Here is a 46168-nt window from a genome sequence, read left to right on the forward strand (position 1 = left end):
CTCATCCGGATGGTTGGGGCTCCCGCTGCTGTGGCGGGGATAGCAAGGGTTGTTGCGAGGATTGCTGCCGTCAGTGCCGCAGTGGTGCGCTTTTTGATACTGGTCATTTGCTTTTCCTCCTGATTTCTGTATTTTATAGGGCTTTCGCAAGCAAAACGATACCGAAATAGGAGGCGAAAGTCGATAGGGATAAACGGAGAAATACAGAGGTGAAAAGCAAGCGAATTATACAGTGCTTCGTTGTGTTTGTAGGGTGCCTCTTCCGGAGCGTCAATCCTCCTGACCATATAAACAGCCACAGACAGATGTGGAACACGTGGAAACACTGTTTTCAAAGAGTGCAGAGAGTAAATGAAAAGGAGTAGAAACGGCTATAAACTATCAGAATTTGTCTAAAAAATCTTTGCAGACTTTATTGTAGACGGTGGTGCAATTCATTGCTTGAAATTCCCACTGAGTTGACAGTCGGCTTAGGTGGTCTGATTCAAATTTGACCACTTTTTTGAGCTGGAACAACATTGCTTCAAGTCTGGAACTTCAAGTGCCGCAAGGATTTCTGACCACATAAACAGCCACAGACAGACGTGGAACACATGGAAACGCTGTTTTCAAAGAGTGCCGGAAAGTAAATAAAAAAGAGCAAAAACGGCTATAAACAACCGAAAAATATGTAAAAAATTTTGCTAGGCTGGTTGGTAAGGATGAGGTCCCCAGTTCAAATCTGGGTAGCAGCTCCACAAAAACCGCTTAAATCGAAAGGTTTGGGCAGTTTTTATTTTGTTTTTGCAACTTTTTGAGGCGGCTTGAAAATCTCAAAAGACCTCGTTACCAGAAAAAAGGTCTTTTTGCAAAAGATTTTGCAATTTTAGAAGGGTCCTAGAGGCTTCAAACCCTTGCGGCACAAGGCTTTCCGGGGTTGGTCCGCTGCAAATATCCTGCAACTATGCAGAATAGGCCCGGTCAACGACTGCGGCGGCCTTGCTGATGGTCTCCCGACCCTTGACATAGTAGCGTAGGGTCATGGCTGAGGTGGTATGTCCTGCTGCCGCCTGGGCTAGCTTTATGTCCTTGGTCTGGTCGTACAAGTCAGTGAGTACGGTAGTACGGAAGCGAATAGGCGTGATGTTCTCGGAAAATCCCGTGTCCCGCTTGATACGATTACACATCTTCCGAACTTGGGTATAGGATAGAGGCCGTCTGCCGCCGAATACAAATTCATCCGCTTTGACTTGAGGAAGATGGGAAACAGCTAGAGCGGAGAGGCCAATAGTCCGGGCGCTGCTCCGGGTCTTGGTGTCCTTGACCTCGGGTTGGTTGCGGGTGGGATGGGTGACGGCCCTACAAATGTGTATCTCCCCGTTCTCCGGGTCAATGTCGGCCCCCTGTAACCCTAGCACCTCCTCCAGACGTAGGGGGTGTAGGGCCTGGATTGCCAGATAGGCCCGGTCTATAGGGTCTTGGATATCGTTGATATGCTGGACCAGGAAGCGCATTTGCTCCACCGTATAGGGGGCAGTGGGTTGGCTGGCCTTGCCCGTGATTTTGATACGTTTGGAGCGCAGCGGGCTTTTTGTGATTATGCCATCCTCTACAGCTGCGTCCAGGATTTGATTTAAAACCATCTTAGTTTTGTCTTTGGAGGTCTTAGCCCCGGTCATGCCGTTAAAGAGCCGCTGCACATCATCGGTGGTGATATCTTCCACGGCTAGCCCATCAAAGGCGGGAAGCAAGTGGCAAGTCAGCTGCCGCTTGTAGGTGGTGGCCGTCACCGTCTCGATGTTGGGCTTGGAGTAGGTTTCAAACCAGGTTAAAGCGTAGTCGCTGAAAAGGTGCTTGCTAGGCTCCGGGGCGACGCTGGGGGCGTTCTGAGGGGCTACCAGCTTCAACAGCTTGTCAGCGTATTCCTGCTCGGTGCTGGCCCTTATCCAGTGTTTAACGCCGTTTATGGTGACTGTACGGGTGATTTTTGCCATCTCAATCTCTCCTTGAAATGGCGCTAAATCCCAATTTTTGCAGTTGTCAAGGTGCTGCGCCTCATGGCTGTCAGAGGCGGGCGTGCTTATCTCTACACCACTATTATAGCACAATTTACAGCTTTTTTCAATGAAATTCTCTAAAAACCTCCTTGGAATCAATATTTTTCCTGCGATTTGTGTAAAACCGATTGCTCCGACCTTTATGAAGCTGTCCACTTGGGCGGAGTCTGTCCGTAGTATTTGGGCAGCTTCTTGGACTGTAAGCAGGTCGGGCCAATGCTCTAGTAGGCTCATTGTAACCTCTTTCCCTGGCGAGGTTACGCCGATGTGGGTTACTTTCTTGGGGGTTTCTTGGCGTTAGTGCCAGCTTTTAATTTTTTATTTTTAAAGGTGGCCCCCCTCTTTAAGAGGGGGGCAGATTAGTGCGCTCAGCTGGAAGCCGCAGCGTTTACTATGACGCTTCCAAAGCTTCAGCTTTTTCTGCCTCAATCACCCAATCCGGGATGTTGGGCTTCTTGGGCGGTGGTTGGTCTGGATCAGTAGCAGCGGTTGGTAACTTGCCGTTTTTGTAGCTGCTAAGCTGCCACAAAATTCTTCTGTAGTCTTCTCCTGATACCTCTACATACTTTACATATCTTGACAGCAAAGCCCGGATTTTCTCCCGGGTCCTGCGTCCTAGCTGGTTAATCGTGCCGCACCCTTGCAGAACGGCATTGAGGATGAACCGCTCGGTCTCCGTCGCTTTGAGCGTTTCATCAAAGCCTATCTGCAAATTATTCAGATAGTAGACGGTTGGGAAATTCGTCTGCTCATAGGGGGTTGACGGGTCTAGTGTCAGCTCCAGCCGGGTAAGAGGGTAAGCTAGATTAGCTTCCACAGCTTTGTTATACAGCTTGACCCGTCCCACGGTGGAGGACTTCGCCCCTAGATATTGGGTCCACTCCTGGCCGTGTCTGCGCTCGATATAGGCCCGATTGTCCTTGACCAAGAACACGTCTTGACGCTGTACCGGAATATCGACCGCTAAGTCAAACCGCCTCACAGTCCGGTGCATTGGCCGGGTATTTGTTACCAGGTAGTCCAGAAGCAACTGGAAAACCTCATGCTCCGCTACCTTGTTCGGGTTGAAGTCCATCCGTACCCGGCCCCACTCAGGTTTGCGGCCATTAAGAACAGCACCCAGCCAAAAGCTGTTGCCATCCTGAAAGCGGATTGTGAACTGCTCCCTGAAACTGCCTGGGCGAAAGCTGTTCCAGTGTGTGACCTCTACGGCATGGCTGATGGGCAGCTTGTCCAGCAGAACCATAAGCTGGTCCCTTGCTGGTGGTGCCGATATGTAGAGGTCCATTACTATGTTATCTATTGACAATGTTAAATTGTCAGCTGCCGTTATGGGGTTATAGTGATGTAGTAATAGAATCACCCCCTCCTCTGTATTATTGTACAAGAAACAGGTCCTACTAGATGTGGGACCTGTTCCATAGGGGCGGGGACGTTGCCCGCTGGCTTGGTGGCCCGGGCGGGCCGTCCTCCGCGCTCCGCTGCTCCGTCCTGGCCCTGGGTCCCCCACGCCGGGAGGCCGGGACAGGCCCGACACTCCCAGGGCGGGAATAGTTAGATAGTGGTCACGGTCAGATAAACCGTTGACCAATTTTTAATAGGACCGGGATAGTCCGTAGCGTCGTAATAGTCAGCCTTGACGCTGCTGCGCTCGTTGTACTGCTGCATAGCAGTGCAAAACTCCCTTATGAAATTGTCCGGGTCCACATCGTCACGAATTTCCACTTGAAATTCATACAAACGGTGAGGACCGCAATTTTTAATTGAGAAATCCGGGTTAAAATCTTCGATAAGGGAAATGGGGCCATGCAGCCCCATTTCCGCTAGTATCATTGCGACCCGATGATAGATCACCTGGTCCAATTTACCAACCTCCGATAGTTAAAGTCAGGCCAATGTATCCGCCGAGTAACTGCTCGACACGGAGCAGCACCAGAGGGGGGACGCAATTCGCATAACAAGTTGCGTCTATCGCCTCCTGAATGGCTTTACCGAAAGCCATTTGGGAGCGGAACTGCTCGTTACGACGTTTCACCGCTACATAGTAGAGCGGTACACCGTTGGCAGTTACGTCCACGCCGTTAGGGACCGCCAGCTGTTCAGGCAGTCCAGGGGTCATCAGGCCCAGGGCGGCGGCGTGCTGCTGTAGCATACTCGCTACCAAAGCGAGAACGTCAGGATAGAAGGCAATCGCCATCATCAGCTGTTGATTTAATCTACTATTCATAAATGCTCCTTTCATATTGAGCCCGGGCGGCCTCGGACAGGGCGGCCCGGAGCAACGTGTCTAATCAATAACAATGTCGTCAACCAAACGCAAAGTAGCAACCTTGCCGTATTTATTGTAGTAAAGTTCAACAACTTGATTGACTGTCGGAACGAAGTCCAGTGCAGCTAGTTTAGCCGCACTCAGAAAAAAACGGTCTCCTTTCTCCCCCTCTCCACGTTGAGAGGAAATGGTCTCAGCGGTGTGAAAGGTGGTCCCGCTGATTCTTTGACCATCCTTGGCGATAAAATCGGTCGTTTCACGACCTATAATCCTAACTATGAAGTTCACCCCCTCTCTGAATATTTTCACAAAAAAAGAAAAAACGACTGAAACACCAATAACCCCGCAAAAGCAGAGTTAAAAAAAGGTTTTTTTCAGCGTTTTATTAAAAGTCCTGGTATTAAATTTCACTCCAGTATTTACCAATCTCTGGAGCATAGCAATAATTGCAATCTTTTGTTTTTTTTAATCCCGTCAAAAGGTGTCCAAACTTTCGACAAAGTTATAATACCATAGTTATCGGAAAAAGTAAAGATAGCAGCATGGATTTTTTTGAAAAAAGTTTGAATAAAATGTAAATTTTGAGGTTGTAAACCCTAAAAATAGTTGAAAAAACAAAAGTTTTCTTTTAAAATCATGTTTTACTTTTTGTAGCTGTATCATTAATTGGTATATTGATATTCGATATAAGAAAAGCAACGGATCATCCATTGCTTTTCTTTGCTCAATTAATAGATTAACCACCCATACTTATGCCTGCCCAACTTTCAGTATGCAATTTTGATGACTCGTTAGCTGCCTCATATGTCTTTTTTGCTAATTCTTGTTCCTCAGCAGTTTGAGGGGGTGCTCCATTTGTTGTTGTGCCGTCATAGGATACTGGTAGGGTAATACCTAATGCAGGGTAATACTTTCCGCCCTTTCCATTTAACACATAATCACCTAAATCATCATGTCCATCTATCTTTTGTGTGCCGAGGCCTCCTGCTTGGATGGTTCCGGTTACAGCTTCTGATGCTCTGCGAGCCTCTTCGAGGTCTGCTTGTTTCTGTTCTTCGGTGCGAGTATCTATGACAACATTTGAATAATCGTTTTCCCATGGATTGTAGCCAGGGGTGGGGCCTTGGGGGTCTTGCTGACCTCCACCAGATGGCTGAGTCTGCTGCTCGACAGGCTCTTGCTGTGCAGGCGGCGGGGAAACAGGCTCCTGGGACTGCTCCGGGGTTGTATCTGCTGGCGGCTCTGCCGCTCCGCTCTCCGGGTTACCCTCCTTAACCTCCACAGGCTCCGTGGGTTCTGTCTGCTTTGGCTCCTCCTGCGGGGCTGCTTCAACTGGTGGCGTGGTTGGCTCTGTGCTGACAGGTTCCGTCTGCTGAATCTCTGGCTCCTGCGGCTCTGCGGGCTGGTCCGCCTGGGGCTTGTGACAAGCAGCCAATGACAAGAGCAAGGCCAGAGATAGGGTATAGATAAGCGCCTTTTTCATAGTGTGTTCTCCTCCTATACGGTTTTTCATGCCTCAACGGTCCGGCCCTTGGGGGTGGGTTCTTCCCGTCCCCCGTGGGCTTTGCTCGGGACCGCCGAGACAACAAAAGCGGCGCAGGGTTTGCAATTTATCCCTACACCGCCGAAAGCTAAACACACATTCCCATTTTTCACGCTTGATTAAGCCATCAATATTTGATAAAATGGGTGCGGCGCAAGTTTCTTGCTGTGTGGGAGGTCGGTTCTCCTGCATAAGGCCGAGGAGGGTTGCCGCCCTCCTTGGCCTGCCTTATATGCTTCTGCTGTCTCTCGTGAATATTCTACACTAAACGGGAAAATAGTGCAAGGAATTTTTTGTTTTGAAAGTGGCGTTGTGAGTGTGTCGGCGGCTGGGTGGCCCGCCACGGCTGAGGCCGGGGTGCGTCTCGGCGGCTGGGCGCAAGGCGGGGTTAAAGGTTTGGTACGGCTATCGCAATTCTATGAATTGCTGACGCCTCTGACGCCTGCGGGCGTGGGACGGGGGGACGAGAGGAAAATTGCCGGGGTGGTGTTACAGATAGCAGCCCCCCGCCCCTGTGCGGTTACTGGCACCTTTGCAATTTTTTAGACGCTGCAAAAGTGGGATTATGCGCCGATTTTTTATATTTTTGTCCTGCTTTTGGCTGAAAATGTTCGTTTTGCTCCTCTGGTAAGGATGAGGTCCCCAGTTCAAATCTGGGTAGCAGCTCCACTCAAACCCGTTGTCCCGTAAGGGATAGCGGGTTTTTACTTTTTACCTAAAGAAGAAACTACCTGGCAGGAAACCCATACAGAAACCCATACCAACAGGTTTTTAGGGATCAATTCATACTACGCCTGACCAGCTTTTTTCAAAGCATCTCTGAAAATTTGGCTGGCCCGTTTTATACTTTCCTGGTCTGCGTGTGTGTACATACGGAGGGTGACGGCCTTGTCGCTGTGCCCCAACTTTTCGGATACGCTGGCGATATCGGCACCGTTGATAATAGCGATGCTGGCAAACGTGTGACGCAATTTATGGGGGTGAAGACCGGGTACATCATACTTCTTGGAGAATTTCTGCATGTACCTGGCTGGAGACTGAGGGTGCATCGGCTCTGGGCTGTCCTGCTGAGTGAAGACATAGGTGCTGATGGCGTGTCCTGCCTGCTCCAATCTGAGCTGCTGGAGCAGACCGATGATCTCCGGGTCAACGTCAATCGTCCTCACCTTGCCGCTCTTAGGTGTGTCCAAGTAAATGCCCTTTTGTGGTGTATAACAGAGGTTTCCTCGAATCGTGATCGTTCTGGCCTGGGAGTCTATATCCTTCCACTGCAATCCACAGCATTCGCCCCGACGGATGCCGGTGTCGATTAGTAAGCGCATCAAGGTACGCCACTTCAACGGCTCATGTTCCAGTGCGTTAAAGATACGCTGGACCTCATCAATTGTGTAAGCCTCTACGTCCTTGTCCTTGATTTCGCCCTTACGCGGTTTGGGCCGCTCCACCTTATCCATAGGATTGGCAGAGATTACATCGGCCATATAGGCCATTTTGAAAAGGCTGTGCAGGATGGTATAGACCTTGACACAGGTTGCGTGGGCTTTGCCATCCGATTGCATAGAGAGCAACAGAGCGGAGATATTGGCCGGGGTAATATCGGGCATTTTCAGATTGCCCAGAGCCGGATATATCCAGTGATTGAGATTGCCCTGGTAAGCGCACCGGCCATTCTCGCTCATTGTGACGCCCTTAGCTGGCATAAATACTGCTTCGCCGTACTGTCGCAACGTCTGAATCTTTGTGGCCTCCCGCTTCTGCCGGAGGTCGCTTTCTTTTTGCTCCGCACGACTGACGACCTCGCCTTCCCGACAGCGGCGCTCAAATTCCGAGGCCTCCTTTGCCAGTGTACGTTCAATAGCCTTTTGCCCCCAGCCCTCCGGAGGATACCAGCGGGTGGTTAGGTAGGACTTCCCCCGTCCACGGCTGACCCGGATCTCATAGAAGATTTGTCCGTCTTTGGTGGTTCGTTTTCTGGTTGATGCCATAAAAATTCCTTTCCTTTTATTTGCGTTGGTAAGGGTGTTCCATAGAAATCCCCCTTTTCTTCTGGCTCTGTGCATCCAAAAATTCTCCGTAGGATACTAGTTTTTCCTGATCCTTGGCATCAAGCGTTGACACCAATTCTCCCAAGATTCGGAGAGTGCGCATTTTTGTGTCCTGACCATTGTTATTAAATTGGTAGAGGGTCAAAAGTGCAGACCGCAGCTCAGATTCCAATTTGCCGCCGTGTGCAGGGGCTTTGACCAAAATGTACTTTTTGTTTCTGCCCTCAATCGAAATTCCATCTGTAATCAGCGGCAAAACTTCCTGCATCTTGTCTTGGCGCTCTGTTTCGCTGGTCAGCAGACCGCCCCAGTCCATCAGTTCATCGGGAATCGTGTCAAGCGCGTCAGCCAGAGGCTTCAGCAGGCTGGCGGGCATCTCGATAGCGTCGCTCTCATAGCGGTAAATAGTGGCGCGGTTCTTGCCCAGCTTGGCGGCCAAATCGTCCACCGACATACCGAGCTGCTTGCGGCGGGTGCGGATTCTTTCTCCTGTGGTCATGGTGTTCCCTCCTGTTTTGTAATAGTGCTTCATTATACCACGCTAGTCGCAAAAAAGCAATATATATTTTCGTAAAATTATAATAATTTCAGAATAAGGAAAATTAGTATTGACAGTGGCACATGACAGGTGTATGATTTGAATATCGCATATAAGCAATAAGAACAGACGGCGCGGCGAGTGTGTGAAATTTATGCAAAGGAGGTAATGCCTATGGTTCCATTCCAAAAAATTACGGAAGCCTGCAAGACCACGGGGTTGTCGCAGTATTTTCTGCGGCAGGGATGTAAGGACGGCACGATCCCGCACATCAAAAGCGGCGGCGTGTACTACATCAATGTCCAAGCACTCGTGGAACAGTTGGGCAAAAAAGAGCAGTCCGACTGAACACCGGCAAAAAACTGCAATACGCGGAGAAAGGAGGTAAATACCTGTGGACAACAAAGCGACGAACAAGCTGCGTCGGGAGTATCCCAACTTTACACCACTGAAGGTAGCTTCGGAACTGTTAGGCGTCTCGCCCCGTCAGCTGTCCAAGCTGGTAGCGGAGGGCCGGGAGCCGTTCTGCCTGCTGGGTGCCAACATTGGGACACGACAGCGGTATATCCGCATCTATACCGAGCGGCTGATTGCGTATCTTAACGGCAACTCTCTGGAGGACTAAGCGAAGGCTTTAGTAATTGAGGGGGGTGATTGTTTTCCGTGAAAGCAGTCACGAAATCGGGCGGCAGGTCAACAGCTTTGGAAGAAGCCGCTGGTCTGACCGCCCAATCTTTCTATTTGGAGGAGACAGATGAGACTACATGAAAACCAATTAAAGCTGATTCGCCATCTGACCCGATTTAATCTTTTGGACTATCCCGGGTGTCTGCACCTGTTGGATACAGAGAGGACTGGAGACCAGGTAGCCCTGTCCTATGCGTTTCGGCCACTGACGAAAAACAAGTACCTCACCAAACGCAAGGACGGCAGCGTGTCGATTTTAGCAAAGGGCAGAAGATTGTTCCCTGATGTCAAGCCGTTAATCTCAGTAGGCGGTGGGGAGCAATCTGTCCAGCGAGTGATGGAGGTCTCTCGTATGGCTATGCTGATGAAAGAGCACAGCATCCCAGCCGTTGCGGAAGTGCCGAAGTCATCGGAGCCGGTATTTATTCCCTCAGCCTGCTGGCGAAGTATCGCACCAGGTATCTTGTCCACCACCTGATTTACTGGGATGCTACTGGCAGGAAAAGAGAAACTGGCCGTCTATGACATTGGGGACGGGAGCATGGAGTGGCACGTGCGGGCGGAGGGATCACTGTTCTATACAAAGTACGGTAGTTATGAAACAAAGGCCACTGGAATGATTTTGATGTGTCAGGACGGCAAGCGAAATAAGACAGCAAGAAATATCATCCGTCAGACGATGTGGAGCCGGCGGCAACTTCTCTCTGATATTTGCCTGGAGCGCAATAAACCGACCTGCTGGTCCCGTTCTCCTATTAAGTTGCGGGCGCAATATGAGCACGTCTATTTAACTACACCGAAGTGGTTCTGTACGGACATACAGGCCATATTGTTCTCAGAGAGCGAAGTAGGTAACCAGTGCAAAAATGGAACCAGGTCACATGATCCGGCACAAGGCGACTACGAAAAGTGGCCTTACCGCTTTTTTGTCAACCCAGCGACCGACTTACTGAAATATGTCTATTTTTTCTCAGCGGTGAAGGAACTGAAAAAACTTTTGGAAAGCGATATGCCCACACCGCCAGAGGTTCGGTATGCAGTTTGCTACCGGAAGCAGGACAGGCCGATTCTGCGAATGTACCCGGATGTGATAGAATTGGAGGGGACACAGTTTTATGAATATCTGTCTGAAGAAAACGATAGCGCAGATCGAGCAGTGCCTACTGGATAACGGTATAGCAAACGTAGACCAACTCCGCAAAATGTACGACCTGACACTGCGACTGCAAAGCCAGCTACTGTCGGTGATTTACGATATGGAGACCTTTGGCGGGGTTACGGAACGAATCGCAGATGAGCATAGTGGTGGAGAAAATAAAAATTCTGTGGTGACGCTGACAATAGTGGAGCCACTGCCGTCTATGAAGCGATTGACTGAGGCAGTCGAGGAACATTGGAAAGCGATGATCCATGCGGCCATAGGGGAGGCGGCCCAACAGAGGCCCCTCCCCTATTTTGATAAGACTATGGTTGAGATTGAGATCATCACTCCCAGAGGAAGCGATAATGCTAGACTGTGGGATACCTCCAACCGGTCCATCCAGGTGGTACTCAACAATCTGAAGGGTATCTTTTTTGAGGACGACAACATGGAACATATGGCCTTTTCGGTGGTTGGATGGTGGGGAGAAAAAGGTGCCACGATTATCCGTATTTTGGATTTCGACAAATCACAGCAAATCAGAAGCATCACATGAGGGCTGATTTTTAGACGAAACTATGAGATTTGAAAAATATCATAGCGAACAGAGCGAAGCGAAAAATGTGTGTTGGTCTTGGACTTCAATCGGCCATGATGTGTTGTAAATTGAGAGTGAAACCGGTCATGGTAAAACAGGTACAGAGAGGGGTTCTGAGAGGAGTGTCTGCCTGGGCAGACGCAACGAGCAGAACAGGTTGAGGTGCGGAAAGAGGGCTTGCGTCGTTCCCGACGCAAGCCCTCTTTCCGCACTCGCTTTGGTATTATGATTTCCGGTTTCAATGAATGATTAACCATTGGCTCCCCAATTTTGACGCATCAATCATCTTTTTAACGGCGTAAGGATGACCAGAACATGCCTGGTGCCTATCATCATCATGGCTATCTTCTCTGAGGACGATAACATGGAGCACGATGTGACGGAGACGGCCTGTGCTGATTATGTCTATACTTTGCGCACAAATCTAGGGCGTCTTTTACTTTTTGGATGATATAACCGCCAATATCCCGGGAAGCATCTACGGTTTGAGCGCCCAAATGGGGAGAGCTAATGAAGTTATCACATTCGATCAGCGGCGAGTGGAATTTTGTATCCAGGCCTTCGTCAACCAGTTCTTCCTCCATAACATCAGAGGCATAGCCGCCGATCTTACCTGACTTTAAGGCCTCATACATATCCTCCTCGTTGACGATGCCGCCCCGGGCCATGTTCAGCACCACGGCGTCGTCCTTCATCCTGGCGATGGACTTGGCGTTAGACAGGTTCTTGGTCTCGGGGGTGAGGGGCATGTGGATGGTAACAAGGTCGGAGATCTTCAGTACCTCGTCGATGGACATACTTTTGGCGTGTTAAGGCAAGGGCGCAGACATCCGCGAAAACTCGCTCAAAGACGCCTTTGCCCTTGCGACAGGGAAATCAAACACATTCAAAAAGAGCCGTAAATCATCAGATTGGATAAGAATGGAATCACATTTATGAATTGCTTCTGCTGACAACTTGCAAAATGACATGATCTACCGATAGCCCTCATTGAGAAACATGGCCTTCACGGCCACCACCTCGTCGTGCTCCTCCTGGCTCACCTGGACGGAGGAGTTCAGGGCTTTCAGGTCCGCCTTGACCGTTTCCAGGGCCTGTTCGGGGGTATCGGTCCGACCCTCCTCCACGCAGCGCCCCATCCGCCGGAGGACGATGGGGTGGGCGTAGCGGGATGGCAAGGGGAAGGGCTGGTAGTCCGTCAGGAATGCCTCCATGGCCGCCTTGGCTCGCTCCGCGCGGGACGGGATATCTTCTTCTCGTTTTTTCATTTTCCCGCCCCGGCGGGCGGAGAGGATGAGGTTCAGCTCCCTCAGCTGCCGGGCGGATTTGCTCAGCTCCAGATACAGGTCGGGCCGCTTCTCCAGAACGGCCTCCGCCGCCTTGAGCGCCTTCAGCGTGGCCAGGGCCTCCCCGGTCAGCTCCGGTTTGGGAGGCTGTTCCCGTACCCGCTCCTCCAGACGGACCTCCGCCGCCGCGCTCACCTGTTTGATCTCCGGGCGGACCCGCTTCAGATAGGCCAGCAGCTGGTCCACCTGCTCCTCGTATTTGTAAGTGCACTGCTTCTCCCGGCCGCCGTCGTACTCCACCACCAGATAGGGGATGGAGGCGAACACGCCCTTGTGGGAGTAGCCCCCCTTGCTCATGGCCACCCGCTTGAAGACCCGGGTGATCCCGCCGTAGGGCAGATAGTACCGGCAACTGCGGTAGAAGCTGCTGAGATACAGGGCCTTTTCCCCCACCCCGCAGGGGCCGAAGCGCTTGCAGGATTTCCGGTCCGCAATCAGGACGTCCTTATCCAGGGCCTCCAGGCCCAGCTGTACTGGTTTGAATAGCATGGATGATCGCCTAGTTCCTTTTCAGATTTTCCAGAGCCTCGGGGTTGTTGGAGATAACCGCTCCAACAATTTGACAATTTTCCAGCTCCGGACAGTCGCCGCAGGTCGCAACGCCCTTTTTCAGCGCACACTGGCGAATCTCACAGAGGCTGTCACAAAATACCGTTTTCACTCCCTCAACGCGGCAGCCTTGACAGTTGATATGTTCAGGCAGAATGGGAGCTTGATTTAACTCAGCCCATAATTTTGCGGTTTTTTCACGCAACACTTGGTCATCGTGAATGGTCGCAAGATAGGCGTCGCATTTTTCACAGTTCAGTCCGCAATATGCAATCATGTCTTTCACAGCGAGATACCTCCAAAACGAAAATTAAACGAACTGATTTTACCATGTCGGCCCCCAGGCGTCAAGACAAGCAGAATACCAGCCGCTGTCGTACAGGCAGCGGCTGGTGTTTTGGTGTTAGGCCTTGGCGGTCTGCTTCCTGGTGGCGTAGAGGAAGATACCCAGCAGGGCGGCGGCGAACACGATACCCACGGGGTAGGCCAGGGCGGTGTTGTAGGCCACCAGCTTGCGGGCGCCGTCCACCACCTCATGCTTGTTGAGCAGCTGGCCCAGGCACTCCTCGCCCAGGATGAAGTAGGTACAGGACACCGCGCTCATAAAGGTGGCGGGGACGGCGGTGATCCAGTAGTTCTTCTTCTGCTGGAACAGGTACATGCTGGCCGCCCAGAGGACGATCATGGCCAGGGTCTGGTTGGACCAGCTGAAGTACCTCCAGATGACATTGTAGTCGATCTTGCCCAGGGCGTTGCCGATGCCCAGGATGGCACCCGCGCCCAGCACGGGGACGCACAGTTTCAGGCGGTTGGCGTAGTTCTTCTGGTCGATCTTGAACCAGTCGGCCAGGGTGAGGCGTGCGGAGCGGAAGGCGGTGTCGCCGGAGGTGATGGGGCAGGCGATGACGCCCAGCATGGCCAGCACCATACCGGCGGAGCCCATGGTCTTCTGGCAGATGTCGTAGACGGCGGTGGGGCCGCCGGCACCCATACCCAGCAGCTCGGCGCCGGTGTAGATGGAGCAGCCGGCGGCGGCCCAGATCAGGGCGATGATGCCCTCGGAGATCATGGCGCCGTAGAACACCATGTGGCCCTGGCGCTCAGACTTCATGCAGCGGGCCATCAGCGGGGACTGGGTGGCGTGGAAGCCGGAAATGGCCCCGCAGGCCACGGTGATGAACATGAAGCTCCAGATGGGGGTGCCGGAGGGGTGCATGTTGTACAGGTGATCCCACAGCTCGGGGATGACGTAGTTGGAGTTGGTGAGCACGCCGAAGGCCACGCCCACGGCCATGATAATCAGGCAGATGCCGAACACGGGGTAGATCTTGCCGATGACCTTGTCCACAGAGATAAAGGTGGCGATGAAGTAGTAGATCAGGATGAGGATGAGCCAGAACATCTTGTTGGCCAGGATGCCGCCGGCGTTCTTGCACAGCAGCTGGAGCAGGCCGGCAGGGCCCACGGCAAAGACGGTGCCCACCATGATCAGCAGCACCACGCTGAACACCCGCATGACGTTCTTCATGCCGCCGCCCAGGTAGATACCGGTGATCTCAGAGACGGACGCGCCGTCGTTGCGCTCAGAGAGCATACCGGCGAAGTAGTCGTGGACGCCGCCGGCGAAGATGGTGCCGAAGGTGATCCACAGGAAGACGCTGGGGCCCCACAGGGAGCCGGACAGAGCGCCGAAGATGGGGCCCAGGCCGGCGATGTTCAGCAGCTGGACCAGGAACAGCTTCCACTGGGGCATGACCACATAGTCCACCCCGTCGTTGATGCGGACGGCGGGGGTCTCCCGGTCGTCCGGGCCGAAGGTGCTGTCCACCACTTTGCCGTAGACAAAGTAGCCGGCAATCAACAGGGCCAGACACACAAGAAAACTTACCATAAATATACCTCCCTTATATTTCAGCCCGCCGCGTATGGTGCGCGGCCGGACCGTTTAACAAAGTTTTTACTCCAACTCCCGTATCTCCGCCTGAATCAGCGCCCCCGCAGCGACGGCCAACTGGTCCATGGACCGGATGTGGGCCAGGCTCTTTCCGTAGATGGTCTCCGCCGCCGGGACATTCAGGCTTGGCCCCATGAACACCGCCCCCACCCGGATGCCTTGCTTTCGCAGAGCCCGGACCTCCCGAGCGGCGTCCTCCACCCCCGGGGCGTCGGCGTAGTCATGGCCAAAGGGGAACTCTCCCCCCGGCGGAATGCGCCGGCTGTCGTTGGGGCTGGCGTCGGTGAGGAGCAGAAGCAGCCGTTTTTGCTCCGGGGGGACCTCCAGCAGCTCTCCCGCCGCCCGGAGGACCAGGCCATCCCGGTTCCAGCCGGCGGCGAAGTAGCGGAATACCTGACCGCTGCTGTCCCCGAAGTCCTTGAGCACCCGGAGGACGGTGTACCCCCGCAGGCTGCAAAAGCCGGACACCCGCACGGGTACGCCGCACCGGGCCAGGCTCTCGGCCAGGATGTACCCCTGGGCGGCGACGGCCTCCTGACAGTGCATCCGGGAGGAGGAGGCGTCCAGCAGCAGGTCCACCGAAAAGCCGGGGCGGGCGGAGTCCGTCTCCCGGACAAAGACCCGCCGGTCGGACAGCGCCGCCGCCCGCCAGACACGGGGGGTGTTCAACTTTCCGCTCCGGGCGGTCTCCTCCTCCGCCTGGCTGTGGACCCGGATACAGTTTTGAATCTGCTCCGTCAGCCGCCGGATAGTGTTTTGGTAGAGGGCAGCGTCCGCTGAGAAAACCTCCCGGTTGTGCTCCTGCTGGAGCCGGGCCTGCTCCGCCAGCCGGCGGGCCTCCCCGCCGGGTGCCTGCTCCGGGGTGGGGACCCCGGCAGTGTACCACAGATGACAGCCCAAATGGAGGCCGGCGCACAGCTTCTGCTCCGCCGCCGCCAGCTCCCGCTGGGGCAGGAGGGAGGGGCCGAAGCAGCTCTGGATGTACAGCCGGTCAGAGGAAACGTTCTCCTTCAGCCGGATACTGGCTCGGCGGATGTCCAACTTTGTGCTGTCCCCCTCATCTGACCCCTTTCCGTGTCCGACAGAGGCCACATCGGTGTGGACGATCTCTGTGGGCATCAGCCGGGTCATCACCCCGGCCCATTTTCCCGTGAGGTGAAGCCGCAAGGCGGAAGGCGGGCGGCTCCTGCCGTCAAAGAGGCGAAAGCGGGCAAACAGCTCCAAAATGGCGGGAAAAAGCTCCTGTTCCTCCATTGGCCCCAAGGCCAACGCGGCGGACAGCCGCCTTTCATAGGGGGTCATCACCGGGGGGCGCTTTCCCAGCACTGCCCTCCACCGGGCGGACTGCATGGTGTAGCTCAGCTGGTTTTTTGCCATCCACTCCTGGCGGGAGAGGGTGTGCTCCTTATCAAAGAACTCCACCGCCCAGTCCCGGCGCAGGTCGGCCAGAATGGGCCGTTGGGGCAGCTCCAGCTGATAGGCGGCGCTCTCCAGAGCCAGCCAGGCCAGGTCGTCCAGCAGCGCCTGCCGCCGGTCCCCCGCCCAGGCCTGAAAGAGCCGGGCCGGCCCCTCCTCCCCGTACCACTTGCGGACACAGCCCACAATGGTGTTTAAGTACAGGTTCGGGCTCCCGTCGCCGTTCAGAGAGAGGAACAGGGGCTCGAAGCCGTAGACGCCCGCCCCGTTCCAGACCTGGTTCATCGCCCGGCGCTGTCCGGCGGTATGGTGGGCGCTCACGGGCCGAACAGCTCCCCTCGGGTGAGCTTGGGGGAGACCCGAGCCGCCATCACGTCCCGAATCAGGCCCTGCTCATAGCCGTCGGCGGTCTTGTTGGTGATCCCCATGTCCAGAGCGGGCCCGGAGGGAACCCCCGCCGCCATCAACTCCAGGGCGTCCAGCAGCCCCCGCAGGTCCAGGGCCTTGGAGGAAATTTCACCGCCCTCGCACTTCTTTTGAAGGTCAAAGAAGAGCGAGGCAAACTGCTGGCGGTATTTCTGTTTCAGCTCAGGACAGCGGTGTTTCAGCAGCCGGTCCAGATTTTCCGGGCTGATGGCGGGCATCTGGATGACCACAAACCGGGAGGCCAGGGCCTCGTTCAGCTCCCGGGTGCCGGCGTAGTCGTAGTTCATGGTGGCGATGAAGCGGGCGGCGGGGGCCATGGGGAGGCGGTCATACCCCGGGATGTCCAGCACCCGCCGGAAGTCCAGAACGGCGTGGAGGACGGCCAGTGCCTCGTTCTTCGCCATGTTGATCTCGTCCAGAATGCCGAAGCCCCCGTATTGGGCGCACTGGTAAACCGGCCCAGGCCGGAAACGGACCTGCCCCTCCGTGAAGGTGTCTGTCCCCACCAGACCGGAGGCGTCCAGATTCACATGGAAAGACACGTTCCAGGCGGGCCGGCCAAAGACTGCGGCCAGGTTTTCCGCCAGCACATTCTTACCGGTGGCCTTATCCCCGGTGAGGAGCAGGTTCTTCCCGCACAGCAGCGCAGCGGCCGCCTGCTCCCAGACCTCCCGGCCGTAGTAGCGGAACTGAGGGACGGGAATCCGCTCCAACAGCTCTGCGGGATATTCCTTTCGGAACCGCTCCAATTCCTCCAGCAGTTCGGGGCTGACCCCTTCCTCTTTCAGAAATGAGAGCATGGCCGAAGCACTTCCCTTCCCCATAAAAAGTTAGGCCTGGACGGTGTTTCCACCGCCCAGGCCACAGCTTTGGTGATGGATGGATCACACAAAAACGAGGAGCATTCCTTTGAGCGTTCCCATCATAGCACCAAAATTTTGAAAATTAAAATACTTTTTCCCTTGTAACTACTATATCTTTTCGATATGATAATAAGCCCCAAAAAGGCTCCGAGATCATTTGACCCTGGAATCTATCCATCCACCTGAAAGAAATTCCCTAAGAAAAAATAATTATTTCATAAAGGAAATTCAGTTCTCAGAAGGGATCAATTTGACAACAGTAGTACTCTCAGCGGAGATTATCCGGGAACTGGCGAAAGCGGAATCCTGCATCATCCTGGGCCGGTGCGCCAATTACCTTCTGGCCGGCCACCCTAATGTGCTCCGGCTGTTCATCCACGCCCCGCTGGAGGCCCGCCTCGCCCGAGTGGCGTCTTACTCCCTGGCCTGGAGTCAGCGGGAAGTGGCCAGGCACATCCGGGTGGAGGACAAGCGCCGCGCCGCCTACTACCATTACTATACCGGTGAGGAGTGGCGGGACACTGCGGGCTATGACCTCTCCCTGGACTCTGAGGCCCTGGGGGAGGACGGCTGTGTGGAGCTGGTGCGGAGATTTCTGCCCCTTTTTTAGAGGAGCTATAATGGAGCAGTGCCGTTTATACTAATTATACTAAAGGAAAGACTGCTCAAATTGTTTTCTGCCGCATATACCCCGCTATTTATCTGTGTTTCCCCAGCCGGAGACGAGGAAAATATGCGGAATTTTCAACGATAATTCTTAATATCCCAATTCGACCTCGTGTTGCCGGGAAAACAAGTCGAATAAATATGTTTTTCAATCTTTTTTATTCCGCCATTTGGCAAAGTCCAATCTCCCTAACCAATTTCTCTTTACAGCTGAGGCCACAGGGCCTATAATGAACAGACGTAGTAGAATGATATGGGGGGCCTCATCATGGAGCTGCGCACCTTGCACTATTTTACCGTTGTAGCCCAGGAGCTGAACATCACCCGGGCAGCGGAAAAGCTGAATATGAGTCAGCCGCCCCTCAGCAACCAGATCAAGGCCCTGGAGGAGGAACTGGGGGTCCAGCTCTTTCTCCGGGGGAAGCGGCGTCTGGAGCTGACCGAGGAGGGATCTCTCCTGCTGCGCCGGGCGATTCAGATCCAGGAGCTGACGGACAAAACCCGGCAGGAGATTTTCAGCCTGCGGGAGGGGATGACCGGCACCATCTATCTGAGCATAGTGGAGGGCCGCGCCCCCTTTCTGGCCGCCCGGTGGATCGCCGGCTTCCGGGAGGAGTTCCCCCTGGTGCGCTACAACCTGTGGAACGGCAGCAGCGACGATGCACTGGACCGGTTGCGCAAGGGGCTGGCCGACCTGTCCGTCATCGCCGCGCCCTACGACACCGAGCACCTGGAGGGCTTTCCCGTGGGCCGGGAGCCCTGGGCCGCCATGCTCCATCCGGACCATCCCCTGGCCAGAGCGGAGGGGGACTCCATCCCCCTGTCCAGCCTGGTGGGGGAGCCGCTCATCGTCCCCAGCCGGAAGTCCCGGATCGAAGCGATCCGCCGCTGGTTCGGAGAGATCGGCGCGGAGCCCCGGATTCTCTGCGAGATGTCCAACTACATGGACGCGGCGGCCCTGACCAGCCTGGGGGTGGGGATCAGCATCTTCCCCCAGACTATTGGGGTGTCCAACGGTCTGGTGGTGTCCAAGGTGGTGACCCGGCCCTCACGTCAGGTGGAGTATATCCTGGTCTGGAACAAGGGACATGCCCCCTCCGGGCTGACCCGGGAGTTTATCCGCTATGTCCGGGACTACCTGGAGGAAAATCAGGCGGAATCATAGCAGGAGACAGCCCCCGCGCCCAACGGGCGCGGGGGCCTATCATATCAAAAAGATATGATAGCTGCAATGATATATGTATTTCCTTTTCTTCGGTTTCTGTGTTAGCATAAGAACATCCAAAGGGAAGCAATAAACCTTACGAGTTTAAAAGGAAAGAAGGATTTACTATGAAGAAGCTGTGGAAGATGCTGGACGAATACTATCGCACCTTTGCCAGATAAACCAATCGAAGCTCCTCTCTTCGCGTGATCCATCCATCACCGAAGCCATCGCCCGGACAGTGGAAACGCTGGCCGGGCATACTTATTCCGTTGTGATTTGGAGGTATTATCATGAGTATCCATGAGGAATGCGGCGTTTTTGGCGTGATTTCACCCCGTCCTGCGGACGTGGGCCGGCTGGCCTATTACGGCCTGTATGCTCTCCAGCACCGGGGACAGGAGAGCTGCGGCATCGTGGTCAACGACGACGGGGTGTTCGCCTCCCACAAGGACCTGGGGCTGGTGGGGGAGGTCTTCTCCGAAGAGATTTTGGACCGATTCCCCCGGGGAACTATGGCGGTGGGCCACACCCGCTACGGCACCACCGGGGCCTCCAACCGGAGCAACTGCCAGCCCATTGAGGTCAACCACCAGAAGGGCCGCATGGCCCTGGCCCACAACGGAAATCTCAGCAACGCCGCCCCCCTCCGGGACGAGCTGGAGCTGTCCGGGGCCATCTTCCACTCCACCAGCGACACCGAGATCATCGCCTACATCGTCACCAAAGAGCGGCTGTCCGCCCCCTCCATCGAGGATGCCCTCAGCGCCGCCATGGACAGGCTGGAGGGGGCCTGCTCCCTGGTGCTCATGTCCCCCCAGAAGCTGATCTGCGCCCGGGACCCCCACGGCTTCCGTCCCCTGTGCTACGGCAAAATGGAGGACGGGACTTACGTGGCCGCCTCGGAGAGCTGCGCGCTGACGGCGGTGGGGGCGGAGTTCGTCCGGGACCTGGAGCCGGGAGAGATTCTGGTGTTCTCCAAAGATGGTATTGTCTCCCGCCGGGAACACTGCGGCAAGGCGGAACCTGCCCCCTGCATCTTTGAGTACATCTACTTCGCCCGCCCGGATTCGGTGATCGACGGGGTGTCCGTCCACGCCGCCCGGCTGCGGGCGGGAGAAATCCTGGCCCATACCCACCCGGTCCATGCGGACGTGGTGGTGGGGGTGCCCGACTCCGGCCTGGATGCCGCCCTGGGCTACAGCCGGGCCTCCGGTATCCTCTACGGCATCGGCCTCATCAAAAACAAGTACATCGGCCGCACCTTCATCGCCCCCGGCCAGGACCACCGGCTGGATCAGGTGAAAATCAAGCTCAGCGCCGTCCGGGACAGCGTAGCGGGAAAACGGGTGGTGCTGGTGGACGACTCCATCGTCCGGGGGACCACCAGCGGCCGGATTGTCAGCCTGCTCCGGGAGGCGGGGGCTAAGGAGATTCACCTGCGCATCTCCGCGCCCCCCTTCCTCAACCCCTGCTACTATGGCACCGACATAGACTCCCGGGAAAACCTCATCGCCTGCCACCACACCGTGGAGGAGATCGCCCAAATCGTCGGGGCGGACTCCCTGGGCTACCTGCCAGCGGAACGGCTGGGGGCACTCATCGGACAGGGCCGCTGCTGTGACGCCTGCTTTACCGGGCGGTATCCCACTCCGGTCCCCACAGATACCCGAAAGGACCGCTTTGAGCGGAAGCTGTCGGAGAAAAGCCCTTACCCACGCTAAAAAATGCCTCACTGAGGCTTTTTTCTCAGCATCTCATCGGACATAAGTTCCAGCTGCTCCGCCTTATGGTAGTGGTCAGCCAGTGCATTGCCCGCCGCTGTACTCTTGGGCTGTCCGCTGAAGCACAGCTTTAGTAAAACCGGCGTCAGCACTGCGCAGCCCACCACAGTGATTACGATAGGCGTCATCATAGCCTGGCTGAGCACCCCCATAGACAACCCCCGGTTGGCCACGATCAGAGCTACCTCACCCCGGCAGGCCATGCCGGTTCCCACCTGGAGGCACTCCGCTCCGTCAAAGCCGCACAGCTTAGCTCCCAGGCCGCAGCCAATGATCTTGGACAAAACTGCCACCGCCAGAAGAAGCAGGGAAAAGACCGCCAGCGTCCCGTTCAGCTGGGGCAGCTCCACCTTGATGCCGATTCCCGCGAAGAACACCGGGGTCAGCAGCAGGTAGCTCAGGGGCTCAAACTTTGAGCGGATGTAACCGTCCTTGGGGGTGCAGGCCACCACCAGCCCCGCGACAAAGGCCCCGATAATGTCGGCCACACCGAAAAATTCCTCCGCGCAGTAGGCCAGCAGCAGGCAGAGCACAAAAGCAAAAACCGGATAGCGCCGGAGGTTTTTCTGGTGGGCGCTTGCAATGATCCGGCGAAACAGCCGGATGCTTCCATGCGCGGCGGCGACGGCAAAGACAAAAAACAACACAATCTTCAGCAGCACCAGCAGCAGGCTGCCTCCGCCGCCCGCCATGCTGGACACCACGGTCAGCGCCACCAGACCCAGCACATCGTCGATCAGGGCGGCGGCCAGGATCGTACTGCCCACCCGGGTGTCCAGGTGCCCCAGCTCCTTGAGCGTCTCTACTGTGATGCTCACAGAGGTCGCGGTAAGTACCGTGCCTAAAAAGATGTTTTCCAGGAAGGTATTTCCCGGCAGCCAGCCTGCCTGTCCCGCCAGCCAGCCAAAGCCTGTGCCCATCAGCATGGGTACCAGCACGCCGCACAGCGCCACCAAAAAGCCCGCCTTTCCGGCGCCGCGCAGTTCACGCAGGTCGGTGCCCATTCCGGCGGTGAACAAAATCACGATGACGCCCAGTTCGCTCAGCTGGGAAAGGAACGCAGTCTCTGACAGAATATTCAGCGCCGCAGGACCCAGGATCAGCCCGGCCAGCAGCGCGCCCACCACCCGCGGCATTTGGAATTTTCCTGTTGCGATCCCCAACAGCTTGGTACTCAATAAAATCAAAGCCAGATCCAATAGATAGTGATAGGACATCGCCGATTCCCCCTTGCAGAATATGGAATAAATGCAAAGCTATCATAGCGCCTTTCCTTGAATTTACAAGAGGATTTTTATATGAAAACAGAGGCGGCAGACTGCAAAATTTTTGTACTATGTCCGTTGCTTCAGCCAAAACAGAGCCGACTCTACATATAAACTTGCGGCGATAGTCAGACATCTCTCGTCGATATCGAAGCCCGGGGTGTGATGGGCCAGCCGGGAGCCGGGGACGGCCTCGCTGCCGCTGCCCACAAAGGCGTAGACCCCGGGGACCACGGCCATGATCTCCGCCATGTCGTCCCCGCCCAGGGACAGCTCCTTGACCACCAGGTTCCCCCTGCCCACCACCTTCTCCACCAGGGGGGCGGTCTCAGCGTACACCCGGGCGTCGTTGATGAGGGCCCGGGTAAAGGACTCGGTCTCGATCTCAGCGGTGGTGTTGTACAGGGCGGCCACTCCCCGGGCGGTATCGGCGATCTTGCCGTTTATCATGGCCCGGGTCTCCTGGGAGAAGCAGCGCACCGTGCCCTCGATCACCGCCTCCCGGGCCACGATATTGTACCCCTCCCCGGACCGGAGCACCCCCACGCCGATGAGGGCGGGGTCGGTGGGACTCTTCAGCCGGCCCACCAGGCCCTGGAGGGCGGTGACAATCTGGGCGGCGGCGTAGAGGGCATCCGCCCCCAGCTCCGGGGTGGAGACGTGGGCGCTCCTGCCGTGTATCCGGATGGTAAAGTGGTCCACCGAGGCGTTCTCCGCCCCCAGATTCATGGCAACCTGCCCCACCGGCAGGTTGGACTGCATGTGGACACCGAAGGAGCGGTCCGCCCCCTCCAAGGCCCCGTCCTGAAGAAAGAGGACGGCCCCCTTGCCATACTCCTCCCCGGGCTGGAAAACGAAGCCAATCTCTCCGGAGAGGCTGTCCTCCAGCTTTTTCAGCGCCCGGGCCGCCCCCAGGAGGGCGGCGGTGTGGGCGTCGTGGCCGCAGGCGTGCATCACCCCGGGGCACTGGGAGGCGTAGAGGACGGCCTTCTCGTCCTGGATGGGCAGGGCGTCGGTGTCCGCCCGGAGGACCACCCTTCTGCCCGGCCCCTTCCGCCCCTTGAGGACCCCCAGCACCCCGGTCTCCCCCACCCGGCGGGTGGGGATGCCCAGGGCGCTCAGCTCCTCCTCAATTCTGGCGGCGGTGTTGTACTCCTTCATGCTCAGCTCCGGGTGGCTGTGGAACCAGCGGCGCAGGGAGATGATGTAGTCCTTGTCCTGTTCAATCAGCGGATGGATGGCCATATTGATTCACCTCAAAGTTATGTTTGTTCCCGCCCTCCGAGGGGGCGGGAACTGTATCTTGCTTAAAATGCGGGGATGTAGGTGCCCTGATAGATGTCCCGGATGGCCTGGGCGGTCTCCTCGGACTGGTAGGCGGCCAGCACCTTTTGATAGACCTCATTGTCTAGGTCGGCGGTGCGGCAGGCGATGATGTTGATGTAGGGGTTGTCGGAGCCGGGCTCCACCTGCTCCACGTAGATAGCCTCGTCGATGTTCAGGCCGTTGTCGATGGCGTGGGCCCCGTTGACAAAGGCGGCGGCCACGTCGGGCAGGAGGCTGGCGGTGTTGGCGGCCTCCACCTCCACAAACTCCAGCTTCAGGGGGTTGGCGGTGATGTCCTTCAGCTCGGGCATGTAGCCGGCGGCGGGGTCCACCTCCAGCACGCCGGCGGACTCCAGAATCTTAAAGCACCGGCCCTCGTTGGTGGGGTCGCTGGGGACGGCGATCTTGTCTCCCTCCTTCAGCTGGTTCACGTCGGTGATCTTATCGGAGTACAGGGACAGGGGGGCCATGATGGTGTCGCCCAGGATGGAAACATCATAGCCCAGGTCGTCGATCTCCTTCTGGAGGTAAGCCTTGTGCTGGAAGGCGTTCAGGTCGATCTCCCCGGCGTCCAGGGCGTTGTTGGGCAGCTTGTATTCGGCAAACTCCACAAGCTCCACCTTGATGTTGTCCTTGGCCAGCAGCTCGTTGACCGTGTTCCACTGCTGGTTGTTGGCCCCCACCACGCCCACCTTGACTACAGTGGGCTCAGCAGACGGGGCGGCAGAGCCGGAGCCGGGGGTGGAGCCGGACACGGGGCTGGAGCCGCCGCCGTTTCCGCTATCTTTTCCGCCGCAGGCCGTCAGGGACAGGGCCAGGGCCGCGGCCAGCGCAAGGGCAAAAACGTTCTTCTTTTTCATTTTAAGCTCCTCCTTTAATGGGGCAAATATTCCATTATCCCGGTTCAAAGGCGGGAGAACAGACGCTTTAATGGGTCGCTTTCTTGGCGATATAGCCGCCCACAAACTGGACGGCGCTCACTAGGACGACGATGATCAGGATGACCGTCCAGGTGATCTGGGGCAGGTTCTTGCTGTGGCCGTACATGATGGCGAAGTTGCCCAGACCGCCCGCCCCCAGGGTCCCGGCTACGGCGGTAAAGTTGATGAGGGAGACGATGGTGATGGTCACCCCCCGGGTGATGCCGGGGACAGCCTCCCGCAGATAGACCCGCCAGATAATCTCCCAGGGGGAGGAGCCGATCGCCTCGGCCGCCTCAATGAGGCCGGCGGGCACCTCGGCCAGGGCGCTCTCGGTCTGCCGGCCCAGGAAGGGGACGGTGCCGAACACCAGGGGGATGATGGCCCCCCGCACGCCGATGGCCACGCCCACCACCAGCCGGCTCAGCCCCAGCAGTAAAATGGCCAGCAGGATAAAGGGGATGGAACGGAAGAAGTCGCAGACGCGGCCCAGGATAAAGTTCACCGGCCGGTTTTGCAGCACGCCCCCCTCTCTGGTGGTGAACAGCAGCACCCCGTAGGGGATGCCCAGCACCAGGGAGATGGCCCCAGAGATGCCCACCATCTGGATGGTCTCCCAGAAGGCCCGCCACAGCTGGTCCGACCGGGCCACTACGTCGGGGATGATCTGATTAAGCAGTTCAGCCATGGGAAATCACCTCCACCTGCACGTTTCGTTTGGATAAGTACTCTGCGGCGGCGGCGATTTTGTCGTGGCCGCCCCCGGCGACCACCACCAGGCCCCCCAGAGGATTGCCGTCGATGAGCTCGATGCTGCCCAGCAGGATATTCACATCCAGCTCAAACCGCCGGGAGATGTTGGAGATCAGCGCCTCAGAGGTGCTGCGCTCCAGGTAGTTCAGCCGGAATAGATAGTCCCCGGGGTTCAGCTTGATGGGCCGGGCGGGGTCGTCCAGCAGCTCCTGAATCCGGGAGAGGTGGGAGGTGCTGTCCACGAACCGGCGGGTGACCGCCTGCCGTGGGACGGCGAACACCTGAAACACGTCCCCCTGTTCCACAATCCTGCCGCCCTCCATCACATACACCTGACTGCATATCTCCTTGATGACCTGCATCTCATGGGTGATGATCAGGATGGTGACGCCCAGGGCGCGGTTGACCTCCTTCAGAAGCCGGAGGATGGACTGGGTGGTCTCCGGGTCCAGGGCGCTGGTGGCCTCGTCGCTGAGGAGCACCTCCGGGTCGCTGGCCAGAGCCCGGGCGATGGCCACCCGCTGCTTCTGCCCCCCGGACAGCTGGGAGGGGTAGGCGTCCGCCTTGTCAGACAGCCCCACCAGCTCCAGCAGGGGCTTTACCTTGTCCTCAATCTCTTTCTTGCTCCTTCCGCTCCCCCGAAGAGGGTAGGTCACGTTGTCGTACACCGTCCGGGAGGCGAAGAGGTTGAAGTGCTGAAAGATCATGCCGATCTTCTTCCGCTGCTCCCGCAGCTGCCGCTCGCTCAGGGCGGTGAGCTCCGCGCCCCCTACGATTACTTTTCCCTCAGTGGGCCGCTCCAGCAGGTTGATGCACCGGGCCAGGGTGGACTTGCCCGCCCCGGAGAAGCCGATAATGCCGGCGATGGTCCCCTTTTCTATGTGGAGGCTCACGTCCTTCACCGCCTCCACCGTCTGTTTGCCTGTCTCAAAGCGCTTTGAGACATGTTCCAGTTGAATCATAACGCTCCTCTTTTCCTGTGACGTGTTCAAAGAATAGCACAAAACCCGCCCCGGGTGTTAATACCCAAAAACAGGGGCGGGCTATAGGAAAAAGCTATAACAAAATGGACTTGCGCACCTCGGACAGGTACAGCTTCCCCAGCCGGCTGAGCTGGCTGCCCCGGCGCTGAATATAGCCGATGTGCATCACGCCCCCCTCCGCCAGGGGAACGGTGGTGAACTCCGAGCCGTTGAGGGGGCGGCAGATGATGCCCGAGCACAGGGTATAGCCGTTGAGTCCCTTCATCAGGTTGAGCACCGTGGCCCGGTCGGCCACCCGGATGAGCTGCCGGTACCGGTAGGTGCTCATCACCTCCTCCGACAGGAACAGGGAGTTCTCCTTGCCCAGCTCAAAGGCGATGCAGGGGTAGGGCTCCAGGTCGGCCATGGTCACCCGCTCCCGCCGGGCCAGAGGGTGCTCCCCCCAGAGGTAGACGCAGGTGGCGCAGTCCCGCAGGGGGTGGAACTCCAGGTTGTTCTCGTCAAAAAGCTTGGTCAGGTACTTCTCGTTGAACTCGTCCAGGTACAGGATGCCCAGCTCGCTCTTGTGGTCCCGGACGTTCTCCACGCACTCGTAGGTCCGGGTCTCCAGGATGGAGAACTCATACTCCTCCATGCCCACCCGGCGCACCATCTCCACAAAGGCATTGATGGCGAAGGTGTAGTGCTGGGTGGAGACGGAGAACTTCTTTTTGGACCGCCCCGCCACAAAGCGGTCCTCCAGCAGGGCATACTGCTGGCACACCTGCCGGGCGTAGTTGAGGAACTCCTCCCCCTCCGCCGTGATGGTGACCCCTCGGTTGGAGCGGTGGAAGAGCTCAAAGCCTATTTCCTCCTCCAGCTCCCTCACGGCGCTGGACAGGCTTGGCTGGGAGAGATACAGGTTTTTGGCGGCCGAGTTGACAGAGCCGCTGTCCGCAATAGCAATGATATATTTCAGCTGCTGGAGCGTCATAGTACTTCTTTCTCCTTCAAATGATTATTCTCGAATGAGATCCGCCAGGGTGAACTGAGTAAGATAGTCAGATATTACCTTATCCAGTCCCTGCCAAAGAGGGAGCGTCCGGCAATTCTTGCTCCGGGGACAGATATCCTGCCCCGGCTCCAAACAGGCAACAGGGGCCAGCGGCCCCTCCATACGCTCAATAATAGCCTTTACACCGTACTCCTCCGGTGGCCGGTTCAGCCGGTAGCCGCCGCCCTTTCCCCGTAAAGTGTCGAGCAGCCCGCCCTTTACCAGCTCTTTCACCACGATTTCCAAGTATTTCTCCGAAATTTCCTGCCTGGCGGCCACATCCCTTAACGGCACAAATCCGCTGCCCTGATGCTCCGCCACATCCGCCAAAAACCGCAGCGCATACCGGCCCTTTGTGGAAATCATCATAAAAATCCCCCCATTTCATCCTATTATACCACAAGGTAAATAGGATTTCAAGAAACAGAAATATACCTATTGACAAAGTGGGTATATAGGAATATATTTACATCGGAAACGCGGGGATAAAAAGGAGGAATACACTGTGAAATCTGAATCTCTGCGCCAGCGTGCCCCCGTTCGCTGGCTGACCGTAACCGCTGTCTTTATGGCAATGAATATCGCCCTCAGTTCCTTTGGGATGCCGGTGCCGGGCGGACGTCTCTACTTGAACGATATTGTGATCTGTACCGCCGCGATCCTGCTGGACCCGTTGTGTGCTTTCGCGGTGGGCGGGATCGGCGCGTTCCTGGGGGATATGTTTTTCTACCCGGCCCCTATGTTTGTCTCGCTGGTCACCCACGGACTGCAGGCAGCTGTTATCTCCCTCTGCGCCCACGCTCTACCCCAAAAACGCTTCAGCGGGGCCGTACTTGGTGTAACTCTTGGAGCGATCATCATGGTAGTGGGCTACTCCTTGGGCAGAGCCTTCCTGTACAGCACTCCTGAGTATGCAATCTTAAAACTTCCCTTCCAGATATTGCAGGCCACTGTGGGCGCTGTCTGCGGTATCGTGATTTGTTTTCCTTGCCGCATTGCAAAAATCTGGGACCGGTGGTGTCAATCCTGCTCCATCTAGCAAAACACAAATATAAAGAAAGAAGGTCATATATATGTCCAATATCTACACATCCGCCGACCAGTTGATCGGCAAGACGCCCTTGCTGAAGCTGAGCCGCATTGAGAAGGAGGCGGGGCTGAAAGCCTGCGTCCTGGCTAAGCTGGAGTATTTCAATCCCGCCGGGTCGGTAAAAGACCGCATTGCCAAGGCGATGATCGACGAGGCGGAGGCCAGCGGCAAGCTGAAGCCCGGCTCTGTCATCATCGAGCCCACCTCCGGCAACACCGGGATCGGCCTGGCCTCCGTGGCGGCGGCCCGGGGTTACCGCATCATCATCACCATGCCGGAGACCATGAGCGTGGAGCGCCGCCAACTGATGAAGGCCTACGGCGCGGAGCTGGTACTCACCGAAGGGGCCAAGGGGATGAAGGGGGCCATCGCCAAGGCGGAGGAGCTGGCAAAGGAGATCCCCGACAGCTTTATCCCCGGCCAGTTTGTCAACCCGGCCAATCCCGCCGCCCACCGCTCCACCACCGGCCCGGAAATCTGGGAGGATACCGACGGAAAAGTGGACATCTTTGTGGCGGGCGTGGGTACCGGCGGCACCATCACCGGCGTGGGCCAGTATCTGAAGGAGCAAAACCCGGCGGTAAAGGTGGCGGCGGTGGAGCCCAAGGACTCCCCCGTTCTCAGCGAGGGCCGCTCCGGGTCTCACAAAATTCAGGGGATCGGCGCGGGCTTTGTCCCGGAGGTACTGGATACCGCCGTCTACGACGAGGTCATCCCCGTGTCCAACGAGGACGCCTTTGCTGCCGGGCGGCTGGTGGGCCGCAAGGAGGGTATCCTGGTGGGCATCTCCTCCGGGGCTGCGCTCCACGCGGCAATTGAGCTGGCCAAGCGGCCCGAAAACGCGGGAAAGACCATCGTGGCCCTGTTCCCGGACACCGGCGACCGCTACCTGTCCACACCGCTGTTTGAAGATTGAGCATAGAACGAACACGCTGGTGTCTTGACCGGCGTGTTCCTGTTCAGAAAGGATATTGCTATGATCTACGCAGACAATGCGGCCACCACCCAAATGGGCGAGGCCGCAATCAACGCCATGACCGCCTGTATGCGGGACACCTGGGGCAACCCCTCCAGCCTGTACGGGCTGGGCCAGAGAGCAAAGGAAGCCCTGGAGGACGCCCGGGAGCGGATCGCAACCTGCATTGGGGCCTCCCCCAAGGAAATCACCTTCACCTCCGGGGGCAGCGAGGCGGACAATCAGGCCATCCGTTCCGCCGCCCTACTGGGGGCCCGGAGGGGGAAACGGCATATCATCTCCACCGCCTTTGAGCACCACGCCATCCTGCACACCCTGAAAAGGCTGGAGGACGAGGGCTTTGAGGTGGAGTTGCTCCCCGTGGGCCCGCTGGGAACCGTCACTGCCCATCAGGTGGCGGAGGCGATTCGGGAGGACACCGCCCTGGTCACCATCATGTACGCCAACAACGAGATCGGTTCCATCCTGCCTGTTTCGGAAATCGGCGCGGTGTGCCGGGAACGGAGGGTCATCTTCCACACCGACGCGGTACAGGCGGCGGGACATCTGCCCATCGACGTAAGGGCACAGAACATCGACCTGCTGTCGCTATCCGCCCACAAGTTCCACGGCCCCAAGGGAATTGGCGTACTCTATGCCCGGCAGGGGGTACCGCTGACCAGCCTCATTGAGGGCGGGGCCCAAGAGCGGGGCAAACGGGCGGGGACGGAGAATGTCTCGGCCGTTGCGGGCATGGCGGCGGCGCTGGAAGAGTCCTGCGCCCACATGGCAGAAAACGCCGCCAAGGTCTCCGTCCTGCGAGACAGGCTCATTGCCGGCCTCTCTCAAATCCCCCACTCCGCCCTCAACGGCGACCCGGTAAACCGTCTCCCCGGCAATGTCAACTTCTGTTTTGAGGGCATTGAGGGGGAAAGTCTGCTCCTGCTGCTGGACGACCGGGGCATCTGCGCCTCCTCCGGCTCGGCCTGCACCTCCGGCTCCCTGGACCCCAGCCATGTCCTGCTGGCTATCGGGCGGCCTCATGAGGTGGCTCACGGCTCCCTGAGGCTGTCCCTGTGCGAGGAGAACACCGAGGCCGATGTGGACGCGATTTTGAAGGCCGTCCCGGAGATCGTGGCCTATCTGCGCAATATGTCGCCGCTGTGGAAGGACAAGGTCAGCGGAAAGAAAGAATTTGTCCTGTAAGGAGGAGTTTATTATGGCACTCTACAGCGAAACGGTCATGGACCACTTCCGGAATCCCCGGAACGTGGGTGTGATCGAGGACGCGGACGGTGTGGGCGAGGTGGGCAACGCCCTCTGCGGGGATATTATGAAGATTTACCTCAAAATTGAGGATGGCATTGTGTCCGACGTAAAGTTTGAGACCTTCGGCTGCGGCTCCGCCATTGCCTCCAGCTCCATGGCCACCGAGCTTATCAAGGGCAAGCCCCTCTCCGAAGCTCTTCAGCTCACCAATCAGGCGGTCACCAAGGCGCTGGACGGCCTGCCCGCCCACAAGCTCCACTGCTCCGTCCTGGCGGAGGAGGCTATCCGGGCGGCGGTGAAGGACTACTATGACAGGCAGGGGATCGCCTATGACCCGAAGGACTTCCCTGACTGCGGCTCCTGCGAAGGCTGTCATGGGTAAGAAAGCGTTGATTGCCATGAGCGGCGGCGTGGATTCTTCCGTCGCCGCCTTTTTGACCAAGCAGGCGGGCTATGACTGTATCGGTGTTACCATGAAGCTGTTTCAAAACGAGGATATTGGAGTCAGCAGAGCAAAGACCTGCTGTTCTCTGGACGATGTGGAGGGTGCCGGAAGCGTGGCCCGACGCCTGGGCATCCCTTACTATGTGTTCAACTTTTCCAGAGACTTCAAGGTTCAGGTGATCGACCGATTCGCTGCCGCATATGAGAGCGGAGCGACCCCGAACCCCTGTATCGACTGTAACCGCTATCTGAAATTTGAACGCCTCTTTCAGCGGGCCAGGGAGCTGGGCTGCGAGGCCATTGTCACCGGGCACTATGCCCGGATTGAGAAACAGAATGGCCGGTATATCTTGAAAAAAGCCCTGGATAAAAGCAAAGATCAAAGTTATGTGCTGTATATGCTGACGCAGGAGCAGCTGGCCCATATCCGCTTTCCCCTGGGAGCGTTGAGCAAATCAGAAGTTCGGAGAATTGCGGAAGCTCAAGGATTCTGCAATTCCGAAAAACCGGATAGTCAGGACATTTGCTTTATCCCGGACGGAGATTATGCTGCCTTTCTGGAACAGTATACAGGCAAACCCTATCCAACTGGCGATGTCCTTGATCTGTCAGGTCATGTGATTGGGCAGCACCGGGGCGCTGTTCGATATACGACAGGACAGAGGAAAGGACTGGGCCTTGCCTTGAACGAGCCAGTCTATGTCTGCCGCAAGGATATGGCAGCGAATACCGTAACGGTTGGCCCGGAGCAGTCACTGTATAGCCGGGAATTAAGGACGGATGATGTGAACTGGATTGCAATCGATCATCTGTCTGGGCCAATGCGGGTTTATGCGAAAATTCGGTATCGGCAAACTGAGCAGCCGTCCACAGTATATCCTGATAAAAGCGGGAAAATTCGGCTTTTATTTGATAAACCTCAGCGGGCTGTCACAGCAGGACAGGCGGCCGTGCTATATAATGGTGATATAGTTGTAGGTGGTGGAACGATTTTGAAAACGGTGCAATTTTAATGGAGTATATAGGAGCTGTTTTCCAAATCTGTTTCAAACGATATCAGCGTTTATCAAGTCCTGCCGCTGTTCGACAATCATCTTTCTTCGCAGACTTCATATGCTTATATGATACCGCTCCATCCAGGTGTTTACCTGTACCAGGTATGCCAGAAGCTGAGGGCTTGCCGTAAACAAGGGCTATAGGTCTTGGGGTAAGGGCTCTTCTTCCGATGGAGCAGGGCCTGGGGCAAAAGTCCGCCAAAGGCGTTCCAAAGCAGCACCTTCTCCTCCCCCTCTGTCAGTTCGGAGCGATAGAACCAGGAGTAGCCTCCGAATATCTCATCAGCGCACTCGCCGGTAAGGGCAACTTTGTTGTGCTCCTTAACCAAGCGGCAGAAGTAGAGCAGAGACGCATCCACATCCGCCATACCCGGCAAGTCCCTGGCGTCCACAGCATTGTCCAGCAATTGGGCCAAACACTCCTCGCCGCACTCCAAAAAGGTGTGATACAACTCCGGGTGGGCGGACAGCATGATTTCCACATGCGCCCGGTCCCGTTCCGGTTGGAAAGCATTGGGTTGGAAATATTGATCGTTACCAGGCGAGATGTGTTCCTATATCGGGAAATACAATCGAAATATCAGTTCCCTCCCCGATAGTGCTATGCAGATCGAGACCGGCGTGATGATACTGCGCAATATGTTTGACGATCGACAGCCCCAGCCCGGTGCCGCCGGAGGCCTTGGAACGGCTCTTGTCCACCCGGAAAAACCGTTCAAACACCCTTGCCTGATACTCCGGGGGAATCCCGATTCCAGTGTCTTTCACGGTAACTGTTGTGCCGGCGTCACTTGGTATCTTTTTTGAGGACGACAACATGGAGCATATGGCCTTTTCGGTGGTTGGGAGATGGGGCGAAAAAGGTGCCACGATTATCCGTATTTCGGAGTTTAACAAATTACAGCAAATCAGAGGCATCACATGAAAGCCGATTTTTGGACGAAACTATGAGTTTTTGAAAATGTCATGGTGAACAAAGCAAAGCGAAAAATATATGTTGGTCTTGGACTTCAATCAGTCATAATGCACTGTTAGCGGTACTTTCCTTCATCTTGTCCGTGCTGATGATCTGGAAGGTGCTTGTTCCACTCTATTTGAAGGGGTGGAATCCCATTTGGGTGGGACTGGGGATCACTCTGGCGCTGACGGTCTTGATCGTCAGCCTGGTATATGGTTTCGACCGCCGCTGCGCCGCCGCAGTCTCCGGTTCCTTCCTGGGCATCCTGGTCACTTGCATGATGGGCGTGGTTTTTACAAATCTTTTCCAGATCCACGGAGCGGTTATGTCTTACTCGGAGAGCCTGCTCTATGCCGGATACCAGCATCTGAACCTGACACAGATTTTTATGGCCTCAATTTTTATCGGCGCGTCAGGGGCTGTTATGGACTTGTCCGTGGATATTACCTCCGCTGTCTATGAGGTCGTTCAGAAACAGCCGGCACTCAGCCGCAAGGAGGCAATTCAATCCGGTCTGAATGTGGGCCGGGCCGCCATGGGAACGATGACTACCACGTTGCTGCTGGCATACTCCGGCGGGTATGTAGCTTTGCTGATGGTGTTCATGGCCCAGGGAACGCCGCTGACCAATGTCTTCAATTACAAATATGTTGCGGCGGAGCTGCTGCATACCGTGATCGGTTCCTTTGGGCTGGTGACAGTGGCCCCATTTACGGCTCTGTGTTCCGGAATGTTCCTGTTGTCGGGTGCGTGATTGATATTGCCCATGGCGGCAGGGATGACATGGGGCAATAGAGCACATCGGCAAAATACTAAACTTTACACAGGTTTTACCAAAGCTGCCTTTCGCATTTTACATTCAGGCGGTATCCTTATTCTTGTGGACGGGAGGATAGGCAGGCGGATCGCCGATCCCCCGGGATACACTACAAATCAAACAGGAATAGGAGTTATTTGTCATGAAAAAGAAAACACAGAAATTGCTTGGCCTGGTCATGGCTGCTGCCGTGGCTGCGTCTATGCTGGCCGGATGTTCCCGGAAGCTCTCTGGTACCGTGGCGACCGATGGTTCCACCTCCATGGAGAAGGTGATCGGCGCGCTGGGCGAGGCGTTCATGGAGCAGAACGACGGCGTGACCTTTACCTACAACCCCACCGGCTCCAGCCCCGGCATCCAGGCTGTCCAGGAGGGCAGCTGCGACATCGGCTTGTCCAGCCGCGCCCTGAAAGAGGACGAAAAAAACAGCGGACTGACGGAAACCATTCTGGCCCTGGACGGCATCGCGGTCATCGTCCACCCGGACAACCCGATCTCCGACCTGGACGTGGACACCATCGCCAGGCTCTACACCGGCGAGATCACCAACTGGAAGGACGTGAGCGGCAATGACGCACCGGTGGTCCTCATTGGCCGGGAGGCCGGCAGCGGCACCCGGGAGGGCTTTGAATCCATCACCGATACCAAAGAAAAGTGCCAGTACCGCCAGGAACTCACCTCCACCGGCAACGTGATCACCGCCGTGGCCCAAAACCCGGACGCCATCGGCTACGCCTCCCTGGCCAGCCTGGACGACAGCGTCCGCGCCCTCACCGTGGGCGGCGTAGCCCCCTCCGAGGAGACCGTGAAGGATGGCAGCTACGCCATCCAGCGCCCCTTCGTGCTGGTGACAAAGACCGACGCCAAGTTGTCCGAGGCGGCCCAGGCATTCTTCGACTTCGCAACCTCCGCCGACGCCGCCCCTCTCATCAACAAGGCCGGCGCGGTAGCGGCAAACTGACCCCCCCCTCATGGAGCGGCGGCTTTCTCTGCCGCCGCTCCTACCCATTAGGAGGCACAATTTATGGGAAAACATCAACGTTTTATAGAAAAGCTGATCCACGGGATCTTTCTTCTCTTGGGGCTGGTCACAGTGGGCTGCGTCCTGCTGATTACGGTATATCTGATCCTGTCCGGCATCCCCGCCATCCGGCAGATCGGCCTGCTGGACTTCCTGTTGGGGGACACCTGGGAATCCACGGCGAAAGAACCGTCCTTCGGCATCCTGCCTTTTATCCTCACCAGCGTCTACGGTACGGCGGGGGCCATCCTCTTTGGTGTGCCGGTGGGCTTCTTCACGGCGGTGTATCTGGCCAAGCTGGCCCCGGCAAAGGTGAAGTCGGTGGTGGAATCCGCTGTCAGCCTGCTGGCGGGCATTCCCTCGGTGGTCTACGGCCTGGTAGGTATGCTGGTGCTGGTGCCGGGTATCCGAGCGCTGTTCCATGTGCCGGACGGGGCCAGCCTGCTGGCGGCAATGATCGTGCTGTCCGTCATGATCCTGCCCTCCATCATCAAGGTGTCCGTCACGGCCCTGGAGGCGGTGCCCAAGGAGTACGAGGATGCCTCCCTGGCCTTGGGGGCCACCCCCATTGAGACGTATTTCAAGGTATCCGCACCGGCGGCCAAAAGCGGCGTCGCGGCGGCGGTGGTGCTGGGGGTAGGCCGGGCCATCGGGGAGGCCATGGCGGTGATGATGGTGTCGGGCAACGTGCCCAATATGCCGGCCCTGTTCCAGAGCGTCCGGTTTCTCACCACGGCGGTAGCCAGCGAGATGGCCTATTCCGGCGGATTGCAAAGGCAGGCACTGTTCTCCATCGCCCTGGTGCTGTTCCTGTTCATCATGCTGATCAATGCGGCGCTGAATTTCTTCCTCAAGCGGGACAAGGAGGGTTAAGCTTGAACACGACCATTTCCTCTGGCAGACGATTCTATATTGGCCTGATGAAAGGACTGATGGTCCTGTCGGCGGCGCTCACCTGCGGCCTGGCCCTGTTCCTCATCGGCTTTGTGCTGTGCAAGGGCGTGCCCAGCCTCACCTGGGAGCTGGTGTCTACCAAACCCAGCTATTTGAATGATACCATCGGCATCCTGCCGGATATTTTGAACACAGTCTATATCATCGTGGCCACGCTGCTGATCGTTCTGCCCCTGGGGGTAGGCGCGGCCATCTATCTGACAGAGTACGCCGCCAGCAAACGGCTGGTGGCGGTCATTGAGTACGCCGCCGAAACCCTGTCCGGCATCCCGTCCATCATCTTCGGGCTGGTGGGGATGCTGGTGTTCGCCAACACCTTCGGCAAGTGCCTGCTGGCCGGCGCTCTGACCCTGGTGATCATGAATCTGCCCACCGTCATGCGGACCGCCCAGGAGAGTTTGAAAACGGTGCCCACAAGCTTGCGGGAGGGGGCCTTCGGCCTGGGGGCCGGGAAGTGGCGGGTGGTACGCACGGTAGTGCTTCCCGGCTGTGTGGACGGGATCATCACCGGCTGCATCCTGTCGGCGGGCCGGATCATGGGCGAATCGGCGGCGCTGCTGTTCACGGCGGGCTTTGCCCACGCCCTCAACGGCTTTTTCTCCGGTCTGGGCAGTCCGGGAGCCACCCTCACCGTGGCGCTGTACCTCTACGCCAACGAACCCCGGCCCGGGGCCAAGGAGGCGTCCTTCGCCATCGCCGCCATCCTGATGCTGCTGACTCTGGCCATCAATTTTGCCGCAGTCCTGGTTGGCCGGTACTTTAAGAAAAGGAGCGCGTTATGAGCAGTATGATTACCGCCAAGGACCTGTGCCTGTGGTATGGGACAGCCCAGGCGCTGCACAATATCAATATTGCGATCCCGGAAAAGAACATTACCGCCTTTATCGGCCCCTCCGGGTGCGGGAAGTCCACCTTTCTGAAAACGCTGAACCGGATGAACGATCTGATCCCCGGCGTGAAGATCACCGGCGAGGTGCGCTATGGGGAGCAGGACGTGTATGCCTCTGGCCTGGATGTGAACCTGCTGCGCCGCGAGATCGGCATGGTGTTCCAGAAGCCCAACCCCTTCCCCATAAGCATCTATGACAACATCGCCTACGGCCCCCGGACCCACGGCGTCCGTAACAAGGCCAGGCTGGACGAACTTGTGGAGCGCTCCCTCCGGGACGCGGCCATTTGGGACGAGGTAAAGGACCGACTAAAGAAGAACGCCCTGGGTCTGTCCGGCGGCCAGCAGCAGCGGCTTTGTATCGCCCGCGCCCTGGCTGTGGAGCCGAAGGTGCTGTTGATGGACGAACCCACCAGCGCCCTGGACCCCATTTCTACCTCCAAAATCGAGGAGCTGGCCATGGGCCTGAAGGAGCAATATACCATCATCATCGTGACCCACAATATGCAGCAGGCCGCCCGCATTTCGGACTATACCGCTTTTTTCCTGCTGGGGGAATTGATTGAATACGGTGAGACAGAAAAGCTGTTCTCTCGGCCGGAGTGCCAGAAAACGGAGGACTATATCACAGGGAGGTTTGGATAATGCGGAGCAAATTTGACGAGCAGCTTGCCCTGATGAAAAATGAGCTGATTCAGATGGGCGCACTGTGTGAGGAAGCGATCTCCCTGGCGGCAAAGGCTTTGACCGAGGGGGACAAGACCTTGGCGGAGAAGGTCGGGCCGCTGGACGGGGAGATCGACCAGATGGAGCGGGACATTGAGAGCCTGTGTTTGAAGCTGCTGCTCCAACAGCAGCCGGTGGCCCGTGACCTGCGGCAGATTTCCGCCGCGCTGAAAATCATCACCGATATGGAGCGCATCGGGGATCAGGCGTCCGATATTGCGGAGATCATTCTTGCCATGCTGGCGGAGGGCTACGTCCCGGAGGATGTGGGGCATATCCGCGAAATGGCGCGGGAGACGATCAAAATGGTCACAGAGAGCGTGGATTCTTACGTCCGGCAGGATATAGAGCCGGCCAGAGCCGTGATTGCCCACGATGACACCATTGACCGCTATTTTACGCAGGTCAGAGCCGTGCTGATCCAAAAGATCGCGGAGTCTCCTATGGTGGGAGAACACGCGCTTGACCTGCTGATGATCGATAAATACCTGGAGCGTATTGGCGACCATGCCGTCAATATCGCGGAGTGGGTCATTTTCTCCGTCACCGGGAATAAGAACATGCAGGCTCATTGATAGCAAGGAGTGTTTTGTGGTATGATGATCTCGGTCAGAAAGGGGGAAAGAACATGATTTTTTGCGTAGAAGATGACGAAAGCATCCAGAGCCTTGAACTCTATGCTTTACAAAGCGCGGGCTTCGAGGTCAGGGGCTTTGCGGACGGCGATTCTTTCTTGGAGGCGCTGCGCACGGAACTGCCCCAGCTTGTTATTTTGGATGTCATGCTGCCCGGAAAAAGCGGCGTTGAATTGCTGAAGCAGATGAAGGAATCCAGCGCGACCCGGGAGATCGCGGTCATCATGGCAACGGCAAAGGGGGCGGAGTACGATAAAATCCAGAGCCTGGACCTGGGGGCGGACGATTATCTGGTCAAGCCCTTCGGCATGATGGAGATGGTGTCACGGGTCAAGGCGGTACTGCGCCGTTGCCATCCCAGGCAAAACCCGGAAGTCCTGGCGGCAAATGATCTGGTGATTGATCTGGCGGAGCATACCGTTATGGCAGGCGGTGAGCGGGTTTCCCTCACCTATAAAGAATTTGAATTGCTGCGCCTGTTCATGTCCTCCCCCGGTGTCGCGTTCACCAGAGAAAAACTCCTGACCAGCATCTGGGATTCGGACTATTCCGGTGAAACCAGGACTGTGGATATGCACATTCGGACCTTGCGGCAGAAGCTGGGAAGCTATGGGGCAATGATCGAAACGATTCGTAATGTGGGCTATCGGCTGGAGGTAAAACCATGACCAAAAAAATTTTTCGGTCTATCCTGTGTGTAGCGGCGGCGGTACTGCTGGCAAACCTCGTCATTGTCATGGGATGCCTGTATGACTACTTCGGCTCCGTTCAGGAGACGCAGTTAAAAGACGAGCTGCGGCTTGCGGCCTACGGGGTGGAGGAAAATGGCCCGAACTATTTGGAACACCTGTCAGAGCGCGATTACCGCTACGCCTGGACCCCGGACTACCGCCTGACCTGGGTCGCGTCTGACGGCACGGTGCTGTTTGATACGCTGGATTCCGCGGAAAATATGGAAAACCACGCAGACCGCGTCGAGGTCCGGGAAGCGTTTGCGAAAGGGGAAAGCAGCAGCGTCCGCTACTCCACCACCCTCACAGAGCGGACGCTTTACTATGCCAAGACGCTGAATGACGGAACTGTGCTGCGTATCTCCATCCGTCAGGCAACGGTGCTGGCGCTGGTTCTGGTGATGCTCCAGCCCATTTTGCTGGTAGCCATTCTCGCGGTCATTCTCTCTGCGGCCCTTGCAAATTGGATGTCCAAGAAAATCGTTCGGCCTCTTAACTCGCTGGATTTGGATCATCCGCTGGAGAATGACGCCTACGAAGAATTAGCGCCCCTTCTCAGCCGCATCCATCAGCAGCGGCAGCAGATCGCCGCGCAGCTTCACAGCTTGAAGAAACAGACAGATGAATTTGCGCAAGTGACCAGCCACATGAAGGAGGGCCTTGTGCTTCTTGATAACGCGGGAAAAATTCTGAGCATCAATCCGGCGGCGCAGCAGGTTTTTGGGGCGGAAAGCTCCTGTGATGGACAGGATTTCCTGACAATAGATCGAAGCCGTGACCTGCATCTCGCCATACAAACAGCGGCGGAGGAAGGACACGGCGAGATCAGGTCGGAGCGAAACGGGCGGGAGTTTCAATTTGACATCAGCCGGATCGAGTCGGAGGATGCCTTTGTTGGAACGGTGCTGCTGGCCTTTGACGTGACAGAGCAGGCATTTGCGGAACAAAATCGCCGGGAGTTTACCGCTAACGTATCCCATGAGCTGAAAACGCCCTTGCAGTCCATCACCGGCAGCGCTGAGCTACTGGAAAACGGGCTTGTCAAGCCGGAGGACGTGCCCCGGTTTGTGGGCATGATCCGCACGGAGGCGGCGCGGCTGGTCACGCTGGTGGATGACATCATCCACCTCTCCCAGCTGGACGAGGGGGCGGCGCCGGACCGGGAGACGGTTGATCTGCTGGAGACAGCCAAGGATGCGGCGTCTGCCTTGGGTGACAGCGCCACTGAAAAGGGAATCCATGTCTCCGTCTCGGGAGAGAGCGTTTCCATCAGCGGCGTCCGAAGCTTTTTACACGAAATGATTTATAATCTCTGTGACAACGCCATCAAATATAATGTGGAGAATGGCTCGGTGGAGATCACCGTCGTCAGAAAGGAGCAGGAGGCCGTTGTAACGGTCAAAGATACGGGCATCGGCATCCCGGCGGAGCACCAGTCCAGAATCTTCGAGCGGTTCTTCCGGGTGGATAAGAGCCGGTCGAAGGCCTCCGGCGGAACCGGGCTGGGGCTGTCTATCGTCAAGCACATCGCACAGTATCACGGTGCAACCATTAAGTTGCAGAGTGAGTTCGGTTGCGGTACTACTGTTTCAGTTGTGTTTCCTTTGTAGTCGGCAGATCAGTAATCGTGGAAAAAAGGAGCAATACCTTTGCTGCCGCAGACCTTGTCTACATCAAGGCCTGCGGTTTTCCGTTTATAAGTTATCTCTAGTTAATGACAATATGACCCGCGCCATAAAGTTGCCCATCGTCTACGCCGTTCCGGAGGGCCAGGGTCGCGAATGTGTGTCTGTCGTTTGAGAATCGTTTTCTGGCAATCAATGCAAATTTGGCGTCAAGACAGCAGTAGCTTGTCGTCCGCTTCGTCAGAGCCGCTCACCTTGCTGAACAGCTCCAGCAGTTGGGGGACGGTGAGCTTTTTCTTGTCTTCGCCCTGTACGTCAATGACGATCTTGCCGTCGTACATCATGATGAGTCGGTTGCCGTGTGCGATGGCATCCTTCATATTATGAGTGACCATCATGGTGGTCAGCCTGCCCTCAGCCACGATGCGGTCGGACAGCTCCAGCACTTTGGCGGCGGTTTTGGGGTCTAAAGCGGCTGTGTGCTCGTCCAGAAGGAGGAGCTTGGGCCGTTTCAGGGAGGCCATCAGCAGGGTAAGCGCCTGCCGCTGGCCGCCGGACAGCAGACCCACTTTGCTGGTGAGGCGGTCCTCCAGCCCCAGATCCAGGTCGTGGAGCATGGCCTGGTATTTTTCTTTTTCCGCTCTGGTGATGCCCCAGCGCAGCCCCCGGGGTTGTCCCCGGCGGGCGGCCAGGGCCAGGTTCTCCACGATCTGCATGGTGGGGGCGGTGCCCAGCATGGGGTCCTGGAACACCCGGCCGATGTAGGGGGCCCGCTTGTACTCGGGCAGGCGGGTCACATCGGTGCCGCCGATGGTGATAGCGCCCTCGTCTACCATCCAGGTGCCGGCCACAGCGTTGAGCATGGTGGACTTGCCCGCGCCGTTGCCGCCGATGACGGTGCAGAAGTCGCCGTCCTTCAGGGTAAGGCTGCCCCCCGCAAGGCCTGTTTCTCATTGACGGTGCCGGGGTTGAAGGTCTTCCAGATTTCTTTGATCTCAGGCATGGGAGGTCCCTCCTTTGCGGACGGCCTTGGTAAAGTACTGGCTCTTCCAAAAGGGGATGGACAGGAAGACGGCCACCACCAGGGCGGTGAGCAGCTTCAGGTCGTTGGGGTCCAGGCCCAGCCGCAGAACGACCTGGATGACCATGTAGTAGATGATGGCCCCGATGACGGCGGACAGCAGCTTCAGGGAGAAGTTGTGGAAAATTCTGCTCAGCAGCACCTGCCCGATGATGACGGCGGCCAGTCCCGCCAGCATCCCGGCCAGAATGGCGCACAGGGTGGCGATCCAGATGTTGACGCCGTTGAGGGCCAGCAGTACGCAGGCGCCCCCCCGGTGGCCAGGGAGCCGTCCACCGTCAGGTCGGCCACGTCCAGAATGCGGTAGGTGATATAGACGCCGATGGCCATGATGCCCCAGATCAGGCCCTGGCCCACGGCGCCCGGCATGGATTTCAGCAGGGCGGTCAGGAATTCCATAGGCGCGTTCTCCTTTACAGAAAAATAGCACAGGGGCGGAAAAGAGATCTTCTCTTCTCCGCCCTGTGTTCAACGAATGCTCAGCCGATGGCCTCGTAGTCGCCGGGAACTGTGATATTCAGAGCCTGGCAGTTGGCGGCGTTATATTTCTTGGTCACCTCGGGGGCGAACTTGACGGGCATGGTGGACACGTCCGCGCCGTTGACCAGGATGTCGTAAGCCATCTCGCCGGCGATGACGCCGATGTCGTAGTAGCTGATGGACAGAGTCACCACGCCGCAGCCGGAGCAGATACCCTCCTCGCCGGCCACCACGGGTACCCCGGCGGGGATGACCACGTTGGCGATGGCCTCGGTGTTGTTGGCGGCGGTGTTGTCGGTGGGGATGTAGATGACGTCGGAGCTGTCACAGGCGCTCTGGGTGACGGAGGCCAGGTCGTTCACATCGGTGAAGGCAAAGTTGGCGCAGGTGTAGCCCATGCCGGTGAGGGCCTCGGAGACCACCTCCACCTGGTAGACGGAGTTGGGTTCGCCGGAGCAGTAGAGCAGGCCCACGTTCTTGGCGTCGGGGAACATCTCGTGGAGCATCTCGGCCTGCTGGTCCAGGGGGGCCAGGTCGGAGGTGCCGGAGATATTGCCGCCCACAGTGCCGGTCCAGTTGTCGATGCCCAAGGCAGTGGCGTAGTCGGTGACGGAGGTGCCCAGGATGGGGATATCACTGGTGGCGGAGGCGGCGGTCTGGAGGGGAGAGGTGGCGTTGGCCAGGATCAGATCCACGTTCTCAGAGATGAAACCGTCGATGATGGGAATGCAGTTGTTGCCCTCGCCGCCGGCGTTGCCCTCGTCAAACTTCACCTTGTCACCCAGCTTTGCGGTCAGGGTGTCCTTAAAGCCCTGGGTGGCGGCGTCCAGCGCCGGGTGGGGGGCCAGCTGGCAGATGCCAATGGTAAAGGTCTGGTCCGCAGTACCGGCGGGCGCCTGACTGCCGGAGCCGGTGGCGCCTGGCTGCCGGAACTGGCCGAACCGGAGGTGCCGGCGGTGCTGGGGCTGCTGACCTGAGCGGCGCCGTTGCCGCCGCAGGCGGCCAGACTCAGCAGCATGGCGGCCGCCATAAGCGAGGCAAGAATTTTCTGTTTCATGATGATCTCCTCTTTTCAAATGCGTTGTTTGCCGGACACTCGCTTTTCAAAAAGGTGCAACAGGCACTTAAGAATATAACGCTTTAAAGCGGCAAAGCCAACGTGTAATTTGCACAATAATATGCGGTAAAGACCTTTATATTTTTTGATTTATTGACCCGCGCCGTAACCTGTGTTGGAACAGGACCCTTACCCCTCGCCCCGCCGTATAATACTGGGCTCACTCATTTCTCTGTTTTCCCTTTCCAGACCGCAGACGTTTCACTGGCTTACGATTTGGTAAGCCGCCCGGCTGGACGGCTTTTTACATGACCTGCGCCATAAAATTCCCCATGGCATATTCAAGTTCAAATTGTATCTTGCATAGTAGGCGAATATGGTGTAGAATTAATAAAAATAGATTTACGCCGTGTTAGGAGCCCATATGGAATACATCATATACTGCGATGAATCAAATAGTAGCGGACCGAAATTTGGTGATTTTTTTGGTGGTTGCATTGTAAACAGCAGAGACTGGCGTCCTATAACAGAAATGCTGGAAACCAAGAAAAAAGAATTAAATTTATTTGGTGAATTGAAATGGACGAAAGTAACTGCGCAGTACTTGGACCGATATATAGAAATTGTAGATTTATTCTTTGACTTTGTTAGGGATGGAAAGGTTAAAGTCCGTATCATGTTCCGAAACAATGAAGATCAACCATCCAGTTCAGCAACACGGCGTAGTGATGACAAATATTTTAAGTTGTATTATCAGTTCTTAAAGCACTCTTTTGGGTTGAAAGACATTCCTGCGACAGAAGAAGATATTTTTATAAGGATATACTTGGATCAATTGCCTAACACCCATGAGAAATGTAAAGAGTTTAAAGAATTTGTCCAGCGTTTGCCAGCAAGTTGGAATGCCGGCAGGACAGGCGGCAAGTTATGCATTCGAAGAGGAGATGTGGCGGATGTTTGTTCACATGACCATGTTTTGCTACAATGTACTGATATTATCCTAGGTGCGATGTATTTTCGCCTAAATGAACTGCATCGTGAAAAGCCAATGGGTAGTAGGTGTAGGGGAAAGCGGACGATTGCCAAAGAAAAGCTCTATAAACACATCAATAACAGGATTTGTGAAATACTGCCACATTTCAATATTGGGATTTCGACGGGAGTGCGCAATTATCAGAATCCAGCTTGGGAGTTGCCGTATAGTCACTGGAAATTTGTACCGAGGTAAAAAGAAAACGTCCCACCCTCTCTACATCAATACCCCACATAGGAACGCAAGGCTTCGAGAAAGGCAGGACGTTTCTGACATATTGTACGATGAAGAGACGAGAAATATACATCTCTTCTAATTATTATGATATATCATAATAATAAAAAAGTCAATAGGAAAATGGGAAAGTACAATTTTCTTAATTTTGAATAGTTTATCATTCATAAAAGAATTAAAGATGCAAGAAGTTTAGAGTTCAACATGGGGTAGAAACCCATACAAAACCCATACGGGCATCAAAAAAGCCCATACGCAAGTGTAGAACAGGAAACATGAAACTACAATAGAATATCACCGGGAACCGTTGTGTCACAACGGCTCCCGGCGCTAAAACAAAACAGGAGACAACAGGAGAAAACAACCTGGGAAGAATTGGTAAGGATGAGGTCCCCAGTTCAAATCTGGGTAGCAGCTCCAGAGAAACCCGTTGTCCCGCAAGGGATAGCGGGTTTTTTCATTTTGCGGTTGCTGTAAAAAATCGGTGAGAAAAACGAATTTGCTAAACATCATGCTAAACGCAAAACTGTTTGCCCTAAGATTGATTTACTGCATTACTCAGCAATAGCTGCAAAAGCTGAGCGGAAAAACCAGGATCGGACTTGACCTTTTCCATAAGGAGCGCCGGGTCGAACCCGCCAGCTTGAACCGGAGAGGCAGGTAATGTACTGGGATAGAAGTCCGTTTCCACCAAAAGGGCCAGAGTACGCTTTTCGTCCTCCAGGGCCTCATTGTAATTGCTCATCAGGACTTCTGGGGACTGACCGGCACTTTCAGCGACAAGCTGATAATTGTTTTTTGACAGTCTGATCTTGTGCATCTGGCCAGACTTCCGCAGGCCTTGAAATTCAATCTGATCTTCAATGTGCATGGAGGTCTGCCACTTCTTGAATGCCTTGCAAAGATTATTGGGGTCGATAGGGCATCCATTCGGCTGACAGATGAGCAGACCGTGATCCTGGTATTCCTCGCCAAAGAAAGCCTTGTTTGCGGCGATTTCATACAGCCTGGCCTTGAGTTCGTGGAGCAAAGGAGTAGTCAGATACTGTTTGCGCACGCTGCCATCTGTTTTGGGGTCTTTCAGGATCAGTCTGCTTTTTGAAGTGGAGACATGTTTCGGAAAGACCTTGATGATTTTTTCCTCCGGCAATTCGCGCAGGGCCTCGTCGGAGACACGCTCTACGATCTGTGTGATCCACATGCTGCGGTCACGGAAGTTAATGCTGCCTGCTTCCAGCCCCACAACTTCACCGGAGCGAAGGGAGCAGATAAAGCCGAGGCGGACCGCCAGATGCAGCAAAGGATCCTTCTCAATGCTGTCCAATACCTCAAGGACTCTCTTAGGTTCCCAGGCCTTCCGCTTCTTTGTTTTCTCAGAGGGTGGGGTGGTTTCCGGGATCTCCGTGACATAGCCCCACCTTTTAGCGGTTGGAAAACCAAGCATGAGGATGTTGTAGCACTTCTTTACCGTTGGAGAGCTGAGAGTTGGTATCTCCGAGGCTTTTTTCCCGTAGCTCTTACTCCCGCGACATGGCTTCCTTCGGAGGTAATCAATGAAGTCATCAATCGCCTGCGGCGTGATGGAGCTCATGACCCAGTCGCCAAAGTACGGATAAATATGTGCCTCCAGGTTTTGCACATAGCTGTCATAGGTCTTTGGAGAAAACCCCTTGCTTCTGGCATGTATGGGTAGTAAAGTGTCCCCTTAGTCAAGGACAAAATATTTTACGTAAGATTTGAGATTGATGTTGGATGATACTTTTTAGCCC

General features: G+C 56.3%; 46 protein-coding genes and 3 pseudogenes. 22 read left to right on the forward strand and 27 right to left on the reverse strand.

Annotation, left to right across the window (positions count from 1 at the left end; translation table 11 throughout):
- Positions 1-941 precede the first annotated feature (941 nt).
- The 8 genes from D1641_RS08890 to D1641_RS08925 form a co-directional block, all read right to left on the reverse strand.
- Positions 942-1973 carry a site-specific integrase gene (locus D1641_RS08890; RefSeq protein ID WP_160664811.1) on the reverse strand — a complete coding sequence of 344 codons (1032 nt, stop codon included), beginning with the start codon at positions 1971-1973 and terminating at the stop codon, positions 942-944.
- A 454-nt stretch (positions 1974-2427) separates the two neighbouring features.
- The gene (locus tag D1641_RS08895; protein WP_160664813.1) at positions 2428-3282 is read right to left on the reverse strand and encodes a hypothetical protein; all 855 of its coding nucleotides are present in this window, start codon (positions 3280-3282) and stop codon (positions 2428-2430) included.
- A gap of 308 nt (positions 3283-3590) precedes the next feature.
- A complete protein-coding gene (locus D1641_RS08900; protein WP_160664815.1) occupies positions 3591-3899 on the reverse strand; it encodes a hypothetical protein in 309 nt (102 codons plus the stop codon).
- A gap of 1 nt (position 3900) precedes the next feature.
- Entirely contained in the window at positions 3901-4188 is a 288-nt protein-coding gene (locus tag D1641_RS08905) for a hypothetical protein (protein ID WP_160664817.1), read from the reverse strand.
- 135 nt (positions 4189-4323) lie between these two features.
- On the reverse strand, positions 4324-4593 hold the full coding sequence (locus D1641_RS08910) for a hypothetical protein (protein ID WP_160664819.1): 270 nt from the start codon (positions 4591-4593) through the stop codon (positions 4324-4326).
- 448 nt (positions 4594-5041) lie between these two features.
- Positions 5042-5788 carry a hypothetical protein gene (locus D1641_RS08915; protein ID WP_160664821.1) on the reverse strand — a complete coding sequence of 249 codons (747 nt, stop codon included), beginning with the start codon at positions 5786-5788 and terminating at the stop codon, positions 5042-5044.
- 848 nt (positions 5789-6636) lie between these two features.
- Positions 6637-7833 (reverse strand): site-specific integrase, encoded by a 1197-nt coding sequence (locus D1641_RS08920; RefSeq protein WP_160664823.1) that lies wholly within the window; start codon positions 7831-7833, stop codon positions 6637-6639.
- A 16-nt stretch (positions 7834-7849) separates the two neighbouring features.
- Positions 7850-8392 (reverse strand): helix-turn-helix transcriptional regulator, encoded by a 543-nt coding sequence (locus D1641_RS08925; protein ID WP_160664825.1) that lies wholly within the window; start codon positions 8390-8392, stop codon positions 7850-7852.
- A 213-nt stretch (positions 8393-8605) separates the two neighbouring features.
- On the opposite strand from D1641_RS08925, the gene D1641_RS08930 reads away from it, so the two are divergent.
- The 5 genes from D1641_RS08930 (at position 8606) to D1641_RS08950 (ending at position 10815) form a co-directional block, all read left to right on the forward strand.
- Positions 8606-8779 carry a helix-turn-helix domain-containing protein gene (locus tag D1641_RS08930; RefSeq protein ID WP_160664827.1) on the forward strand — a complete coding sequence of 58 codons (174 nt, stop codon included), beginning with the start codon at positions 8606-8608 and terminating at the stop codon, positions 8777-8779.
- Between the two features lie 46 nt (positions 8780-8825).
- Positions 8826-9056 carry a hypothetical protein gene (locus D1641_RS08935; protein WP_160664829.1) on the forward strand — a complete coding sequence of 77 codons (231 nt, stop codon included), beginning with the start codon at positions 8826-8828 and terminating at the stop codon, positions 9054-9056.
- Positions 9057-9185: 129 nt separating this feature from the next.
- A complete protein-coding gene (locus D1641_RS08940) occupies positions 9186-9596 on the forward strand; it encodes a hypothetical protein (protein WP_160664831.1) in 411 nt (136 codons plus the stop codon).
- Between the two features lie 63 nt (positions 9597-9659).
- Positions 9660-10289, forward strand: a complete 630-nt coding sequence (locus D1641_RS08945; protein ID WP_160664833.1) for a hypothetical protein — start codon at positions 9660-9662, stop codon at positions 10287-10289.
- Entirely contained in the window at positions 10234-10815 is a 582-nt protein-coding gene (locus tag D1641_RS08950; protein ID WP_160664835.1) for a hypothetical protein, read from the forward strand. The genes D1641_RS08945 and D1641_RS08950 overlap by 56 nt, the downstream gene beginning before the upstream one ends.
- A 383-nt stretch (positions 10816-11198) precedes the next feature.
- Here D1641_RS08950 and D1641_RS08955 read toward each other — a convergent pair whose 3' ends face one another.
- The 6 genes from D1641_RS08955 to D1641_RS08980 all read right to left on the reverse strand — a co-directional run bounded on the left by D1641_RS08955 (position 11199) and on the right by D1641_RS08980 (position 17348).
- Positions 11199-11654 (reverse strand): NAD(P)-dependent oxidoreductase, encoded by a 456-nt coding sequence (locus D1641_RS08955; RefSeq protein ID WP_160664837.1) that lies wholly within the window; start codon positions 11652-11654, stop codon positions 11199-11201.
- A gap of 177 nt (positions 11655-11831) precedes the next feature.
- Positions 11832-12692, reverse strand: coding sequence for an ATPase P (locus D1641_RS08960; protein ID WP_160664839.1), 861 nt, complete (start codon positions 12690-12692; stop codon positions 11832-11834).
- 10 nt (positions 12693-12702) lie between these two features.
- Positions 12703-13029, reverse strand: a complete 327-nt coding sequence (locus tag D1641_RS08965; RefSeq protein ID WP_201757313.1) for a DUF3795 domain-containing protein — start codon at positions 13027-13029, stop codon at positions 12703-12705.
- Between the two features lie 126 nt (positions 13030-13155).
- Positions 13156-14643 carry a carbon starvation protein A gene (locus D1641_RS08970; protein WP_160664841.1) on the reverse strand — a complete coding sequence of 496 codons (1488 nt, stop codon included), beginning with the start codon at positions 14641-14643 and terminating at the stop codon, positions 13156-13158.
- Positions 14644-14709: 66 nt separating this feature from the next.
- Positions 14710-16443, reverse strand: coding sequence for a hypothetical protein (locus tag D1641_RS08975; protein WP_347707408.1), 1734 nt, complete (start codon positions 16441-16443; stop codon positions 14710-14712).
- Positions 16440-17348, reverse strand: coding sequence for a MoxR family ATPase (locus tag D1641_RS08980; RefSeq protein ID WP_160664843.1), 909 nt, complete (start codon positions 17346-17348; stop codon positions 16440-16442). Before D1641_RS08980 ends, D1641_RS08975 begins: the two co-directional genes overlap by 4 nt.
- 313 nt (positions 17349-17661) lie before the next feature.
- On the opposite strand from D1641_RS08980, the gene D1641_RS08985 reads away from it, so the two are divergent.
- The 3 genes from D1641_RS08985 (at position 17662) to purF (ending at position 21005) form a co-directional block, all read left to right on the forward strand.
- On the forward strand, positions 17662-18021 hold the full coding sequence (locus tag D1641_RS08985) for a cytidylate kinase-like family protein (RefSeq protein WP_243149335.1): 360 nt from the start codon (positions 17662-17664) through the stop codon (positions 18019-18021).
- 324 nt (positions 18022-18345) lie between these two features.
- A complete protein-coding gene (locus D1641_RS08990; protein WP_160664847.1) occupies positions 18346-19242 on the forward strand; it encodes a LysR family transcriptional regulator in 897 nt (298 codons plus the stop codon).
- A 332-nt stretch (positions 19243-19574) separates the two neighbouring features.
- On the forward strand, positions 19575-21005 hold the full coding sequence (gene purF, locus D1641_RS08995) for an amidophosphoribosyltransferase (protein ID WP_160664849.1): 1431 nt from the start codon (positions 19575-19577) through the stop codon (positions 21003-21005).
- 8 nt (positions 21006-21013) lie between these two features.
- Here the strand turns inward: purF and D1641_RS09000 are convergent, their stop codons facing one another.
- The 7 genes from D1641_RS09000 to D1641_RS09030 all read right to left on the reverse strand — a co-directional run bounded on the left by D1641_RS09000 (position 21014) and on the right by D1641_RS09030 (position 27714).
- Complete coding sequence (locus tag D1641_RS09000) at positions 21014-22282, reverse strand: cation:proton antiporter (protein WP_160664852.1); 1269 nt, start codon at positions 22280-22282, stop codon at positions 21014-21016.
- A 117-nt stretch (positions 22283-22399) separates the two neighbouring features.
- The gene (locus tag D1641_RS09005; protein WP_201757312.1) at positions 22400-23575 is read right to left on the reverse strand and encodes an amidohydrolase; all 1176 of its coding nucleotides are present in this window, start codon (positions 23573-23575) and stop codon (positions 22400-22402) included.
- 62 nt (positions 23576-23637) lie between these two features.
- Complete coding sequence (locus D1641_RS09010; RefSeq protein ID WP_160664854.1) at positions 23638-24516, reverse strand: MetQ/NlpA family ABC transporter substrate-binding protein; 879 nt, start codon at positions 24514-24516, stop codon at positions 23638-23640.
- 67 nt (positions 24517-24583) lie between these two features.
- Positions 24584-25264: a methionine ABC transporter permease gene (locus D1641_RS09015; protein WP_160664856.1), complete on the reverse strand. Its 681-nt coding sequence runs from the start codon at positions 25262-25264 to the stop codon at positions 24584-24586.
- A complete protein-coding gene (locus tag D1641_RS09020; RefSeq protein ID WP_160664858.1) occupies positions 25257-26291 on the reverse strand; it encodes a methionine ABC transporter ATP-binding protein in 1035 nt (344 codons plus the stop codon). Before D1641_RS09020 ends, D1641_RS09015 begins: the two co-directional genes overlap by 8 nt.
- A 94-nt stretch (positions 26292-26385) precedes the next feature.
- On the reverse strand, positions 26386-27285 hold the full coding sequence (locus tag D1641_RS09025) for a LysR family transcriptional regulator (RefSeq protein WP_160664860.1): 900 nt from the start codon (positions 27283-27285) through the stop codon (positions 26386-26388).
- Positions 27286-27309: 24 nt separating this feature from the next.
- Positions 27310-27714, reverse strand: coding sequence for an Rrf2 family transcriptional regulator (locus D1641_RS09030; RefSeq protein ID WP_160664862.1), 405 nt, complete (start codon positions 27712-27714; stop codon positions 27310-27312).
- A 136-nt stretch (positions 27715-27850) separates the two neighbouring features.
- On the opposite strand from D1641_RS09030, the gene D1641_RS09035 reads away from it, so the two are divergent.
- The 5 genes from D1641_RS09035 to mnmA are packed head-to-tail and all read left to right on the forward strand — an operon-like array spanning position 27851 to position 32116.
- Positions 27851-28384, forward strand: coding sequence for an ECF transporter S component (locus D1641_RS09035; protein ID WP_160664864.1), 534 nt, complete (start codon positions 27851-27853; stop codon positions 28382-28384).
- A 34-nt stretch (positions 28385-28418) separates the two neighbouring features.
- Positions 28419-29351, forward strand: coding sequence for a cysteine synthase A (gene cysK, locus D1641_RS09040; protein WP_160664866.1), 933 nt, complete (start codon positions 28419-28421; stop codon positions 29349-29351).
- Between the two features lie 60 nt (positions 29352-29411).
- Entirely contained in the window at positions 29412-30596 is a 1185-nt protein-coding gene (gene nifS / locus D1641_RS09045; protein ID WP_160664868.1) for a cysteine desulfurase NifS, read from the forward strand.
- A 13-nt stretch (positions 30597-30609) separates the two neighbouring features.
- Positions 30610-31041, forward strand: coding sequence for a Fe-S cluster assembly scaffold protein NifU (nifU, locus tag D1641_RS09050; RefSeq protein ID WP_160664870.1), 432 nt, complete (start codon positions 30610-30612; stop codon positions 31039-31041).
- Complete coding sequence (gene mnmA, locus D1641_RS09055; RefSeq protein ID WP_160664872.1) at positions 31034-32116, forward strand: tRNA 2-thiouridine(34) synthase MnmA; 1083 nt, start codon at positions 31034-31036, stop codon at positions 32114-32116. The genes nifU and mnmA overlap by 8 nt, the downstream gene beginning before the upstream one ends.
- A gap of 131 nt (positions 32117-32247) precedes the next feature.
- Here the strand turns inward: mnmA and D1641_RS09060 are convergent, their stop codons facing one another.
- Together D1641_RS09060 and D1641_RS09065 are read right to left on the reverse strand one after the other, a co-directional pair.
- Positions 32248-32631, reverse strand: a complete 384-nt coding sequence (locus D1641_RS09060) for an asparagine synthase-related protein (protein WP_243149339.1) — start codon at positions 32629-32631, stop codon at positions 32248-32250.
- 61 nt (positions 32632-32692) lie between these two features.
- Positions 32693-32935: pseudogene (locus D1641_RS09065) on the reverse strand (ATP-binding protein); the annotation flags it as partial.
- Between the two features lie 215 nt (positions 32936-33150).
- Between D1641_RS09065 and D1641_RS09070 the strand changes: the two are divergent.
- The 8 genes from D1641_RS09070 (at position 33151) to D1641_RS09105 (ending at position 40499) form a co-directional block, all read left to right on the forward strand.
- Positions 33151-33870, forward strand: a complete 720-nt coding sequence (locus tag D1641_RS09070; RefSeq protein WP_347707409.1) for a YibE/F family protein — start codon at positions 33151-33153, stop codon at positions 33868-33870.
- A gap of 205 nt (positions 33871-34075) precedes the next feature.
- Positions 34076-34894, forward strand: coding sequence for a phosphate ABC transporter substrate-binding protein (locus D1641_RS09075; protein ID WP_160664874.1), 819 nt, complete (start codon positions 34076-34078; stop codon positions 34892-34894).
- 63 nt (positions 34895-34957) lie between these two features.
- Complete coding sequence (gene pstC, locus D1641_RS09080) at positions 34958-35827, forward strand: phosphate ABC transporter permease subunit PstC (protein WP_160664876.1); 870 nt, start codon at positions 34958-34960, stop codon at positions 35825-35827.
- Positions 35828-35874: 47 nt separating this feature from the next.
- On the forward strand, positions 35875-36690 hold the full coding sequence (pstA, locus tag D1641_RS09085; protein ID WP_160664894.1) for a phosphate ABC transporter permease PstA: 816 nt from the start codon (positions 35875-35877) through the stop codon (positions 36688-36690).
- Positions 36687-37442: a phosphate ABC transporter ATP-binding protein PstB gene (pstB, locus tag D1641_RS09090; RefSeq protein WP_160664878.1), complete on the forward strand. Its 756-nt coding sequence runs from the start codon at positions 36687-36689 to the stop codon at positions 37440-37442. Before pstA ends, pstB begins: the two co-directional genes overlap by 4 nt.
- Entirely contained in the window at positions 37442-38098 is a 657-nt protein-coding gene (gene phoU, locus D1641_RS09095; RefSeq protein WP_160664880.1) for a phosphate signaling complex protein PhoU, read from the forward strand. The genes pstB and phoU overlap by 1 nt, the downstream gene beginning before the upstream one ends.
- A gap of 53 nt (positions 38099-38151) precedes the next feature.
- Positions 38152-38826 (forward strand): response regulator transcription factor, encoded by a 675-nt coding sequence (locus D1641_RS09100; RefSeq protein WP_160664882.1) that lies wholly within the window; start codon positions 38152-38154, stop codon positions 38824-38826.
- Complete coding sequence (locus D1641_RS09105; protein ID WP_160664884.1) at positions 38823-40499, forward strand: ATP-binding protein; 1677 nt, start codon at positions 38823-38825, stop codon at positions 40497-40499. Before D1641_RS09100 ends, D1641_RS09105 begins: the two co-directional genes overlap by 4 nt.
- 224 nt (positions 40500-40723) lie before the next feature.
- On the opposite strand, the pseudogene D1641_RS09110 reads toward D1641_RS09105, so the two are convergent.
- The 3 genes and pseudogenes from D1641_RS09110 to D1641_RS09120 form a co-directional block, all read right to left on the reverse strand.
- Positions 40724-41517: pseudogene (locus tag D1641_RS09110) on the reverse strand (ABC transporter ATP-binding protein).
- A pseudogene (locus tag D1641_RS09115) lies at positions 41510-41994 on the reverse strand (hypothetical protein). The pseudogenes D1641_RS09110 and D1641_RS09115 overlap by 8 nt, the downstream one beginning before the upstream one ends.
- 80 nt (positions 41995-42074) lie before the next feature.
- Positions 42075-43151 (reverse strand): ABC transporter substrate-binding protein, encoded by a 1077-nt coding sequence (locus D1641_RS09120; RefSeq protein WP_243149336.1) that lies wholly within the window; start codon positions 43149-43151, stop codon positions 42075-42077.
- Positions 43152-43556: 405 nt separating this feature from the next.
- On the opposite strand from D1641_RS09120, the gene D1641_RS09125 reads away from it, so the two are divergent.
- A complete protein-coding gene (locus D1641_RS09125) occupies positions 43557-44360 on the forward strand; it encodes a DUF3800 domain-containing protein (RefSeq protein ID WP_160664886.1) in 804 nt (267 codons plus the stop codon).
- A 574-nt stretch (positions 44361-44934) separates the two neighbouring features.
- Here the strand turns inward: D1641_RS09125 and D1641_RS09130 are convergent.
- The gene (locus D1641_RS09130) at positions 44935-46086 is read right to left on the reverse strand and encodes a hypothetical protein (RefSeq protein WP_347707410.1); all 1152 of its coding nucleotides are present in this window, start codon (positions 46084-46086) and stop codon (positions 44935-44937) included.
- Between the last annotated feature and the right edge of the window lie 82 nt (positions 46087-46168).

The organism is Colidextribacter sp. OB.20 (assembly GCF_009911595.1).
In the GTDB taxonomy this organism is placed as follows: domain Bacteria; phylum Bacillota; class Clostridia; order Oscillospirales; family Oscillospiraceae; genus Lawsonibacter.

Coding starts and splice junctions, on each gene's coding strand:
- D1641_RS08890 (WP_160664811.1), bottom strand. CDS start 1,973: ATGGCAAAAATCACCCGTACAGTCACCATAAACGGCGTTAAACACTGG.
- D1641_RS08895 (WP_160664813.1), bottom strand. CDS start 3,282: ATGGTTCTGCTGGACAAGCTGCCCATCAGCCATGCCGTAGAGGTCACA.
- D1641_RS08905 (WP_160664817.1), bottom strand. CDS start 4,188: ATGCTACAGCAGCACGCCGCCGCCCTGGGCCTGATGACCCCTGGACTG.
- D1641_RS08915 (WP_160664821.1), bottom strand. CDS start 5,788: ATGAAAAAGGCGCTTATCTATACCCTATCTCTGGCCTTGCTCTTGTCA.
- D1641_RS08920 (WP_160664823.1), bottom strand. CDS start 7,833: ATGGCATCAACCAGAAAACGAACCACCAAAGACGGACAAATCTTCTAT.
- D1641_RS08925 (WP_160664825.1), bottom strand. CDS start 8,392: ATGACCACAGGAGAAAGAATCCGCACCCGCCGCAAGCAGCTCGGTATG.
- D1641_RS08930 (WP_160664827.1), top strand. CDS start 8,606: ATGGTTCCATTCCAAAAAATTACGGAAGCCTGCAAGACCACGGGGTTG.
- D1641_RS08940 (WP_160664831.1), top strand. CDS start 9,186: ATGAGACTACATGAAAACCAATTAAAGCTGATTCGCCATCTGACCCGA.
- D1641_RS08945 (WP_160664833.1), top strand. CDS start 9,660: ATGGAGTGGCACGTGCGGGCGGAGGGATCACTGTTCTATACAAAGTAC.
- D1641_RS08950 (WP_160664835.1), top strand. CDS start 10,234: ATGAATATCTGTCTGAAGAAAACGATAGCGCAGATCGAGCAGTGCCTA.
- D1641_RS08955 (WP_160664837.1), bottom strand. CDS start 11,654: ATGTCCATCGACGAGGTACTGAAGATCTCCGACCTTGTTACCATCCAC.
- D1641_RS08960 (WP_160664839.1), bottom strand. CDS start 12,692: ATGCTATTCAAACCAGTACAGCTGGGCCTGGAGGCCCTGGATAAGGAC.
- D1641_RS08965 (WP_201757313.1), bottom strand. CDS start 13,029: ATGATTGCATATTGCGGACTGAACTGTGAAAAATGCGACGCCTATCTT.
- D1641_RS08970 (WP_160664841.1), bottom strand. CDS start 14,643: ATGGTAAGTTTTCTTGTGTGTCTGGCCCTGTTGATTGCCGGCTACTTT.
- D1641_RS08980 (WP_160664843.1), bottom strand. CDS start 17,348: ATGCTCTCATTTCTGAAAGAGGAAGGGGTCAGCCCCGAACTGCTGGAG.
- D1641_RS08990 (WP_160664847.1), top strand. CDS start 18,346: ATGGAGCTGCGCACCTTGCACTATTTTACCGTTGTAGCCCAGGAGCTG.
- purF (WP_160664849.1), top strand. CDS start 19,575: ATGAGTATCCATGAGGAATGCGGCGTTTTTGGCGTGATTTCACCCCGT.
- D1641_RS09000 (WP_160664852.1), bottom strand. CDS start 22,282: ATGTCCTATCACTATCTATTGGATCTGGCTTTGATTTTATTGAGTACC.
- D1641_RS09005 (WP_201757312.1), bottom strand. CDS start 23,575: ATGGCCATCCATCCGCTGATTGAACAGGACAAGGACTACATCATCTCC.
- D1641_RS09010 (WP_160664854.1), bottom strand. CDS start 24,516: ATGAAAAAGAAGAACGTTTTTGCCCTTGCGCTGGCCGCGGCCCTGGCC.
- D1641_RS09015 (WP_160664856.1), bottom strand. CDS start 25,264: ATGGCTGAACTGCTTAATCAGATCATCCCCGACGTAGTGGCCCGGTCG.
- D1641_RS09020 (WP_160664858.1), bottom strand. CDS start 26,291: ATGATTCAACTGGAACATGTCTCAAAGCGCTTTGAGACAGGCAAACAG.
- D1641_RS09025 (WP_160664860.1), bottom strand. CDS start 27,285: ATGACGCTCCAGCAGCTGAAATATATCATTGCTATTGCGGACAGCGGC.
- D1641_RS09030 (WP_160664862.1), bottom strand. CDS start 27,714: ATGATGATTTCCACAAAGGGCCGGTATGCGCTGCGGTTTTTGGCGGAT.
- cysK (WP_160664866.1), top strand. CDS start 28,419: ATGTCCAATATCTACACATCCGCCGACCAGTTGATCGGCAAGACGCCC.
- nifS (WP_160664868.1), top strand. CDS start 29,412: ATGATCTACGCAGACAATGCGGCCACCACCCAAATGGGCGAGGCCGCA.
- nifU (WP_160664870.1), top strand. CDS start 30,610: ATGGCACTCTACAGCGAAACGGTCATGGACCACTTCCGGAATCCCCGG.
- mnmA (WP_160664872.1), top strand. CDS start 31,034: ATGGGTAAGAAAGCGTTGATTGCCATGAGCGGCGGCGTGGATTCTTCC.
- D1641_RS09060 (WP_243149339.1), bottom strand. CDS start 32,631: ATGCTGTCCGCCCACCCGGAGTTGTATCACACCTTTTTGGAGTGCGGC.
- D1641_RS09075 (WP_160664874.1), top strand. CDS start 34,076: ATGAAAAAGAAAACACAGAAATTGCTTGGCCTGGTCATGGCTGCTGCC.
- pstC (WP_160664876.1), top strand. CDS start 34,958: ATGGGAAAACATCAACGTTTTATAGAAAAGCTGATCCACGGGATCTTT.
- pstA (WP_160664894.1), top strand. CDS start 35,875: ATGAAAGGACTGATGGTCCTGTCGGCGGCGCTCACCTGCGGCCTGGCC.
- pstB (WP_160664878.1), top strand. CDS start 36,687: ATGAGCAGTATGATTACCGCCAAGGACCTGTGCCTGTGGTATGGGACA.
- phoU (WP_160664880.1), top strand. CDS start 37,442: ATGCGGAGCAAATTTGACGAGCAGCTTGCCCTGATGAAAAATGAGCTG.
- D1641_RS09100 (WP_160664882.1), top strand. CDS start 38,152: ATGATTTTTTGCGTAGAAGATGACGAAAGCATCCAGAGCCTTGAACTC.
- D1641_RS09105 (WP_160664884.1), top strand. CDS start 38,823: ATGACCAAAAAAATTTTTCGGTCTATCCTGTGTGTAGCGGCGGCGGTA.
- D1641_RS09125 (WP_160664886.1), top strand. CDS start 43,557: ATGGAATACATCATATACTGCGATGAATCAAATAGTAGCGGACCGAAA.